Source organism: Escherichia sp. Lx600-2, assembly GCF_036662595.1.
In the GTDB taxonomy this organism is placed as follows: Bacteria; Pseudomonadota; Gammaproteobacteria; order Enterobacterales; family Enterobacteriaceae; genus Escherichia; species Escherichia coli.
Genome location: NZ_JAYQWM010000014.1, coordinates 1 through 57,309, shown reverse-complemented (window position 1 = coordinate 57,309; position 57,309 = coordinate 1). Strand labels below are relative to the sequence as shown.

Genomic DNA, 57,309 nt, shown 5'->3' with positions numbered 1-57,309 from the left:
GCCATCGCTGCTGAATAGGGTGATTGTTGGGCCATAATATGTCGCCATTGTTAGCGGGGGAAGCAAAATGCCTCCCCCGGTTGTACTCGCTAAAGAGTACGATAGCATATCATAAACGTGCGGATCAGTAACGACGTCCCCATTCCGTGGCGCTCATCAACGTCGGTTTATCCCCCATGAAATAACGGTAGTAAGCGTCATAAGCCAGCACGTTCTTCACATAACCGCGCGTCTCGGAGAACGGAATACTCTCGACAAATGCCACAGCGTCGATACGCCCGGCGCTGTTGCCAAGCCAGGTTCGCACCCGTCCAGGTCCGGCGTTATAAGCTGCTGAGGAGAAAATACGGTTATTGCCAAACTGCTGATAAACATATTGCAGGTAACTGGTGCCAATGTTGATATTCGTTTCCGGATCCAGCAATTGCCCAGGGCTGCTATAACCAGGAATAGAGAACATCTTCACCGTATGGGTCGCTGTACCAGGCATAATCTGCATCAGGCCGCTGGCCCCTACCGGTGATTTCACTTTCGGATTCCAGGCGCTCTCCTGACGGGCAATCGCCATCGCATAGCTTTGCGGGATCTCTTTCCCACTGGTGTAACGTTTGAAAAGATCGTTGTAAGCCAGCGGGAATCGCTCTTCCAGATGATCCCAAAGCTTCCCGGCGATCGTTGCCTGAACGCTAAGATCCCACCATTGGTTATTGAAAGCATACCGAGCCAGTTGAGCCTGCTCTGTTTTTGACTTGCTCTTCACCAGATTGGCCCACTCGCTACGCGCGGTGTTATCGAGATTCCAGTACATCAACTCGCGCACGCGCGCCATCTCCGGCCCCTGAGTCAGGGCGCTGTCAACATTCTGCGGCGCTTTATCAATCTTCAGCTCATACTCTTCTCCGATGCGTTGTGCTGCAACCATCGGGTAGAAACCACGCTGTTGCATGAGTTGATGCAAAATCTCTTTCGCTTCAGCTTCACGTCCGCGTTCCAGCAATAAATCCGCCTGCCAGTAACGCCATTCATCTTTCTCTTTTGCTTCCATCGGCAGACGCGCCAGCCAGGTATTCAGGCCGCGACGATCGCCGGTGCCAAGTGCCATTCGCACACGGCGTTCAATCAACGACGTGGATTGCGAGCGCATAATGGCGTCATCGCGCCATTTCGCCTGCTCGTCGGTGACATCGTTGCCCATCAAACGCCAGGCGACGATATCGCGCAGCTCCTGAATCTGATCTTCATTAAGCTGCTGCGCCTGGGCAAGCGACGGGATCATCAGCCGTGCATTTTCAGCATCCTGCCGCGCCACACTGGCAAACGCCACCGCTGCCATTTGACGGGTAAAATCGGTCGCTCCGGTTGTACGCGCGAAGGTCAGTACCGTATTAGGGTTATTCGCCAGTGAAATGATTGCCGAGGCGATAGTCTGGTAATCGGCAGGCATCTGCCCTGCCAGCACTGTTACCAGGCCAGTGTTACCCGCTTTCATCGCCAGACGGATACGCTCTAAATACGCCAGCGGATCTTGTTTACCTGACGCACGCCAGACGCTAAATAACTTGTCACAGGCATTAGGCTGGCTCTTGCCGGTTAGCCACAGCTCTTTCGCCCCTTGCCAGGCTTCTTCACTCTGCCCGGTGTTCCATTTCGCATAGTAGTAATTACATTGCGCTTCGGTAGTTCCGGGCTTTTCCGGGCTAAAGGCTAACAAGCCACGCCAGTCTTCACGCCGCGCCAGTTCATTGACGAAACGAGATTGCAGCGTGCGAGCGGGAGGAAGCGTGGGGTTAGCGCGAACAAAGTTAGTGACCGTCACCGCCGGTTGATTCATCAGATCATCGGTGATCTGGCGGTATTCCAGGTAGGGATAAAGCGGATAATCCTTCAGTCCAGGCATCATTTGTTCGACCACATCCATCTGTCGATTATCCCAGGCCTGCTTGATTTGCGCGTAACGGCTACGCTGCTCATCCAGTGAGTCGGCTCGCGCCACGCTGCTGACCGTCAGCAGACAGACACCGGCAGCCAACAGCCGCCAGGTAACTTGTTTGGCTTTTTCCACAAGCGCATCCTCTAAGTGTAAATACATCAATGCAGCGTCATGCCGCGTAATAGATTTATGCTAACCAGTCATTGCCGTTTACGCCACGTTACGGACACTTTTTTACTTTTACTGCGAAGGTGATCGACCAACTGGGATTAGGCGGGGAAAAAGGCTACACTTCGCCTTTGAAAACTCATCATCACGATAAACATAGAGGCGAAGTCCAACGTGGCTCAATTCGTTTATACCATGCATCGTGTCGGCAAAGTTGTTCCGCCGAAACGTCATATTTTGAAAAACATCTCTCTGAGTTTCTTCCCTGGGGCAAAAATTGGTGTCCTGGGTCTGAACGGCGCGGGTAAGTCTACCCTGCTGCGCATTATGGCGGGCATTGATAAAGACATCGAAGGTGAAGCACGTCCGCAGCCAGACATCAAGATTGGTTATCTGCCGCAGGAACCGCAGCTGAACCCGGAACACACCGTGCGTGAGTCCATTGAAGAAGCGGTTTCTGAAGTGGTTAACGCCCTGAAACGCCTGGATGAAGTGTATGCGCTGTACGCCGATCCGGATGCCGATTTTGACAAGCTGGCCGCTGAACAAGGCCGTCTGGAAGAGATCATTCAGGCTCACGACGGTCATAACCTGAACGTACAGCTGGAGCGTGCGGCGGATGCGCTGCGTCTGCCGGACTGGGACGCGAAAATCGCTAACCTCTCCGGTGGTGAGCGTCGTCGCGTGGCGTTGTGCCGCCTGCTTCTGGAAAAACCAGACATGCTGCTGCTCGACGAACCGACCAACCACCTGGATGCCGAATCCGTGGCCTGGCTGGAACGCTTCCTGCACGACTTCGAAGGCACCGTTGTGGCGATTACTCACGACCGTTACTTCCTCGATAACGTTGCAGGCTGGATCCTCGAACTTGACCGCGGTGAAGGTATTCCGTGGGAAGGCAACTACTCCTCCTGGCTGGAGCAGAAAGATCAGCGCCTGGCGCAGGAAGCTTCACAAGAAGCGGCGCGTCGTAAGTCGATCGAGAAAGAGCTGGAGTGGGTACGTCAGGGAACTAAAGGCCGCCAGTCGAAAGGTAAAGCACGTCTGGCACGCTTTGAAGAGCTGAACAGCACCGAATATCAGAAACGTAACGAAACCAACGAACTGTTTATTCCACCTGGACCGCGTCTGGGCGATAAAGTGCTGGAAGTCAGCAACCTGCGTAAATCCTACGGTGATCGCCTGCTGATTGATGACCTGAGCTTCTCGATCCCAAAAGGGGCAATCGTCGGGATCATCGGTCCGAACGGCGCGGGTAAATCGACCCTGTTCCGTATGATCTCTGGTCAGGAACAGCCGGACAGCGGCACCATCACTTTAGGTGAAACGGTGAAACTGGCATCGGTTGATCAGTTCCGTGACTCAATGGATAACAGCAAAACCGTTTGGGAAGAAGTTTCCGGCGGGCTGGATATTATGAAGATCGGCAACACCGAGATGCCAAGCCGCGCCTACGTTGGCCGCTTTAACTTTAAAGGGGTTGATCAGGGTAAACGCGTTGGTGAACTTTCCGGTGGTGAGCGCGGTCGTCTGCATCTGGCGAAGCTGCTGCAGGTTGGCGGCAACATGCTGCTGCTCGACGAACCAACCAACGACCTGGATATCGAAACCCTGCGCGCGCTGGAAAACGCCCTGCTGGAGTTCCCGGGCTGTGCGATGGTTATCTCGCACGACCGTTGGTTCCTCGACCGTATCGCCACGCACATCCTGGACTACCAGGATGAAGGTAAAGTTGAGTTCTTCGAAGGTAACTTTACTGAGTACGAAGAGTACAAGAAACGCACGCTGGGCGCAGACGCACTGGAGCCGAAGCGTATCAAGTACAAGCGTATTGCGAAGTAATGCGTAAAATGCCGGATGCGGCGTGAACGCCTTATCCGGCCTACAAACCAAGAAATTTCAATACGTTGTGAATCTCCAGGCCTGATAAGACGCGGTAAGCGTCGCATCAGGCATTGAGCACCGAATGCCGGATGCGGCGTGAACACCTTTTCCGGTCTACAACAGCCTTAGCATCCGCAATTTCGTAGCGGGTCATCCGTGCTGGTTCTTTCAAACCTTGTTTAATCTCGACAGCCTCTTCCAGAGAGGTTTTCAACTCATCAAAAAAACTCATTTTATACCTCGCCTTTGAGCCGTTTCATCGCGGTTATCCCTGCTCCCCCATCATCTCCCGCACCAGCTCCACGCAGCGAAGGAAACGGCTGTCATAATCGTCCTCTTCAACCCGCACGAATTCGATATTGTTCTCTTCCAGCATCTCCACCAGCAAGTTCTGGAACTCTTTGCGATCCACCGAACTGCCGAGGCTGCGTAAACCATCCGCCACCCACGGCGTGTTGTTCTCCAGCAGGATCACCAGATCGAAACGGTATTCATCAATCAACGCCTGTACGAACGGATGCTCACGCCCTTCGTACTTTTTGCAGAACGCCTGGGTAGTGACAAAATCAGTGTCAATAAACGCCACTTTATTGGCATATTTCACTGCAAAATCAATGTATTGTGCGTGGCCCAGCGCGATTTTATCGTAATCGGAATACTGCAATGCGATCTCATCACCGCCGAGGTGTGAAAAGACATAATCGCGACCATATTCCCACGCACTGGTGGTATTGAAGATATTGGCAAGTTTGTTTACCAGGGTGGATTTACCGCTCGACTCGCCACCAAGGATCGCCACGGTACGTACAAAGAACGGCTTCACTTCCGTAGGAATATATTCCCAGTAGCGGAACGGGTTTTCGCGGATCTGCGCACCGCTGATACTCATAAAGGTACGTTTCGGATCGACCAGCACCGTATCGATCCCCAGATGTTCCATATACTGTGGCGCATCGGCTTCTTCCGAGGTGTAGATCAGGTCCGGCTGAATCCCCTTTTCAGCCATAAACTTTTTGATGCCGTTGCTCCACACATCCCAGCCGTGCGGATACGGCTCCATGCCCTCTTCGTTGAAAGCATGAATGCGAATATTTTTCTGATATTTAAAAGTTTGTAATAACCAGCGCAGACGATCCGGCACCGTGGGCTGCTGCGACATGGCGCTGTCTTCAAACAACGCGCGGTCGCGGGTATCGTCAAAACCCATAATGATATGCAGCTCGTCAACCTGGCTACAGGCGCGCTGGATAAGGTAGATATGTCCGGTATGCAGCGGGTAGAACTTACCGAATACGACACCAATGGTTTTCTTCTGTCGGGGAAATTCAAGCCCCAAAAAACGGTGCAACGCCTCCAGCTTTTGCGCGCTGGGGCTTTTAATTTTGGCATTCAGTAACTGGCTTAAATACCCTTTGGTCATACCGCTGGCATCAGCTACCTGCTGTAGCGTGCAGCCCTGTTGCTTGATGGCAGTTTTCAGGTAATCAAATGACGACATATCTCCCTCCGTATCTCTCATTATAAGTCGTCGAACACGCTAAGCGCGTCGGAGAGTTTTTTAACGCCAAAAATCTGCATCCCTTCCGGCGCTTTTTTCGGTACGTTAGCCGCCGGAACAATCGCCCGGCGAAAACCGTGTTTCGCCGCTTCAGAGATTCGTTCCTGACCGCTGGGCACCGGGCGGATCTCCCCTGCCAGCCCGACTTCACCAAACACCACCAGATCCTGTGGCAGCGGTCTGTCACGCAGGCTGGAAACCATCGCCAGCAGTAACGCTAAGTCGGCGCTGGTTTCCGTTACCTTCACGCCGCCGACCACGTTCACAAACACATCCTGATCGGCCATTTGCAGACCACCGTGACGGTGCAAGACAGCCAGCAGGATCGCCAGACGGTTTTGCTCCAGACCTACCGCCACGCGGCGCGGATTCGCCATCATCGAGTGATCGACCAGCGCCTGGATCTCCACCAGCAACGGACGTGTTCCTTCCCATACCACCATCACTGAACTACCAGAGGTCACTTCATCGCCACGGCTTAAAAAGATGGCGGAAGGGTTGCTGACTTCACGCAGCCCCTGTTCGGTCATCGCGAAGACGCCCAGCTCATTCACCGCGCCGAAGCGGTTTTTATGGCTGCGTAAGGTGCGAAAACGGGAGTCGGCATCGCCATCCAGAAGCACCGAACAGTCGATACAGTGTTCCAGCACTTTCGGGCCAGCCAGCGAGCCATCTTTGGTTACGTGCCCCACCATGACAATCGCCACACCGCGCGTTTTGGCGAAGCGTGTCAAATAAGCCGCCGTTTCACGCACCTGCGCCACGCTACCAGGCGATGACTGTACATCCGCCATATGCATCACCTGGATGGAGTCAATTACCATCAGCTTCGGTTGCTCTTCTTCGGCAATCAGGCAGATCTGCTCGATGCTGGTTTCCGACAACATATTGAGATTGTCAGTCGGCAGGCCAAGGCGATGAGCGCGCATTGCCACCTGTTGCAGCGACTCTTCGCCGGTGACATACAGCGTTTTCATCTGCTGGGCCAGTTTGCACAGCGTTTGCAGCAACAGCGTGGATTTCCCCGCGCCTGGGTTACCGCCAATCAGAATGGCACTTCCCGGTACCACGCCGCCGCCTAATACGCGGTCGAACTCTTTAAATCCGGTGGAAAAACGCGGCAGCTCTTCAAGGCTGATGTCGGAGAGTTTCTGGACTTTTGCCACCCCGGCGCTACCGGCATAGCCACTGAGACGCTCGTTACGCGCCACCGTTGGCGACGCAGCAAGACGCACCTCGGTGATGGTGTTCCAGGCATGACAGGCACTGCACTGCCCCTGCCAGCGCGGATAATCGGCCCCGCATTCATTACAAACAAAGGCGCGTTTTGGAGCTTTTGCCACGGTGTACCTCGTTAATGCTGTGCCGCCCGCAGGATGACGGGCAGGCAATTACTTCTGATTCAGGCTGCCAGAGAGGATGCAGAATACCCCCATCAGGTCAGCGTGACGGATGGTGACTTCCGTCTTTTCATTCACTTTTGGCTTGGCATGGTAGGCAATCCCCAGCCCTGCCGCTTTGATCATCGGCAGGTCATTGGCTCCATCGCCAATCGCCACGGTCTGCGCCAGCGGGATTTCATACTCCTGCGCGAGGCGGGTCAGAGTTTTCGCTTTGTACTGCGCGTCAACGATGTCGCCGATCACATTGCCGGTAAATTTACCGTCCATGATCTCCAGTTCATTGGCTACCACGGCGGTCAGGCGCAGCTTGTCGCGCAGGTATTCAGCAAAGAAAGTAAAGCCGCCGGAGGCAATCGCCACTTTCCAGCCCAGCGTTTCCAGCTTGAGCACCAGCTGCGTTAAGCCTGGCATCAGCGGCAGATTTTCACGCACCTGTTGCAGAATATTGGCATCAGCGCCTTTCAGCGTCGCCACGCGGCTGCGCAGGCTGGCGGTAAAATCGAGTTCGCCGCGCATCGCCCGTTCGGTTACCTCCGCCACCATCTCGCCCGTTCCGGCCAGTTTGGCAATTTCATCAATACATTCAATCTGGATGGCGGTGGAATCCATGTCCATCACCAGCAAACCCGGCGTGCGCAGGTGCGGGATTTTCCCCAGCGGCGCGACATCCAGTTGCGCTTCATGGGCCAGGCGCGTAGCGCGCGCGGTGAGTGAACCTGCCAGACGAATCACCTGATAATCTTCCACGCACCAGGCGGCAACAATCACCATCGCCGCGCCCAGTTTGCTCTGGTATTGGGTCAGGCGTTGTTTATCCAGCCCACGACCATACAGCAGCCAGCCGCTACGACCTGCGTGGTAATCCAGTGGCATCACTTCATCACCACTTAATGAAAGAGGCAGACCCGGCCATAAAGAGACATCTTCAGGCAGGTCGCACCAGGTAATGTTAGGCATTAAGGCTCCTGTAAAATCGTTCGAAGCAGGGAAAATAACGCATGAGGCTACCTTGTATCCATTGCTTCTGGCAACATTAAGTCTCAAATTTTCAAAGGGTGGAAGATGGCTCGCACAAAACTGAAATTCCGGCTGCATCGGGCAGTGATTGTCCTGTTCTGTCTTGCCTTGTTAGTGGCGCTGATGCAGGGAGCGTCATGGTTTAGTCAAAACCACCAGCGACAACGTAATCCACAGCTGGAAGAACTGGCCCGCACCCTGGCGCGTCAGGTAACGCTGAACGTTGCACCGCTGATGCGTACCGACTCACCGGATGAAAAACGCATTCAGGCGATCCTTGATCAGTTAACGGATGAAAGCCGTATCCTCGACGCGGGCGTGTATGACGAACAAGGCGATCTTATCGCACGTTCTGGCGAAAGCGTCGAAGTGCGCGACCGGCTGGCGCTCGACGGTAAAAAAGCGGGCGGCTATTTTAACCAGCAGATTGTCGAACCAATTGCCGGGAAAAACGGACCGCTCGGCTATCTGCGCCTGACGCTCGACACCCATACGCTCGCCACCGAAGCCCAACAGGTGGATAACACCACTAACATTTTACGCCTGATGTTGCTGCTTTCACTGGCAATCGGCGTAGTGCTGACCCGCACGCTGCTACAGGGTAAACGTACCCGCTGGCAGCAATCGCCCTTCCTGTTAACCGCCAGCAAACCGGTGCCGGAAGAGGAAGAAAGCGAGAAAAAAGAGTGACCCATTACTACAAGAAAGGAAATCGTTATGTCCACATTACGCCTGCTCATCTCTGACTCTTACGACCCGTGGTTTAACCTGGCGGTGGAGGAGTGTATTTTTCGCCAGATGCCCGCCACGCAGCGCGTTCTGTTTCTCTGGCGCAATGCCGACACGGTAGTGATTGGTCGCGCGCAGAACCCGTGGAAAGAGTGTAATACCCGGCGGATGGAAGAAGATAACGTCCGCCTGGCACGGCGCAGTAGCGGTGGCGGCGCGGTGTTCCACGATCTCGGCAATACCTGCTTTACCTTTATGGCTGGCAAGCCGGAGTACGATAAAACCATCTCCACGTCGATTGTGCTCAATGCGCTGAACGCGCTTGGCGTCAGCGCCGAAGCGTCCGGGCGTAACGATCTGGTGGTGAAAACCGCCGAAGGCGACCGCAAAGTCTCAGGATCGGCCTATCGCGAAACCAAAGATCGTGGCTTCCACCACGGCACCTTGCTGCTCAATGCCGACCTTAGTCGCCTGGCAAACTATCTCAATCCGGATAAAAAGAAACTGGCGGCGAAAGGCATTACGTCGGTACGTTCCCGCGTGACCAACCTCACCGAGCTGTTGCCGGGGATCACCCATGAGCAGGTTTGCGAGGCCATAACCGAGGCCTTTTTCGCTCATTATGGCGAGCGTGTAGAAGCGGAAATCATCTCCCCGGACAAAACGCCAGACTTGCCGAACTTCGCCGAAACCTTTGCCCGCCAGAGTAGCTGGGAATGGAACTTCGGTCAGGCTCCGGCATTCTCGCATCTGCTGGATGAACGCTTTACCTGGGGCGGCGTGGAACTGCATTTCGACGTTGAAAAAGGCCATATCACCCGCGCCCAGGTGTTTACCGACAGCCTCAACCCCGCGCCGCTGGAAGCCCTCGCCGGGCGACTGCAAGGCTGCCTGTACCGCGCGGATATGCTGCAACAAGAGTGCGAAGCGCTGTTGGTTGACTTCCCGGACCAGGAAAAAGAGCTACGGGAGTTGTCGACGTGGATAGCGGGGGCGGTAAGGTAACTCGCTGATTAAAATACCAAAGGAAGGGAATATGATCGATCTGGAAAACCAGGAGCGGGAGATTATCAATTTAATGTTAAGCCAGCGTATTTCCTGGCTAGCCGCCGTGCGTATCAGGCATAAATTATCGCTTGCTGAAGTAAGTAAAATGTTAGGTATCTCGATTAATTCTCTAAAATAGATCGAAAAGACGGAACGGTTTAGCTCAAACATCAAAAGCAAAATGGCAGAAATTTATGGTTGTCCACCAGAGTTGCTGATATGCCCTTCCTGGATGACGGCTGAACATAAATGAATAGATTCGTGAATAGATACTTGAATAGATTTTATTTTCTATCCATATGAAAAATAATAGTAAATCTATAAATCAGTTGCTATTGATGAATAGATACTAAAAAGCCGGAGCAGTCTCCCACTCCGGCTTCACACGACAATCGCCTTTCAGCGAAACACAATTACTCTTTATCGCCCAGCAGAACGGATTCCAGTGCGATTTTGATCATGTCGTTGAAGGTGGTCTGACGCTCAGCGGCAGTGGTCTGCTCGTGAGTGCGGATGTGGTCAGACACGGTACAGATGGTCAGGGCTTTCGCGCCAAATTCTGCAGCGACGCCGTAGATACCAGCCGCTTCCATTTCCACGCCGAGGATGCCGTATTTTTCCATCACGTCGAACATTTCGCCGTCCGGAGAGTAGAACAGGTCAGCGGAGAACAGGTTACCAACGCGAGCATCAATGCCCAGTGCTTTAGCCGCGTCTACCGCGTTACGCACCATGTCAAAGTCAGCGATAGCGGCAAAGTCATGATCTTTAAAACGGATGCGGTTAACTTTGGAATCGGTGCAGGCACCCATACCGATAACGACGTCGCGCAGTTTTACGTGCGGCAGAACTGCGCCACAGGAACCCACGCGGATAATTTTCTTCACGCCGAAATCGGTGATCAGTTCTTTGGTGTAGATGGAGCAGGACGGGATACCCATACCGTGACCCATTACGGAAATTTTGCGGCCTTTGTAAGTACCGGTGAAGCCCAGCATACCGCGAACGTTGTTCACTTCACGGGCATCTTCAAGGAAAGTTTCAGCAATATACTTCGCACGCAGCGGGTCGCCTGGCATCAAAACTACGTCAGCGAAATCGCCCATTTCTGCATTAATGTGTGGGGTAGCCATTGTTTTATCCTTATCAACATGTTTTCACCCTCTCCCTGAGGGAGAGGGCCGGGGTGAGGGCATCAAGCCGCACCCATTATCAGAACATGGCTTTGCCATATTCCATATCAGAAGTACCAAAATATTTTGCCAGAGTCTGGCCGATATCCGCGAAGGTTTCACGATGACCCAGTGAGCCCGGTTTTACTTTCGGGCCGTATACCAGTACCGGAATGTGTTCACGCGTGTGGTCAGTACCGGTCCAGGTCGGATCGCAACCGTGGTCAGCGGTGAGGATCAGGATGTCGTCATCGCGCAGCAGAGACATCAGCTCCGGCAGACGGCGGTCGAACAGTTCCAGACCCGCGGCATAACCGGCGACGTCGCGACGGTGGCCCCAGGAAGAGTCGAAGTCAACGAAGTTGGTGAAGACGATGGTGTTATCACCCGCTTCTTTCATCTCTTTGATGGTGGCGTCAAACAGCGCGTCCAGGCCAGTCGCTTTCACTTTTTTGGTGATACCGCAGTTGGCGTAGATGTCTGCAATTTTACCGACAGAAACCACCTGGCCGTGTTTTTCATCAACCAGTTTCTGCAGCACGGTCGGTGCTGGCGGCTCAACAGCCAGGTCGTGACGGTTACCGGTACGCTGGAAGTTACCGGCTTTGTCACCGATAAACGGACGAGCGATAACACGTCCGATGTTGTAGCCGCCGTTGGTCAGCTCTTCACGGGCGATTTCGCACAGTTCGTAGAGTTTATCCAGGCCAAAGGTTTCTTCATGGCAGGCAATCTGGAACACGGAGTCAGCGGAGGTATAGAAAATCGGCTTGCCGGTTTTCATGTGCTCTTCGCCCAGTTGATCCAGAATGACCGTACCGGAAGAGTGGCAGTTACCGAGGTAACCCGGCAGATTAGCGCGTTCGACCAGTTTATCCAGCAGCTCTTGCGGGAAGCTGTTTTCGTGATCGGAGAAATATCCCCACTCAAACAGAACCGGGACACCGGCGATTTCCCAGTGACCAGACGGGGTATCTTTACCGGATGACATTTCGTGCGCCCATGCGTACGCGCCGATAACTTCAGCGTTGCCGTCCATTCCCGCCGGAATGAAACCGGTAGAACCTTCGTGTGCTTTCGCCAGCCCCAGACGGGTCAGATTTGGCAGATTGAGCGGGCCTTTACGACCGTTATCAGCTTCGCCTTTGGCACAAGCTTCTGCGATATGACCCAGGGTGTCAGCCCCGACGTCACCAAAGCGTTCTGCATCTTCTGTAGCGCCGATGCCGAATGAGTCCAGCACCATAATAAATGCACGTTTCATATGTTCTCCGTACTCAGTGCTTCAAATTTAAATGATCAGATCAGTATACCGTTATTCGCTGATACGGCGATAGACAGTTGGTGTGCTTTCCGGTGCTTTATCGGCAAGTTTAATTGCCGCTTTCACCGCTTTCGCCGCTTCCTGCCAGCTGTTTTCGTCTTTCGCGTGGATAACCGCCAGCGGACGCTGACCGTCTACCTGGTCGCCCAGACGTGCCATATCAGTAAAGCCGACGCTGTAATCGATGGTGTCAGATGCCTGACGGCGTCCGCCGCCCATTGCAACCACTGCCATCCCCAGCGCGCGGGTATCCATTTCACTGACAAAACCTTCGGTATCAGCATAGACTGCTTTCGTCAGCATCGCTGTCGGCAGATACTTCGCGTAGTTCTCAACGAAGTCGGTTGGGCCTTTTTGTGCCGCTACCATACGACCAAAGACTTCTGCCGCTTTACCGTTGTCCAGCACCGCCTGCAATTTCGCGCGCGCTTCGGCGTCATCTTTCGCCAGTTTGCCGGAGATCAGCATCTCCACGCACAGCGCCATCGTGACATCAAACAGACGCGGGTTACGATATTCACCCGTCAGGAACTGCACCGCTTCACGAACTTCAACCGCGTTACCTGCACTGGAGGCCAGTACCTGATTCATATCGGTGAGCAGCGCGGTGGTGCGCACGCCAGCGCCGTTAGCCACGCCAACAATCGCTTCGGCAAGGGCTTCAGAGAGTTCGTAGGTCGGCATAAACGCGCCGCTACCCACTTTCACGTCCATCACCAGCGCATCCAGACCTTCCGCCAGTTTCTTCGCCAGGATCGAGGCAGTGATCAGCGGGATGGAGTCCACGGTTGCGGTAATATCACGGGTCGCGTAGAAACGTTTATCCGCCGGAGCCAGTGAGCTGGTCTGGCCGATAATCGCTACGCCGACGTCTTTAATAATTTCGCGGAAACGGTTGTCATCCGGGAAAATGTCGAAGCCAGGGATGGATTCCAGTTTGTCGAGCGTACCGCCAGTATGACCGAGGCCGCGACCGGAGATCATCGGAATATAGCCGCCGCAGGCTGCGACCATCGGCCCCAACATCAGCGAAGTCACATCGCCGACGCCGCCGGTGGAGTGTTTATCAACAATCGGGCCATTCAGATGCAGGCTTTTCCAGTCGAGAACGGTTCCTGAATCTCGCATCGCCATGGTCAGCGAGACACGCTCAGGCATTGTCATATCGTGGAAGAAAATGGTCATCGCGAGGGCGGCAATCTGCCCTTCGGAGATAGTGTTGTCGCGAATACCGTTGATAAAGAAACGAATTTCTTCATCGCTCAGCGCATGACCATCACGTTTTTTACGAATAATTTCTTGTGCGAGAAACAAGGTAACCTCCCGAGGAAAAGAGTATGAGGCGGCTTTTGCCGGATGCGTCTACGCCTTATCCGGCCTACGGGTAGATACGTTTCGTAGGCCTGATAAGCGCAGCGCATCAGGCGTAAAGCATCTTACTTAGTAGCTGCTGGCGCTCTTACCGTCACCGTGGCCCAGCGCTTTCAACAGGCTTGCCAGCAGGCTGGAAGCACCAAAGCGGTAGTGACGCGCATCTGCCCAGTCAGCACCGAACAGTTCATCTGCGATGGCGAGATATTTCTGCGCATCTTCCGCAGTACGCACGCCGCCCGCTGGTTTGAAACCAACGGTTTTTTCTACGCCCATATCACGGATCACTTCCATCATGATGCGCGCGCTTTCCGGCGTCGCGTTCACAGCCACTTTACCGGTAGAGGTTTTGATGAAGTCCGCACCCGCTTTGATGGAGATTTCAGACGCTTTACGGATCAGCGCTTCGTCTTTCAGTTCGCCGGTTTCGATGATCACTTTCAGCAGTACATTCGCTGCCGCGCAAGCCTCTTTACAGGCTTTCACCAGGTCAAAACCAACCTGCTCGTTACCCGCCATCAGCGCGCGGTACGGGAACACAACGTCAACTTCATCAGCACCGTAGGCGATTGCCGCACGGGTTTCTGCCAGCGCGATTTCGATGTCATCGTTACCGTGTGGGAAGTTGGTTACCGTAGCGATTCGGATTTCCGGGGTGCCCTGCTCTTTCAGCGTTTTGCGAGCAATCGGGATAAAGCGAGGATAGATACAGATAGCGGCGGTATTGCCGACCGGAGTTTTGGCCTGATGACACAGAGCAATTACTTTCTCGTCGGTGTCGTCGTCATTCAGGGTGGTCAGGTCCATCAATTTCAGTGCACGCAGGCTGCTTGCTTTCAGATCAGTCATTTCATTCTCCTGGCTTGTTGCCAATAAAATTCACCTTGCGAGTTTGTTAGTATTCTAACATCTACTCCGCAACACACTTCGATATACATCACAATTAAGGAAATCTACTTACAAGTTTGCATCACTGTAATGCGATCTGGTTCAAATAATTCACTTTCAAATGAATGCGTCAGTGGTGGCAAACGCATCAGGATCAAAGTGAACATCACGAAACTTCTTACAATGGCGCATCACCTTCGGCATAAAAGGAAAAGAAGATGCCCACTTCTCATGAAAATGCACTGCAACAACGTTGCCAGCAAATTGTCACCAGCCCAGTGCTTAGCCCGGAGCAGAAGCGCCATTTTCTGGCTCTGGAAGCAGAAAACAATCTGCCTTATCCGCAGCTTCCTGCCGAAGCCCGCCGCGCGCTGGATGAGGGTGTAATCTGCGATATGTTTGAAGGTCATGCGCCGTACAAACCGCGCTATGTCTTACCCGATTACGCCCGTTTTCTGGCGAACGGTTCCGAATGGCTGGAGCTGGAAGGCGCGAAAGATCTTGATGACGCACTCTCTCTGCTGACCATTCTTTACCACCACGTACCGTCGGTCACATCGATGCCGGTCTACCTGGGGCAACTGGATGCGTTGTTGCAACCGTATGTTAGAATTCTAACACAAGACGAGATCGATGTTCGAATAAAACGTTTCTGGCGTTACCTCGACAGAACCCTGCCAGACGCCTTTATGCACGCCAATATCGGCCCGTCTGATTCGCCCATTACCCGCGCGATCTTACGTGCAGACGCAGAGTTGAAGCAGGTTTCACCGAACCTGACCTTTATCTACGATCCTGAAATCACCCCTGATGACCTGCTGCTGGAAGTGGCGAAGAACATCTGTGAATGTAGCAAACCGCACATCGCCAACGGTCCGGTGCATGATAAAATTTTCACAAAAGGGGGCTACGGGATTGTGAGCTGTTACAACTCACTGCCGCTGGCGGGTGGTGGCAGCACGCTGGTACGCCTTAACCTGAAAGCCATTGCCGAGCGCAGCGAATCGCTGGATGACTTCTTTACGCGCACTCTACCGCACTATTGCCAGCAGCAGATCGCCATCATCGATGCGCGGTGTGAATTCCTCTATCAACAATCACACTTCTTTGAGAATAGCTTCCTGGTGAAAGAAGGGCTGATTAACCCTGAACGTTTTGTGCCAATGTTTGGCATGTATGGGCTGGCGGAAGCGGTTAACTTGCTGTGTGAGAAAGAAGGGATTGCCGCACGTTACGGTAAAGAAGCCGCCGCAAATGAAGTGGGTTATCGCATCAGCGCGCAACTGGCGGAGTTTGTCGCCAATACCCCCGTGAAATATGGATGGCAAAAACGCGCCATGTTACACGCACAGTCGGGGATCAGTTCCGATATCGGCACCACGCCGGGCGCGCGTTTACCCTATGGCGATGAGCCAGATCCGATCACCCATCTGCAAACTGTCGCCCCGCATCATGCTTATTATTATTCCGGCATCAGCGACATTCTGACGCTCGACGAAACCATCAAACGTAATCCGCAGGCGCTGGTACAGCTTTGCCTCGGTGCCTTTAAAGCCGGAATGCGTGAATTTACCGCCAATGTCAGCGGTAACGATCTGGTTCGCGTTACCGGTTATATGGTGCGTTTGTCGGATTTAGAAAAATATCGCGCCGAAGGTTCACGCACCAACACCACCTGGCTGGGCGAAGAAGCCGCACGCAACACTCGTATTCTGGAACGCCAGCCGCGCGTGATAAGCCATGAACAGCAGATGCGCTTTAGTCAGTAAGATTATCCCCTTCTCCTGCGTTGACGGGCCAGGCAGTCGTCTGGCTCTGTTTTTGCAGGGCTGCAATCTGCGCTGCAAAAACTGTCACAATCCGTGGACGATGGGGCGCTGTAATCATTGCGGAGAGTGCGTGCCACAGTGTCCGCATCAGGCGTTGCAGATTGTTGACGGCAAAGTGGTGTGGAACGCTGCGGTCTGCGAGCAGTGTGATACCTGCCTGAAGAGGTGTCCGCAACATGCCACGCCGATGGCGCAATCCATGAGCGTGGACGAAGTGCTTAGCCATGTCCGCAAAGCGGTGCTGTTTATTGAAGGGATAACGGTAAGCGGCGGCGAAGCCACGACCCAACTGCCGTTTGTAGTGGCGCTGTTTACTGCTATCAAAAACGATCCGCAACTGCGCCATCTCACCTGTCTGGTGGACAGTAACGGCATGTTGAGCGAAACCGGCTGGGAAAAATTACTCCCGGTGTGTGACGGCGCAATGCTCGATCTCAAAGCATGGGGTAGCGAATGTCATCAACAATTAACCGGACGCGATAATCAGCAGATTAAGCGCAGCATCTGTTTGCTGGCAGAGCGCGGCAAGCTGGCGGAACTGCGTTTGCTGGTAATCCCTGGCCAGGTGGATTATTTGCAACACATCGAAGAACTGGCGGCGTTTATCAAGGGACTTGGCGATGTTCCGGTACGCCTGAACGCGTTTCATGCCCACGGCGTGTATGGCGAGGCGCAAAGCTGGGCGAGCGCCACGCCGGAAGACGTTGAGCCGTTGGCTGATGCATTAAAGGTGCGCGGGGTGGGCCGGTTGATATTTCCGGCGCTGTATTTGTGACATGCCGGATGCGGCCTACGGTTCGGCACAGACTTGTAGGCATGATAAGACGCGTCCAGCGTCGCATCAGGCATTGTGCGCCAACTGCCGGATGCGGCGTGAACGCCTTATCCGGCCTACGGTTCGGCACAGACTTGTAGGCATGATAAGACGCGACAAGCGTCGCATCAGGCATTGTGCGCCAACTGCCGGATGCGGCGTAAACGCCTTATCCGGCCTACGGTTCGGCACAGATTTGTAGGCATGATAAGACGCGTCAAGCGTCGCATCAGGCATTGTGTGCCGACTGCCGGATGCGGCGTGAACGCCTTATCCGGCCTACGGTTCGGCACAAACCTGTAGGCATGATAAGACGCGACAAGCGTCGCATCAGGCATTATGCGCCGACTGCCGGATGCTGCCTACGAAGGGTAAACTACCCACTAACGCTAAACAACGCATACGTATTATTAAGCAACACTTCGGCAATCTCATCTTCTGGTTCCGGGCGCAACTCGCAAAGCACATCAAACACCCGCACAGCCTGTTCCGGTCGGTTAGGCTGCCCCTGAAAGCCGTTGAGCGGCATATCCGGCGCGTCGGTTTCCAGCAACAACGATGCCAGCGGTAATTTTGCGATGACATCGCGGGTTTTACTGGCGCGTGGATAGGTGATAGTACCGCCTACGCCGATTTTGTAGCCCAGCTGTACAAACCGTTCAGCCTGTTGCTGGCTGCCAGAAAATCCGTGGACAACACCAGCACGCGGCAAATCGTGGCGTTTAAGATGCATCGCCAGTTTGTCGTGTGTGCGCCGTGAATGCAGGATCACCGGCAGATCGTAGCGTTTCGCCAGTTTCAGTTGTTCGTCGAGTAACCACTGCTGCCTCTCAAATTGCGGATCGTCGCCGAAGAGATCCAGACCGATCTCCCCCACCGCCACCACCTTCGCCGGACGCCTTTCCAGCGCCTGCTGTAGCTGATCAAGAGACACATCGCTATGTTTTTCCAACATCCCCGGATGCAACCCCAATGCGGCATACAGCGGTTGATATTTTTCCGCTAACGCCTGCACGCGGGCAAAATTTTCCGCCTCTGTCGCCGGAACAATGATCTTGCCTACGCCCGCTTGTGCCGCGCGTTGCAGGCTGGCCTCTTCATCGCCACTAAACGGCGGGAAATCAAAATGGCAGTGGGTATCGATAAAACGGCAAATCAAGCCAGATCCTCATTGTTAAATGTCGGGTCGTTCGCCTGCGGAGCATCGCTCACTTCGGCAACCAGCGTATCGTTGGCGACTGGCGCAGGCGGAATAACGATCGATTCCGGCGTCACCACTGGCACCAGATGGCGGGTAAGCGGCGCTTTTTCAGTTAATAGCTTGCCAACCGTGGCGAGGAAATAACGACCGCATAAACGCCCAAGTTTATAGTCTTCACGCAGCGCCGGAACCCGACTGCCAAGCGCGATACTATGTAATGGCTTCGGCGGATAAATTTCGAATATCCGCAGCTTGCCCGGTGGTTTCTCAATAAATTGCTGAATGTCACGATAGCTGGTTTCATGATGCTGCACCAGATTGACCAGCGGCTGCAGGCTACTGTCACCCAGCCAGCGTTCCATGCGTTTGAACCACTGCGGCGTGTAGTACATTTGTGACGGCACAGTGCGGATGACGACCAACGTTTTAGCGCCCTGCCTTGCCGCCTCTTTAACCGGAATCGCATCACTGATCCCGCCATCCAGGTAGTTAATGCCTTCCAGCGACACTCCGCTACGATAAAAGCCAGGTATCGCACTGGAGGCGCGAATCACATCCAGCCAGTTTTGTTTGGTTGGTAAAAAGTAATTCGGCGCGTAGTCATCCTGACGACAGGCGCACATATAAAACGATTTGCCGCTGTCAAACAACCGCGCGGCGGTATCCATTTGCAACGGCATCTGGCTTGCGGTGGCCTCCACCAGCCAGTCGAGATCGATAAGATTTCCTCCACGGACAAAGCGCAATGGATCGAAAAATTCGCGTTTTGTGGTATAGCGCATGATGACTTTGCGCGCGTAACCGGGCTGATTGCAGATAAACGCCGAGAGGTTCTGCGCCCCGGCAGATGTGCCGAGATAAAGATCGAAAGGATTAAACTGCGCGCGCATAAACTCATCCAGCACGCCAGCCGTGAAAATTCCACGCTGTCCGCCGCCTTCGCACACCAGAGCTATTCGTCCAGGCTGGAACGGCCTTAGCGACAACGGCGCAATATTACCAAGCGTTACAGGTATTCGCTGCCCCACCTCTGCCTTCCTGTTTTTGTTGTGAAAGAATGACAAAGTAACGCAATTTATTATTCGCTAAAACCGCAAAAGCCAGTCCGCTGGACTGGCTTTGGATAAAATTTTCTTAATGGTCTGAAATCTAGGGTCGTTTTCGGCCCATGAACAAACTCACCAGGAACAGAATAATCCCGACGACAAAGACAATTTTAGCTGCGCCTGCAGCGGTACCGGCCAGACCACCAAACCCAAGTGCGGCGGCGATTAACGCGATAACCAGAAATATGATGCCCCAACGAAACATAAGCGTCTCCTTTACCATAGTTAATGTCACCGCTTGATATGAGCGTGAAAATCACTCAATGCGATATTTTTAGTGTGGTGCACATCGCGCCTCCCGACAAAGTTCGGGAGGACGAATTACGACGAATTACTTAGTTTTCAGATCATTTTTAACGCTTTTCACACCATCTACCGCTTTGGCGATACTTTCAGCACGGTCACTTTGTGCCTGAGAATCTACGGTACCGGAGAGCTGAACCACGCCATCGGTGGTTTCAACTTTCACATGACGGGAAGGGACGATATCGTCCGCCAGCAGTTTGGCTTTGATTTCACTGGTGGTGGCGGTGTCACCCGCGTAGCCCTTCACCGAGCCTTCTTTAGCGTCGCGAACGTGCAGTTTGTCGCTGACAGAGGTCACCCCTTCAACGCCTTTCGCCACTTTCACTGCCTCTTCGGCCTGAGCCTGGCTTTCAACGAAACCGCTCAGGGTCACGACTTTTTGATCGGTTTTTACAGAGATATCGGTGCTCTTGATGTTGTCATGATCCACCAGGGCCGCCTTCACTTTCGCGGTGATGGCGCTGTCATCCATGAAATTACCGACTTTATTCATAGAGCTATCGACTTTTTGCCCTGCGCTTTCATTGGTAGTCTGTGCGTTGTTTTCCGCGTAGGCAGAGCCGGTCGCGACGGCAGAGGTCAACATTACAGCCAGCAGAGTTTTCGAAATCTTCAGTCTTGTCATAGTCATCGATTTATTCCTGTATGTTTGCTCGTAATTTGAGCCTGGCAACACGAGGTTGCATTGCTGAATAGGGAGAGACTTCACCCTCTACAGAAGTCAATGGTCGCCATCACAAAAGCGATGGGTGATGAATAACGACCATTACAGCCTCTGAATCAGTTATTAATATCGGTAGAATGACAATCGACGGCTTTAGATACTGATATCTACGCATTGAACGGTATTTAACGCCGTCAGAAATGTCATTACTTTGTTAAATATAGATCACAATTTTGAAACCGCTCGGGATATCAGCGAAAACATAAGCAAAAGTGAATGTTTTAAGAACATTCCGTAAGCGGCTAATAAGGAAGGGAAATTGACAGGGCGCAGCGGCTACCGCGCCCTGGAGGCAAGAATTAATGCTCGCGGGTCTGGTGGAACTGAACGTCGGGATAACGTTCCTGCGCCAGGCGCAGGTTGACCATGCTGGTAGCGATGTAAGCGAGGTTATCGCCGCCATCAAGCGCCAGTTGGCTTTCGTTCTTACGCTTGAACTCTTCGAATTTCTTCGCGTCCGCACATTCTACCCAGCGGGCAGTGGCAACGTTGACTGATTCATATACTGCTTCAACGTTGTATTCGCTCTTCAGGCGCGATACCACCACATCAAACTGCAGCACACCAACAGCACCAACGATCAAATCGTTGTTGGAGATCGGACGGAACACCTGCACCGCGCCCTCTTCGGAAAGCTGTACCAGCCCTTTGAGCAGCTGTTTTTGCTTCAGCGGATCTTTCAGGCGGATACGACGGAACAGTTCTGGTGCGAAGTTCGGAATACCGGTGAACTTCATCATCTCACCCTGGGTAAAGGTGTCGCCGATCTGAATAGTGCCGTGGTTGTGCAGGCCGAGGATATCGCCCGGATACGCTTCTTCAACGTGCGAACGGTCGCCCGCCATAAAGGTCAGCGCGTCGGAGATAACCACATCTTTCGCAGTACGCACCTGGCGCAGCTTCATGCCTTTTTCATATTTACCGGATACTACGCGCATAAACGCCACGCGGTCGCGGTGTTTCGGGTCCATGTTGGCCTGAATTTTAAATACGAAGCCGGTAAATTTGTCTTCGCTCGCCTCTACGGTACGGGTATCAGTCTGACGCGGCATCGGCGCAGGGGCCCACTCCACCAGGCCATCCAGCATATGATCAACGCCGAAGTTACCCAGCGCAGTACCGAAGAATACCGGAGTGATTTCGCCCGCAAGGAACAATTCTTTGTCGAACTCGTTAGACGCGCCTTTCACCAGTTCCAGTTCGTCACGTAGCTGCTGTGCCAGATCTTCACCAACCGCAGCGTCGAGATCCGGGTTATTCAGCCCTTTAACAATACGGACTTCCTGAATCGTGTGGCCTTTACCGCTCTGATAGAGATAGGTTTCGTCTTTATAAAGGTGGTAAACGCCTTTAAACAGCTTGCCGCAGCCAATCGGCCAGGTGATCGGTGCGCAGCCGATTTTCAGCTCGTTCTCAACTTCATCGAGCAGTTCCATCGGGTCGCGGATATCACGGTCAAGTTTGTTCATAAAGGTGAGGATCGGCGTGTCGCGCAGACGGGTAACTTCCATCAGCTTACGGGTACGATCTTCAACACCTTTTGCGGCGTCGATAACCATCAGGCAGCAGTCCACCGCCGTCAGGGTACGATAGGTATCTTCCGAGAAGTCTTCGTGCCCCGGGGTGTCGAGCAGGTTAACCAGGCAATCGTGATACGGAAACTGCATCACAGACGTAGTAATGGAGATCCCACGCTGCTTTTCCATCTCCATCCAGTCCGACTTAGCGTGCTGGTTGGAACCACGGCCTTTTACTGTACCGGCGGTCTGAATGGCCTGTCCGAACAGCAGCACCTTCTCGGTGATGGTAGTCTTACCGGCGTCCGGGTGAGAAATAATGGCAAAAGTGCGGCGCTTCGCCACCTCTTGCAAATAAGGAGACAACGTCATAATTCTTTCTTCTTGAGTAAGCGGCATCGCGCCGCGCTTGTTGAAAACGAAAAATTGCGGCTATTTTACCCATCAACGGGGGGGAGGCAATCAGTGTTTACACAGGAGCTGCTCCAGTTCGTGCAACGATGAAACGGTCCAGGTGGGCGCGATGCCTTCTGGTTGCTCGCGATGGTGCGCATTCAGCCAGCAGGTCGCAAGCCCGGCGTTGATGCCACCGAGAATATCGGACTCAGCAGTGTCGCCAACCATCAGCACGCGTGAACGGTCAGGATTGCCCGCCTGTTCCAGCGCATAATCGAAAATTTTCTTATTCGGTTTAGCAACGCCAACTTCTTCGGAAATCACCAGCAAATCGAAGTAATCACGCAGGCCCGTACGTTCCAGACGCACTTGCTGCAAGGCGCTAAAGCCGTTGGTGATGATGCCGATTTTGGCGTTGCCACGAATGGCGTTAAGCAGAGAAACCGCGCCCGGCAGCGGCGTACAGATTTCCGCCATCGCATTAATAAAGGCTTCGTTGAGTTTACCCGGCTCGACGTTCAGCCGTTCGGCCCAGCTCTCAAACCGCCCGTGCTGAAGCTGTAATGAAGTGATCGCGCCGTTTTGATAATCCACCCACAGTGGCTTGTTAACGGCCTGATAGTCCTGAAAATCTTCAGCGGTAAAGGTGACGCTGTAATCAAGAAACATCCGCTGCAGGCCGGTGAATGAGTCAAAGGTAAACAGCGTTTCATCGGCATCAAAGAAAATCCAGTCCCACTTCATTATTCCACCTTGTATTACATACTGATTGGCAACGCCATGATGATGGCGTCTTCGCGACCGTCCGTGGTGGGGTAGTAATTGCGGCGAATCGTCGCCTCGTTAAAGCCTAAACTTTCGTACAGGGCAATGGCGGCAGCGTTTGAGGCACGGACTTCCAGCCATAGCGTCGCCACACCGCGTTTTTCCAGTTCGTCGATCAGATGTTCCAGCAGCGCCCTTCCCAATCCCTGACGCTGATAGTCGGGATCGACCGCAATATTGAACAATGTAGCTTCATCCAGCACCACTTGCGTAATCGCAAACGCCGCCATTTTGCCGTTTTGCGTTAACTGAAAGTTGAGATAACGCTCGCCCTGGTTGCTGGCAAAGGTTTTTTCACTCCACGGAAAGGCGTGGGCGCGTTGTTCAATGTGGTAAGCCGCCGGTAAATCAGTCGTTTCGAGGGAAGAAATCGTGTTCATATGTGCAAATCTGTTGCCATAACGCGGCGCGTGCCGTTGGGTTTGCCCGTAATTCGGTGAGCGCCGGTGATGCCACCTGAGCGCCTTCCAGTGATAGCGGTTCGTCAGTACCCAACCGCCAGCTGTTGCAGCGACTGCCTTGCGGCAGCATCGCGATTTTTTCTGGCGTCAGTTGCAGCACCTGGTCGGGGCTGACGGTTAATGCGCGCAGAACATCGCTCACTAAAGGATCAGTCAGGGCGGGAAGATCGTTTGCCACCATCACCAGACGGACGTGTGCCGGGATCGCAATGGCAATCTCCCCCTGCAACGCGCCAGGGCGACGCAGCGACCACTGGGTAATGCCCAGTTGCTGTAACTGCCAGTCTCGTCGGGATGTCATAGCGAATCGCTCCTGTTGTCAGGGGCGCAAATATAGCAAATTCGTCGATACCGCGCCAACATATGGCTATAATCGCCGCCAGTATCAATTGAGGAGCATTCCATGTCTGCATTTACCCCGGCAAGTGAAGTCTTGCTGCGTCACAGTGATGATTTCGAACAAAGCCGTATTCTGTTTGCCGGAGACTTACAGGATGACCTGCCCGCGCGTTTAGATACCGCGGCCAGCCGTGCTCATACCCAGCAATTCCACCACTGGCAGGTGTTAAGCCGCCAGATGGGGGATAACGCCCGTTTTAGTCTGGTCGCCACGGCGGATGACGTCGCAGATTGCGATACGCTGATTTACTACTGGCCGAAGAACAAACCGGAAGCCCAGTTCCAGTTGATGAATTTACTTTCTCTGCTGCCAGTGGGGACAGATATTTTTGTCGTTGGCGAGAACCGCAGCGGCGTGCGCAGCGCCGAGCAGATGCTGGCAGATTATGCGCCGTTGAATAAAGTCGACAGCGCTCGTCGCTGTGGCCTCTATTTTGGTCGTCTGGAAAAACAGCCGGTATTTGATGCCGATAAATTCTGGGGCGAATACAGCGTCGATGGCCTGACGGTCAAAACGCTGCCTGGCGTGTTTAGCCGCGACGGTCTGGATGTCGGTAGCCAGTTGCTGCTCTCGACGTTAACTCCGCACACGAAAGGTAAAGTGCTGGATGTCGGCTGTGGCGCGGGTGTGCTTTCAGTTGCCTTTGCGCGCCATTCGCCGAAAATCCGTCTCACCTTGTGCGATGTCTCTGCCCCGGCGGTAGAAGCCAGCCGCGCGACGCTTGCAGCCAACGGTGTTGAAGGTGAAGTCTTTGCCAGCAACGTCTTTTCCGAGGTGAAAGGTCGTTTTGATATGATCATCTCCAACCCGCCGTTCCACGATGGGATGCAAACCAGCCTGGATGCGGCGCAAACGCTGATTCGCGGTGCTGTGCGTCATCTTAATAGCGGCGGCGAGCTGCGAATTGTAGCGAACGCCTTCCTGCCTTATCCGGACGTGCTGGATGAGACATTTGGCTTCCATGAAGTTATCGCGCAAACCGGGCGCTTCAAGGTGTATCGCGCCATTATGACCCGCCAGGCGAAGAAAGGTTAAGTATCCCGCCGCAAGCCTTGCCGGATGCGGCGTAAACGCCTTATCCGACATACCAAACCTGCACGTTAGCCCTTGTAGGCCAGATAAGACGCGCCAGCGTCGCATCTGGCATCTGCCCCCGAATGCCGTGTCGGATGCGGCGTGAACGCCTTATCCGACCTACAAACGAATTATCCACAATCCGCTGATGGCCATTTTTCCAGCAATTACACCTCCGGCGATAATTAACTATTGACGAAAAGCTGAAAACCACTAGAATGCGCCTCCGTGGTAGCAATTCTTTTTAAGAATTGATGGTATGCGAAGGTGGCGGAATTGGTAGACGCGCTAGCTTCAGGTGTTAGTGTCCTTACGGACGTGGGGGTTCAAGTCCCCCCCCTCGCACCAAAAACCACGTTGATATTGCTCGCACTGGGCGAAGGTGGCGGAATTGGTAGACGCGCTAGCTTCAGGTGTTAGTGTTCTTACGGACGTGGGGGTTCAAGTCCCCCCCCTCGCACCAAACGAGGCGATATCAAAAAAGTAAGATGACTGTGCGAAGGTGGCGGAATTGGTAGACGCGCTAGCTTCAGGTGTTAGTGTCCTTACGGACGTGGGGGTTCAAGTCCCCCCCCTCGCACCAATTATCTTTACTTCCTTTCTTGTTTCTTCCTTGATTTTTCATCCCTGATTCAAATTCATTAGCATCAGCATGATGCCAGCACTAAGCGCCAGGCACGATGGTAGCAAAATGTAATGCCGTAACTGTTTGTGATACAGCATCACCGGCGTCAATATCAATCCCATCAGAATGACAATCCGCCACTGATCCGGCGATAAATCCGCATACATCAGCCCTGCAATCAGCAATCCCGGCAGCAACACTCCCCAGCCACTGCCCAGCGTACGTTGCAACATGGTTTCATCTCTTTCATTGATAATGATAACCGATATCATATGATAATTTTTATCATTTGCAAGCCAGAGAAATCCCTTGCTATCGGGTAAACCTATCGCTAGGATTAGCAATCATTATCATTTAGATTACTATCACGATTATGGCCTATCGTTCCGCACCGCTCTATGAAGATATCATCTGGCGAACGCATCTCCAGCCACAGGATGCTGGGCTTGCACAAGCCGTACGTGCGACGATCGCCGAACATCGTGAACATTTGCTGGAGTTTATCCGCCTGGATGAACCCGCTCCGCTTAACGCCATGACGCTGGCGCAATGGTCATCACCGAATGCGCTAAGTTCTCTACTCGCGGTCTATTCCGATCATATCTATCGCAACCAACCAACGATGATCCGCGAGAACAAACCGCTGATCTCACTATGGGCACAATGGTATATCGGCCTGATGGTGCCACCATTAATGCTGGCGCTACTGACGCAGGAAAAAGCATTAGATGTGTCGCCGGAACATTTCCATGCTGAGTTTCACGAAACCGGCCGTGCCGCCTGTTTCTGGGTCGATGTGTGTGAAGATAAAAACGCAACACCACATTCGCCGCAGCAGCGAATGGAAACGTTAATCAGCCAGGCGCTGGTTCCGGTTGTGCAGGCACTAGAAGCGACCGGAGAGATCAACGGCAAACTTATCTGGAGTAATACCGGTTATTTGATCAACTGGTATCTCACTGAGATGAAGCAACTGCTCGGCGAGGCGACGGTTGAATCGCTGCGCCATGCCATCTTTTTTGAGAAAACGCTCACGAACGGTGAAGATAATCCACTCTGGCGTACCGTGGTACTGCGCGACGGCCTGCTGGTGCGCCGCACTTGCTGCCAGCGTTATCGCTTACCGGATGTGCAGCAATGTGGCGATTGTACGCTGAAATGAAAGCACTGCCGGGGAAGTAAACCCGGCATCATGCGGATTAATAGGGATGCAACACATTACTTGCTTCGCAATGCCGCATACATAACAGAATATCTGCGGCCTCCAACAATCCTGCATCAGAACTGACGCCCAGTTTCGACATCACATTAAATTTATGCGCGCGGATCGTTTTGATATTGCGTTTAAGCTGCTCGGCAATTTGTGTCATTGAGTAGCCACGCGACATAAAGCGCAATATTTCTCTCTCCGTCGGGCTTAGCGTCCGGCTTTGGTTAATGTACCACTGATTGTTCAGTCGGTCGGTCGCCTGACGTACACCATTTAATGACAAAAAGAGTTCCTGATGAAAAATCTCCAGCGTTGACGCTTTACTTAATACACCGTCCAGCGGTGATGGCGACAATGAACCAATCAGCCGAGCTTCAATATCATCATCCGCAATAACTAAACGCCGGGTACGCGGAAACTTAATCGCCAGTTCAGTCAGGCAAGATAATCCCTCTCTGCGCTCACTTCTCATGGCAGAAAAAGAAAAAATGACCGCCGCAAACGAGATCCGCGACATGGCATCCTGAAATGACTCCTGACTGGTATAGGTATGGAGCTTATAAGGGGTGCCCGCAAACTTTCTGAATAAACTCTCAATACCGATACTACTCATGACGCATTTTTCTATGAGTGCGACATTTCTCTTCTTAATTCGGCTGTGTTCCATTCTGCGGCATCTCCATAAACAGAAGGCAAGTTAAGTTCTCTTGCACCCTGCGCGCTATTTATCCATGCATACATTTCAGCGTTGCTGTGAATTGCCAGTCGACGCATCGCACTGTTTTTTTGGGCGCTGATAGTTTTATTACTTTTCTTAAGCAATGAAGCTATCTGGTTGATGCCCCATCCTTTACCTAATAGCCGCAGTACCTTGCGCTCTGAAAGAGTGAGAATGACGGAGCGATAGCTAAAATCATGAGTTTCAGTCATTGCCGGGGAGGTCAGCATGGCGCTGATACGCTCTGCGTGCGTATTGCCGGAACGTACGGTCTTGACCAGATTCTCAATGGGTTCAACATCAGACAATAACGTCGCCGTAGGGCACATGAGCAGTTCTACTGCCTGGGAATACCAGGAGCGTGACACCATGAAAACCCAGTGAATTTCCCGATATTGTGAGATTAAAGAATAATAATGTTCACAAACAGAACGTGGATCTTCACTTTCACCGGCTAAATCAGCAATGACTAATCCGGAACGACGTAATTGTAATAAGGTAAGGTCCTCCGCAGAGGCGCTGGATATTATTTCATATTCAGGGAAGTGAGTCCTCATGGCCTCTTTTAACCCTGCTTGCATAACAGGTATTTTACTGATAACAATTCCATTTTTGCAGCATCCTGGCAACATATTTCCTCCACATCCACTGCCTAAAAATTATGATGGTTTATTCAGGATATTCATTCCTTAAATGTTTCCAGCAAATTAATAGATTAAGCGAATAAATTATCCTTAGCATTCACTTTCATATCAGCATACTCCTGCTGCACAACAACTCCACTGCATGTGTCAGAAGGTTAGCATCAAATGATAACCTGGTGAAATAGCCTGGAGACATTTAAAATATCTACATTAAGTTGTTAGGAATACTTAATGAAAAACAGAAATCACATTCATTTAATTTATAATTAAATGATATCCCTTCCCGCAGAATGAAAAATCACACAACCAATATTTATTCAATGAAATCTGATGATTTTAACTTGTTAACATTAAAAAACGTGCCCGGTTATCTATTATTCTGGTTCGTAAAGGACAAACAATAAATTCATTATGGTGATAATATTCATGTGATAGTTTGTTTGCGACGAGAGATAATTCGCTTTTTATCACCGAGCTTGTCCCGATAACCAGGATTAATCAGCGCAATTTTGATCTTAACCTACCGCAAAACAACCGTGCTTCATGATACAAATGGATTCTCATTATCTGAACAATACGCAGCACGTCTATGACAAAGGGCGAGTTATGCAAACTGAGCAACAGCGAGCCGTAACACGGCTTTGTATCCAGTGTGGATTATTTCTTTTGCAACATGGTGCGGAAAGCGCGTTGGTTGATGAGCTTTCCTCACGACTGGGTCGGGCGTTGGGGATGGACAGCGTCGAAAGTTCTATCTCTTCGAACGCCATAGTGCTGACAACCATTAAAGATGGGCAATGCCTGACATCGACACGTAAAAATCACGATCGCGGCATTAATATGCATGTGGTGACTGAAGTCCAGCACATTGTGATTCTGGCGGAGCACCATCTGCTGGATTACAAAGGCGTAGAGAAACGATTTAGCCAAATTCAGCCATTACGTTACCCAAGATGGCTGGTAGCCTTAATGGTTGGCCTTTCTTGCGCCTGTTTCTGCAAACTCAATAAAGGTGGCTGGGATGGTGCCGTCATCACCTTCTTTGCCAGTACGGCCGCGATGTATATCCGCCAGCTGCTGGCACAACGTCATCTTCATCCGCAGATCAACTTTTGCCTCACCGCTTTCGCCGCCACCACCATTTCCGGATTGCTTTTGCAACTTCCCACTTTCAGCAATACACCCACTATCGCGATGGCCGCCAGCGTTCTGCTGCTGGTGCCGGGATTTCCGTTGATTAATGCCGTCGCCGATATGTTTAAAGGCCACATCAATACCGGACTGGCACGCTGGGCGATCGCCAGTCTGCTGACACTGGCTACCTGCGTCGGCGTAGTGATGGCACTGACGATTTGGGGGCTACGCGGATGGGTGTGATCGAATTTCTGTTAGCGTTGGCGCAGGATATGATCCTCGCCGCCATTCCTGCGGTCGGCTTTGCGATGGTGTTCAACGTTCCCGTTCGGGCGTTACGCTGGTGTGCGCTGCTTGGCGCGATTGGTCATGGTTCACGAATGATCTTAATGACCAGCGGGCTGAATATTGAGTGGTCAACTTTTATGGCTTCTATGCTGGTCGGCACCATTGGTATTCAATGGTCGCGCTGGTATCTGGCGCATCCGAAAGTGTTTACCGTGGCGGCCGTTATCCCTATGTTCCCGGGCATATCGGCTTATACCGCAATGATTTCGGCGGTAAAAATCAGCCAGTTAGGTTACAGCGAACCGTTGATGATTACCCTGTTAACCAACTTTCTTACAGCTTCATCGATTGTTGGTGCGTTATCCATCGGTCTTTCCATTCCTGGATTATGGTTGTACCGCAAGCGCCCTCGCGTATAAAATTGCCTCGCTTAAGCACACGGATGAGAGACAGCCTCCTCTCCTCCGTGTGTTACTATAAAAGTTATCTCCCTTCTCGTTCATCGTTCCATATTTGAGAAACAGTATGTCTTCCAGAGTTTTGACCCCGGACGTCGTTGGTATTGACGCCCTGGTACACGATCACCAAACCGTTCTGGCAAAAGCTGAAGGCGGTGTGGTTGCCGTATTTGCTAACAATGCCCCGGCGTTTTATGCCGTCACGCCTGCACGCCTGGCTGAACTGCTGGCGCTGGAAGAAAAGCTGGCGCGTCCGGGAAGCGATGTCGCTCTGGACGATCAACTCTATCAGGAACCGCAAGCCGCTCCCGTTGCTGTCCCCATGGGGAAATTCGCCATGTATCCGGACTGGCAACCCGATGCCGACTTTATCCGCCTGGCGGCGCTATGGGGCGTGGCGCTAAGAGAGCCGGTGACCACCGAAGAACTGGCCTCATTCATTGCCTACTGGCAGGCGGAAGGTAAAGTCTTTCACCATGTGCAGTGGCAACAAAAACTGGCGCGCAGCCTGCAAATCGGTCGTGCCAGCAACGGCGGACTGCCGAAACGAGATGTGAATACGGTCAGCGAACCTGACAGCCAAATTCCACCAGGATTCAGAGGGTAACGATGAAAAACGTTGGCGACCTGATGCAACGCCTGCAAAAAATGATGCCTGCCCATATCAAACCTGCATTCAAAACGGGTGAAGAGTTACTGGCCTGGCAGAAAGAACAAGGGGCGATCCGCTCCGCCGCTCTCGAACGTGAAAATCGGGCGATGAAAATGCAGCGCACCTTTAACCGCTCCGGTATTCGTCCACTGCATCAGAACTGCTCCTTTGAGAACTATCGCGTTGAGTGTGAAGGGCAGATGAATGCGTTAAGCAAAGCGCGCCAGTATGTCGAAGAGTTTGACGGCAACATCGCCAGCTTCATCTTTTCTGGTAAGCCAGGAACCGGCAAAAACCATCTGGCGGCGGCAATCTGCAACGAGCTGCTGCTACGCGGTAAATCCGTATTGATCATCACCGTGGCCGATATTATGTCGGCGATGAAAGATACCTTCAGGAATAGCGGTACCAGTGAAGAACAACTGCTTAACGATCTGAGCAACGTTGATCTGCTGGTGATCGATGAGATCGGCGTGCAGACCGAATCGAAATACGAAAAAGTGATCATCAACCAGATCGTCGATCGCCGCTCTTCTTCCAAACGCCCAACCGGGATGCTGACCAACAGTAATATGGAAGAGATGACCAAGTTGCTGGGCGAACGCGTGATGGACCGTATGCGCCTGGGTAACAGTTTGTGGGTGATCTTCAACTGGGATAGCTACCGTAGCCGGGTAACAGGTAAAGAGTATTAATCCCCGTTTCTGGCGGTATACTGCGACACAATTCCACCTTGAGTAATGATGATGAAAACTGTTAAACATCTTCTGTGCTGTGCCATTGCCGCCAGCGCATTAATTTCCACCGGGGTGCATGCTGCGTCCTGGAAAGATGCGCTCTCCAGCGCCGCCAGCGAACTTGGCAACCAAAACAGCACGACACAGGAAGGCGGTTGGTCGCTCGCGTCATTAACTAACTTGCTTAGCAGCGGAAACCAGGCCTTAAGCGCAGATAACATGAACAATGCCGCAGGCATTCTGCAATACTGCGCGAAGCAAAAGCTGGCGTCGGTAACCGATGCCGAAAACATCAAGAATCAGGTACTGGAAAAACTGGGCCTGAACAGTGAAGAGCAAAAAGAAGACACCAACTATCTGGATGGCATTCAGGGTTTGCTGAAAACTAAAGATGGTCAGCAACTCAATCTGGATAATATCGGAACGACTCCGCTGGCAGAAAAGGTGAAAACCAAAGCCTGCGATCTGGTGTTAAAGCAGGGGCTGAACTTCATTTCCTGAACCGCGAAACGCCGCGTTTTAGCTGTTACCCGGCTGACGCGGCTCTCTCCTGCCCTTTTCCCTGCTCCTGGACGGTTTTCCCCCTGTTACACGGGAAGCGACCGTAATCAAAAAAGTCTGTTTATAAACTAATTCCTAACAACATCGCATTTTTTTGACACTAGAATTGCAGCAATATGGCGACGCCATTACATTGTGCTTCTCAAAAAGCTTAAACGTTGGCTAAACGGCCCGGTTTAGTGAGGATCGCCCGTTGTCAGAACTACTCTCTTTCGCCCTTTTTCTCGCCTCTGTGCTGATTTACGCATGGAAAGCGGGACGTAACACCTGGTGGTTTGCAGCCACGTTAACGGTGCTGGGGCTATTTGTCGTTTTAAATATCACCCTGTTTGCCAGCGACTATTTTACTGGCGATGGTATTAACGACGCGGTTCTCTATACCTTAACCAACAGCCTGACCGGTGCTGGTGTCAGCAAATACATTCTTCCGGGTATCGGCATTGTGCTGGGGCTGACGGCGGTGTTCGGTGCGCTGGGCTGGATCCTGCGCCGTCGTCGCCATCATCCGCACCATTTTGGTTACAGCCTGCTGGCACTCTTACTGGCGCTGGGTTCAGTGGATGCCAGCCCGGCATTTCGTCAGATAACGGAACTGGTGAAATCCCAGTCACGCGATGGCGACCCGGACTTTGCGGCTTATTATAAAGAGCCGTCGAAAACTATCCCTGACCCGAAACTCAACCTGGTTTATATCTACGGCGAAAGTCTCGAGCGGACCTATTTTGATAACGAAGCTTTCCCGGATCTCACGCCTGAACTGGGCGCGTTGAAAAATGAAGGCCTGGATTTCAGCCACACGCAGCAGCTGCCAGGAACGGATTACACGATTGCGGGCATGGTGGCTTCTCAGTGCGGCATACCGCTGTTTGCCCCCTTTGAAGGCAACGCCTCCGCCTCTGTCTCCAGCTTCTTCCCGCAGAACATCTGTCTGGGCGATATCCTGAAAAACTCGGGTTATCAGAACTATTTCGTGCAGGGCGCGAATCTGCGTTTTGCCGGTAAAGATGTGTTCCTGAAGTCGCATGGCTTCGACCACTTATACGGCTCAGAAGAGCTGAAAAGCGTGGTGGCCGACCCGCACTATCGCAACGACTGGGGATTCTACGACGATACCGTTCTCGATGAAGCGTGGAAAAAGTTTGAAGAGCTTTCCCGCTCAGGTCAGCGATTCTCACTGTTTACCCTGACAGTCGATACCCATCACCCGGATGGTTTTATCTCGCGTACCTGTAACCGCAAAAAATATGATTTTGACGGTAAGCCGAACCAGTCATTCAGCGCGGTAAGTTGCAGCCAGGAGAATATCGCGGCGTTTATCAACAAAATCAAAGCGTCACCGTGGTTTAAAGATACCGTCATCGTCGTCTCTTCTGACCATTTAGCGATGAACAACACGGCGTGGAAATACCTTAATAAGCAGGATCGCAATAACCTGTTTTTTGTCATTCGTGGCGACAAGCCGCAGCAAGAGACGCTGGCAGTGAAGCGTAACACGATGGATAACGGCGCGACGGTGCTGGACATTCTCGGTGGCGATAACTATCTCGGACTTGGTCGTAGCAGTTTATCCGGGCAGTCAATGTCGGAAATCTTCCTCAATATCAAAGAGAAAACATTGGCGTGGAAGCCGGATATCATCCGCCTGTGGAAATTCCCTAAAGAGATGAAAGAGTTCACCATCGACCAGCAGAAAAACATGATTGCCTTCTCGGGTAGCCATTTCCGTTTGCCACTGCTGTTGCGGGTTTCAGACAAACGCGTGGAACCGCTGCCGGAAAGCGAATACTCAGCACCGCTGCGTTTCCAGCTGGCCGATTTCGCTCCACGCGACAATTTCGTCTGGGTTGACCGTTGCTATAAGATGGCACAACTCTGGGCTCCGGAACTGGCACTCTCCACCGACTGGTGTGTCTCGCAAGGGCAGCTTGGCGGTCAGCAAATTGTTCAGCATGTTGACAAAACAACATGGCAGGGCAAAACGGCATTTAAAGATACGGTCATCGACATGGCGCGTTATAAAGGCAATGTCGATACGCTGAAAATTGTTGATAACGATATTCGCTACAAAGCCGACAGTTTCATCTTCAACGTCGCCGGTGCGCCAGAAGAGGTGAAACAGTTTAGTGGGATTTCCCGTCCAGAGTCGTGGGGCCGCTGGTCCAACGCGCAGCTGGGCGATGAAGTAAAAATCGAGTACAAGCATCCGCTGCCGAAGAAATTTGACCTGGTGATTACCGCCAAAGCATACGGCAATAACGCCAGCCGTCCTATTCCGGTACGCGTAGGCAATGAAGAACAAACTCTTGTGCTGGGCAATGAAGTGACCACCACCACACTGCATTTCGATAACCCAACCGATGCCGACACACTGGTAATTGTGCCGCCGGAACCTGTCTCAACCAACGAAGGGAATATCCTCGGACACTCTCCGCGTAAGCTCGGGATCGGCATGGTGGAAATTAAAGTTGTGGAACGTGAAGGGTAATTTCTGACTGATGTGTAGGTCGCATAAGGTGCGACCTACACATCTTCTCCGGCCTACAAAACATCATTGAGAAACAGAAAAAAAACAGCGCCCAACACTTCCCCGGACGCTGCATGGCAACTTTAATAATCTCGCCTTATCAGAAAGTAATTACACCCTTAATCAACTCACGATTGTTAATCACATCGCGCTCGTAGGTTTCTGCCAGCGTGGCGAACGGATAGCGATGGGTTAACATCATGTCGGCAGTGATTTTTCCTTCCGCCATCAGTCGACCGACTTTAGCAAAATCTTCCGGCGTGGCGTTGCGGCTGCCCATCATCGTCGTTTCTTTTTTATGGAATTCCGGATCGGAGAACTGCAACTCACCTTTAAACAGGCCGACAAATACCACCGTGCCGCCGTGACGAATCAAATTCACGGTGTTATTCATCGCATGTTGATTACCTGTCGCGTCGATCACTTTCTGCGCCAGCGAACCACCAAACTGCGCCCGTAGCTGCGCGTCAAAATCTTCGGCTGACGGGTCCAGTAAAGGTAATTCCAGACGCGTTGCCACATGTTCACGGCGCGCCGGACTGGTATCCGCCACCACCACCTGTGCGCCATCGGCTTTAGCGATTGCCGCCGCGCCCAGACCGATTGGCCCCGCCCCGACCACCAGCACCTGCTCGCCGGGAGCAATGGCTGCGCGACGCACCGCATGAGCGCTAATAGCGAAAGGTTCAATCAATGCTGCCGCCTGCGGGTCAATACCGTCTGCGGGCAAAATGTTCGCCACCGGCACGCTCAAATACTCACTAAAACCGCCATCCTGATGCACGCCAATGACTGAAATTTTTTCACAGCAATTGGTACGCCCGCTTTTACACGCCGGGCATTGCTGACAGGCAACATAAGGGATCACAGCAACTTGCTGACCATTTTTAAGATCAGCAATATTTTTACCCAGCCCAACAATCTCCCCACATATTTCATGGCCTAAAACACGTGGATAACTAAAAAATGGTTGATTTCCACCCCAGGCATGAATATCGGTACCACAAATCCCGACAGACTTAATTTTTATTAATGCTTCATTGTCACCCGGAATAGGTATCTCGCGTTGTTTCCAGACTAATTCTTTCGGCTGCTGGCAAATTAAAACATTCATCGTAGACATGATTCGGCTCTCCATTTTTTGTTGCCTTAGATATCAATAAAAATGAAAAATGGCAGCGGAACGGAAAATCTGTTTTGTGAAAACACACGCATAAAAATGTTTTAAATCGGGTTTTAATGGACTCACAAGGAGGAAAATATGAGTCGTTCACAAAATTTACGCCACAATGTGATTAACCAGGTCATTGATGATATGGTGCGGGGTCATATCCCTTCCCCACTTCCATCGCAAAGTGCGCTGGCGGAAATGTACAACATCAGCCGCACTACAGTGCGTCATATTCTCAGCCACTTACGCGAATGCGGCGTCTTAACGCAGGTTGGAAACGACTATGTGATTGCGCGTAAACCTGACCATGATGACGGTTTCGCCTGTACTACCGCTTCAATGAGTGAACAAAACAAAGTGTTTGAGCAGGCTTTTTTCACGATGATAAACCAGCGCCAGTTACGCCCTGGGGAAACTTTTTCTGAACTGCAACTGGCTCGGGCCGCGGGTGTCAGCCCGGTTGTAGTAAGAGAATATCTTTTAAAATTCGGCCGTTATAATCTTATTCAAAGCGAAAAGCGCGGCCAGTGGAGCATGAAGCAATTCGATCAATCCTACGCCGAGCAGCTGTTTGAACTACGCGAAATGCTCGAAACACATTCACTTCAGCACTTTCTCAACCTGCCTGATCATGATCCCCGCTGGCTGCAGGCGAAAACCATGCTCGAACGTCATCGGCTACTGCGTGACAACATCGGCAATAGCTTTCGCATGTTCTCGCAACTTGACAGAGATTTTCACTCCTTACTGCTTTCAGCTGCCGACAATATCTTTTTTGATCAATCTCTTGAGATCATCTCAGTCATCTTTCATTTTCACTATCAATGGGACGAAAGCGATCTTAAACAGCGCAATATCATTGCCGTCGATGAGCATATGACCATTCTCAGCGCTCTGATTTGCCGCAGTGACCTTGATGCCACCCTTGCGCTCCGTAACCATTTGAATTCAGCTAAACAATCAATGATTCGATCCATTAATGAGAACACGCGTTATGCTCATTAAGTACGGATTAAAAACAGCAAACTATTAGCGGTGCACGGTTTTATCAAAAGATAAATACCGGGAAATTCCCGCTTACCTATGCTCACAATCAGTCGACTAAAAATGTTTTTGTGAGCGGTAGTAAAGTCCTAAAACTTTAACCTGCCGTTAATGTCAACCTTGCGTAATGCACAATTACGTAAACAATTAAAATTATAAATACAGGAGTCCGGCGTGGAAAAAGAAAATATCACCCTCGATCCGCGTTCTTCATTTACTCCATCTTCGTCGGCAGATATTCCCGTGCCACCAGATGGATTAGTTCAACGCAGTACCCGAATTAAACGCATTCAAACCACCGCCATGTTGTTATTATTTTTTGCGGCGGTAATCAATTATCTCGACCGCAGTTCGCTGTCGGTAGCAAATTTAACGATTCGTGAAGAATTGGGATTAAGTGCCACCGAAATCGGCGCTTTGCTCTCCGTGTTTTCACTCGCTTACGGGATTGCGCAACTTCCTTGCGGCCCACTATTGGATCGTAAAGGCCCACGCCTGATGCTGGGACTGGGGATGTTCTTCTGGTCACTGTTCCAGGCCATGTCTGGCATGGTGCACAGCTTTACGCAGTTCGTGTTGGTGCGTATCGGTATGGGGATTGGTGAAGCGCCGATGAACCCATGTGGCGTAAAAGTCATTAACGACTGGTTCAACATCAAAGAGCGCGGACGCCCGATGGGCTTCTTCAACGCAGCTTCTACCATTGGCGTTGCCGTAAGCCCACCGATTCTGGCGGCGATGATGCTGGTGATGGGCTGGCGTGGGATGTTTATTACCATTGGTGTGCTGGGGATTTTTCTCGCCATTGGCTGGTATATGCTCTATCGCAACCGCGAGCACGTAGAACTGACTGCCGTTGAACAAGCTTATCTCAATGCAGGTAGCGTCAATGCCCGCCGAGATCCGCTCAGTTTTGCCGAATGGCGCAGCCTGTTCCGTAACCGCACAATGTGGGGAATGATGCTCGGATTCAGTGGCATCAACTACACTGCGTGGCTGTATCTGGCCTGGCTTCCTGGTTACCTGCAAACAGCCTATAACCTGGATTTAAAAAGCACAGGGTTGATGGCGGCTATCCCTTTCCTGTTTGGGGCTGCCGGGATGCTGGTCAACGGTTACGTTACTGACTGGCTGGTCAAAGGGGGAATGGCTCCGATTAAAAGCCGTAAGATCTGCATTATTGCCGGGATGTTCTGTTCTGCCGCCTTTACGCTGGTCGTACCGCAAGCGACAACATCCATGACGGCGGTTCTGCTGATTGGCATGGCACTGTTCTGTATTCACTTTGCCGGAACATCCTGCTGGGGCTTGATCCACGTCGCAGTTGCTTCTCGCATGACGGCGTCGGTGGGCAGTATCCAGAACTTTGCCAGCTTCATCTGCGCCTCTTTTGCGCCGATCATTACTGGTTTTATTGTTGATACCACCCACTCATTCCGTCTGGCACTAATCATCTGCGGTTGCGTCACCGCAGCGGGAGCACTGGCGTACATCTTCCTGGTTCGTCAGCCGATCAACGACCCGCGTAAAGATTAAACTCCCTATGCCCGATAACATTTTGCTTATCGGGCATTTTTATGGCGATTAAAACGTTTCCCAGTTCTCCCCGCTATCTGCCACTGCCATTTTACGCGGCGTAGCTGGCGTCACGTTTTTTACCACAGCCGATGTTTCACGCTGCTGTTGCTGCTGTTGCTGAATCCGGAACACTGCCACAGCTTCGGTCAGGCGACTGGCCTGCTCTTCCAGCGCGGCGGCGGCAGCGGCAGATTCTTCCACCAGCGCAGCGTTCTGTTGAGTTACCCGGTCCATCTCAGCAACCGCTAAGCCAACCTGATCGATACCACGGCTCTGCTCATCAGAAGCAGAAGCAATTTCGCCCATAATGTCCGTCACGCGGGTCACGGCACTGACAATCTCCGCCATTGTTTCCCCTGCGCTTTCGACCAGCGTAGAGCCAACATCTACTTTCCCCACCGAGTCTTCAATCAGGCTTTTAATTTCACGAGCCGCCTGAGCGCTGCGCTGGGCCAGATTACGCACTTCACCCGCGACCACCGCAAAACCGCGCCCTTGCTCACCCGCGCGCGCTGCTTCAACCGCCGCGTTCAAAGCCAGAATATTGGTCTGGAAGGCAATGCCGTCAATTACGCTGATAATATCGGCGATTTTCTGCGAACTGGTGGAGATATCGCGCATAGTCTGCACCACGTTATCTACCACTTTGCCGCCGCGTTGCGCCGTTTCAGAAGCACTTAACGCCAGGTGGCTGGCCTGGCGCGCATTTTCGGCGTTCTGTTTCACCGTTGCGGTCAGTTGCTCCATGCTGGCTGCCGTCTCTTCCAGCGAAGCGGCCTGTTGCTCGGTGCGCGAAGAGAGATCGTTATTGCCGGTAGCGATTTCGCTGGCACCGCTATAGATGGCATTGGCCCCGTTGCGCACATCACCGACGGTACGCATCAGCTCTCCCTGCATATGGCGCAAACTCTCTGCCAGTTGCCCCATCTCATTAGAGCCATCCACCTCAATCGGTTTCACCAGATCGCCGCCTGCAATATGACGAATGCTGTCAATCAGGCGATTCATTGGCGCTACCAACGAGGCTTTAATACCGAACCAGACGGCGAAGATGACTGCCAGTACGACGATCATCACGCCCACCAGAATCCACATCGCCTGGCTGTAGGAGGCATTATTATCGCTGACGGCGATATCATAGAGCCGATCGTTTTGCTCCATGTAAGCCACATACTGCTTCTCGAAACCGTCCTGATATCCCTGGGTCGGCTGATCAAAGAACTCGTTGATTTTGCCTGCACCTAACAGTTGGATCAGCTCCGCCAGCGCATTGTGATAAATATCGTAATTACGTTTGATCTCTGCCGCTGCGGCGGTGCTCTGACGCGGGTCACGCGGCAACGCTTCGTAATCCGCCCAGTTTTTTTCCGCCTGTTTCAGCGAAATACTGGCACTCTCCATCAGCTCAGCAACGGTTGAACCGCTACCAATATTATTCTGATCCATCATGTAGCGGATACCCGCGCGGTTGAGGGTGTTACGCGTCTGCAACAACGCGACCCAGCTGCCATTCAGCGTGGATTGCTGCTGGCGAATGGTTTGTAAAACAGTGAAATTTTCTTTGTCATTCTTTAAGGCATTAAAGAACAGACCGCCTGATGTCAGTTGTAAAAGGCCAAAAACGGCCAAAACCAGCAGTAAGCTGGTCACAATTTTGATACGTTTTAACATGGTTTCTCTTTCCTGTGGACCGATGCAAGATTTTCGGCCAGGAAAGGAAAAACTTTATGAATATCCCGCGGAGATTACGCCGAGTAATTTTATTCACACTCTGAATTTAAAAAGCCATTATTTACATAAATTACTCACAATATAAATATGTGATATGAATCACATATTTATCGTCACTTAAACGACGCCTTTGCCGCTCAACCGCAAAACTGACCGCTTACATCCCTAAAATAACCACTCAGTTATTTACCTTACTTTACGCGCGCGTAACTCTGGCAACATCACTACAGGATAGCGGTCAATTTACCTCCTCAAACGCAACGCAAACCTAGAACGGCTTCGGCCAACTATTAATCAATACATGCCAGGTTTTACTATGGATACTAAAAAGATATTCAAGCACATACCCTGGGTGATTCTCGGAATCATCGGTGCATTCTGCCTCGCGGTAGTTGCATTACGTCGGGGGGAGCACGTCAGCGCCCTGTGGATCGTGGTCGCCTCTGTGTCGGTGTATCTGGTGGCGTATCGCTACTACAGTCTGTACATCGCCCAGAAGGTGATGAAACTCGACCCCACGCGCGCGACGCCTGCGGTTATTAACAACGACGGTCTGAACTACGTTCCGACCAACCGTTACGTGTTGTTTGGTCACCACTTCGCCGCTATCGCCGGTGCTGGTCCGCTGGTGGGTCCGGTTCTCGCCGCGCAGATGGGCTACCTGCCTGGCACGCTGTGGCTGCTGGCGGGGGTCGTGCTGGCCGGTGCGGTTCAGGACTTTATGGTGCTGTTTATCTCCTCTCGCCGTAATGGCGCATCTCTTGGTGAGATGATCAAAGAAGAGATGGGACCAGTACCGGGGACTATCGCGCTGTTTGGCTGTTTCTTAATCATGATCATCATCCTCGCCGTCCTGGCGCTGATTGTGGTTAAAGCCCTGGCCGAAAGTCCGTGGGGTGTCTTCACCGTTTGCTCAACCGTACCGATTGCGCTGTTTATGGGTATCTACATGCGCTTTATCCGTCCGGGGCGTGTGGGTGAAGTCTCTGTCATTGGTATCGTGCTGCTGGTTGCCTCTATCTACTTCGGTGGCGTGATTGCTCACGATCCGTACTGGGGTCCGGCACTGACCTTTAAAGACACCACCATTACCTTCGCGCTGATTGGCTATGCGTTTGTTTCCGCACTGCTGCCGGTGTGGCTGATCCTCGCACCGCGCGACTATCTGGCAACCTTCCTGAAAATCGGCGTTATCGTCGGCCTGGCGCTGGGTATCGTGGTGCTGAACCCGGAACTGAAAATGCCTGCGATGACCCAGTACATTGACGGTACTGGCCCGCTGTGGAAAGGCGCTCTGTTCCCGTTCCTGTTCATCACCATCGCCTGTGGTGCGGTATCTGGCTTCCACGCGCTGATCTCTTCCGGTACGACGCCGAAACTGCTGGCTAACGAAACCGACGCGCGTTTCATTGGCTACGGCGCAATGCTGATGGAGTCCTTCGTGGCGATTATGGCGCTGGTTGCTGCGTCCATCATCGAACCGGGTCTTTACTTCGCGATGAATACCCCGCCTGCGGGCCTTGGCATCACCATGCCTAACCTGCATGAAATGGGTGGCGAGAACGCGCCGATCATCATGGCGCAGCTGAAAGACGTTACCGCACACGCGGCGGCGACCGTCAGCTCCTGGGGCTTCGTGATTTCGCCAGAGCAGATCCTGCAAACCGCGAAAGACATTGGTGAGCCTTCTGTCCTGAACCGTGCAGGTGGTGCGCCGACGCTGGCGGTAGGTATCGCTCATGTGTTCCACAAAGTGCTGCCGATGGCTGACATGGGCTTCTGGTATCACTTCGGTATTCTGTTCGAAGCCCTGTTCATCCTGACCGCGCTGGATGCGGGTACCCGTTCTGGCCGCTTTATGCTGCAAGACCTGCTGGGTAACTTCATCCCATTCCTGAAAAAAACCGACTCTCTGGTTGCCGGTATCATCGGTACTGCGGGCTGTGTGGGTCTGTGGGGCTACCTGCTGTATCAGGGCGTGGTCGATCCGCTGGGCGGCGTTAAGAGCCTGTGGCCGCTGTTCGGTATCTCCAACCAGATGCTGGCAGCCGTAGCGCTGGTACTGGGCACCGTTGTGCTGATTAAGATGAAGCGCACCCAATACATCTGGGTAACTGTTGTTCCGGCTGTATGGCTGCTTATCTGCACCACCTGGGCGCTGGGTCTGAAACTGTTCAGCACCAACCCGCAGATGGAAGGCTTCTTCTACATGGCAAGCCAGTACAAAGAGAAGATTGCTAACGGTACTGACCTGACGGCGCAGCAGATTGCCAACATGAACCACATCGTTGTGAACAACTACACCAACGCGGGCCTGAGTATTCTGTTCCTGATTGTGGTGTACAGCATCATCTTCTACGGTTTCAAAACCTGGCTTGCGGTGCGTAACAGCGACAAACGTACTGACAAAGAAACACCGTACGTTCCAATCCCGGAAGGCGGCGTGAAGATCTCTTCGCACCACTAACCGTGTTTAGCCCCGCTTCGGCGGGGCTTTGTTCTTATCAGAGTGAACTATGTTTGGTAACTTAGGACAGGCAAAAAAATATCTCGGCCAGGCGGCAAAGATGTTGATTGGCATTCCAGACTACGACAACTACGTCGAGCATATGAAGACCAACCATCCCGACAAGCCGTACATGAGCTATGAAGAATTCTTCCGCGAACGCCAGAACGCGCGCTACGGCGGCGATGGTAAAGGCGGTATGCGCTGTTGTTAATGGAGAGAGCATGAACCCGATTGCAGTTACCCTACTCACCGGTTTTTTAGGCGCGGGAAAAACCACCCTGCTGCGCCATATTCTTAACGAACAACACGGCTACAAGATTGCCGTGATTGAAAACGAATTCGGCGAAGTCTCCGTTGATGATCAACTAATTGGCGACCGCGCCACGCAGATCAAAACGCTGACCAACGGCTGCATCTGCTGTTCGCGCTCCAACGAGCTGGAAGACGCACTACTCGACCTGCTGGATAATCTCGACAAGGGCAATATTCAGTTTGACCGTCTGGTCATTGAATGCACCGGCATGGCCGATCCCGGCCCGATTATTCAGACCTTTTTCTCCCATGAGATTTTATGCCAGCGTTACCTGCTGGACGGTGTGATTGCGCTGGTGGATGCGGTACATGCCGACGAGCAGATGAACCAGTTCACCATCGCCCAGTCCCAGGTTGGCTACGCCGACCGTATTCTGCTGACCAAAACCGACGTCGCAGGCGAAGCAGAAAAACTGCGTGAACGCCTGGCGCGCATCAACGCCCGTGCACCGGTCTACACCGTCACCCACGGCGACATCGACCTGGGCCTGCTGTTCAACACCAACGGTTTTATGCTGGAAGAGAACGTCGTCAGCACCAAACCGCGTTTCCACTTTATCGCGGATAAACAAAACGATATTTCGTCGATTGTGGTGGAACTGGATTACCCGGTAGATATCAGCGAAGTTTCCCGGGTGATGGAAAACCTGCTTCTGGAATCGGCAGATAAACTGCTGCGTTACAAAGGGATGCTGTGGATTGACGGCGAACCTAACCGCCTGCTGTTCCAGGGCGTCCAGCGCCTCTACAGCGCCGACTGGGACCGCCCGTGGGGCGATGAAAAACCGCATAGCACAATGGTGTTTATCGGGATTCAGTTGCCGGAGGAAGAGATTCGGGCAGCGTTTGCGGGGTTGAGGAAGTAATTTTGGATGATGGCCGCCATGTGGCGGCCTGAATTATTTTTTGTTCTGATCGCGCAGCATCGCTTCACGTAAAATTGCGTTCAGGCGAGTTTGATAGCCTTTACCTGGTCGCTTCAACCATTCCATCACATCAGCATCAATACGCACCGAAGCCTGAGTTTTCAATGGCCGATAAAACTTACCGCGTTCGGCGTTAGACCATTGCTCATCGCTGGAAGGTGGGATATCACTGTAATCAATATCTTCGTCGGATTTATTCGTCAGCGCCTTCAGTTCGGCCTCATGCTGCACATCGAGTGTAGAGGAGGTCCCTCGTTTATGTTTAACCATGCTCATAGCGATTCCTCTCTTTACGATCTGCTTTTCGTGCACTGATGATTCGAATAATTTCATTTCCGCTTTCGAAACGGATGGTATGCGCAACCAGAATAACCACGATGCCGTAAACCAGGCCGATTGTCTGCCAGCGATACTCACCGTTTTCTATGCGTTCTTGCTGTGACAAATGTTGTGGATCATCAAACAATAACACCGCATCTTCAAAGCGGATGCCATGTTTCACCCGATTACTTTTGGCCTTGTTTTCATCCCATTCAAACTCCATTGGCATAATTGCCATCCCTAATTGTATATACAAAAATGTATCTACAATTATTCTGCAATTATAGCGTTGATGTTGGAAATAGCATCACGTTTCGAATAATCAACCATGAAATTGACAATGAGTAAGTTGGACTTGATTCATCCAATAGAATTTCTCGCCTGACATGGCACACTAAACACCTCGCTGTCGGGTAATGACTCCAACTTACTGATAGTGTTTTATGTTCAGATAATGCCCGATGACCTTGTCATGCAGCTCCACCGATTTTGAGAACGACAGTGACTTCCGTCCCAGCCTTGCCAGATGTTGTCTCAGATTCAGATTATGTCGCTCAATGCGCTGAGTGTAACGCTTGCTGATAACGTGCAGCTTTCCCTTCAGGCGTGATTCATACAGCGGCCAGCCATCCGTCATCTATACTACGACCTCAAAGGCCGACAGCAGGCTCAGAAGACGCTCCAGTGTGGCCAGAGTGCGTTCACCGAAGACGTGGCCACAACCGTCCTCCGTATCCTGTCATACGCGTAAAACAGCCAGCGCTGACGTGATTTAGCACCGACGTAGCCCCAATGTTCGTCCATTTCAGCGCAGACAATCACATCACTGCCCGGTTGTATGCGCGAGGTTACCGACTGCGGCCTGAGTTTTTTAAGTGACGTAAAACCGTGTTGAGGCCAACGCCCATAATGCGTGCACTGGCGCGACATCCGACGCCATTCATGGCCATATCAATGATTTTCTGGTGCGTACCGGGCTGAGAGGCGGTGTAAGTGAACTGCAGTTGCCATGTTTTACGGCAATGAGAGCAGAGATAGCGCTGATGTCCGGCAGTGCTTTTGCCGTTACGCACCACGCCTTCAGTAGCGGAGCAGGAAGGACATCTGATGGAAATGGAAGCCACGCAAGCACCTTAAAATCACCATCATACACTAAATCAGTAAGTTGGCAGCATTACCAAATTTTAATTACACTTAAGGTGTATATTTTCTATGCAAGCCATCAATTAAAGAGGTGTAATGTGCTGATGACTATTTGTAATCGTTATACATTCTGACCTGGAGTCAGAAGGTATTTCTCTGTCTGTGTATTCGCAGGCAGTGTGGTTGATTACATGAAATTCAGTACATTTGTCCTTCTCGCCTGCCTTTCGTCATTACCGACGGTATTGAATTTCGTTTTCCCCATTGGGGTTCTCCGGACAAGGAGTTGTTTGTTATGCCACGTTTTTTTGCCCGCCATGCCGCCACGCTGTTTTTCCCGATGGCGTTGATTTTGTATGACTTTGCTGCGTATCTGTCGACGGACCTGATCCAGCCAGGGATCATTAATGTGGTCCGTGATTTTAATGCCGATGTCAGTCTGGCCCCGGCTGCCGTCAGTCTCTATCTCGCTGGAGGCATGGCATTGCAGTGGCTGCTGGGGCCGCTTTCCGACAGGGTTGGCCGCAGGCCGGTGCTGATTACCGGGGCGCTAATATTTACCCTTGCCTGCGCTGCGACAATGTTCACAACGTCTATGACACAGTTTCTTATCGCGCGTGCAATTCAGGGCACCAGTATCTGTTTTATTGCCACCGTTGGTTATGTCACGGTGCAGGAGGCGTTCGGACAGACAAAAGGGATCAAGTTGATGGCGATTATCACCTCCATCGTACTGATTGCGCCGATTATTGGCCCGCTTTCCGGCGCAGCTCTGATGCACTTTGTGCACTGGAAAGTCCTTTTTGCCATCATTGCGGTTATGGGTTTTATCTCATTTGTTGGCTTACTGCTGGCGATGCCAGAGACGGTGAAGCGCGGCGCGGTTCCATTTAGCGCCAAAAGCGTCTTGCGCGATTTTCGTAATGTCTTTTGCAATCGGCTGTTCCTCTTTGGCGCAGCAACCATCTCTTTAAGCTATATCCCCATGATGAGTTGGGTGGCTGTCTCGCCGGTGATCCTGATCGACGCGGGCGGCTTAACAACTTCGCAGTTCGCCTGGACACAGGTTCCGGTGTTCGGCGCGGTGATTGTCGCGAATGCCATCGTGGCGCGTTTCGTTAAAGATCCGACCGAACCGCGCTTTATCTGGCGTGCCGTACCCCTTCAACTGGTTGGCCTCGCGCTGTTGATTATCGGCAATCTGCTGTCACCGCACGTCTGGCTGTGGTCGGTGCTGGGCACCAGTCTGTATGCTTTCGGGATTGGTTTGATTTTCCCGACCTTATTCCGCTTTACGCTGTTTTCCAATAACTTACCGAAAGGGACCGTCTCCGCATCGCTGAATATGGTGATCCTGATGGTGATGTCTGTCTCGGTCGAAATCGGCCGCTGGCTGTGGTTTAACAGCGGTCGCTTGCCGTTTCATCTGTTAGCCGTTGTGGCAGGCGTTATCGTCGTTTTCACCCTGGCCGGATTGCTTAATCGCGTGCGCCAACATCAGGCTGCCGAGCTGGCGGAGGAGCGGTGATTTTTGCGCGATCCTGCCGTCAGGCTCTATTCTTAACATTATGAATAAACTCATTGAACTCAGACGCGCCAAAATGTTGGCGCTCTCTTTACTGCTTATCGCCGCTGCTACCTTTGTCGTTACGCTGTTTTTGCCGCCCAATTTTTGGGTGAGCGGCGTGAAGGCGATTGCTGAAGCGGCGATGGTCGGCGCGCTGGCGGACTGGTTTGCGGTGGTGGCGCTGTTTCGCCGCGTGCCGATTCCGATCATTTCTCGTCATACGGCGATTATTCCGCGTAATAAAGACCGGATTGGCGAAAATCTCGGCCAGTTCGTGCAGGAAAAATTTCTCGATACCCAATCGCTGGTGGCATTGATTCGACGTCACGAACCGGCGTTGTTGATTGGCAACTGGTTTAGTCAGCCAGAAAACGCCCGCCGCGTTGGTCAGCATCTGTTGCAGATCATGAGCGGTTTTCTTGAACTAACCGATGATGCGCGTATTCAGCGCCTGCTTAAGCGCGCGGTCCACCGGGCGATTGATAAAGTCGATCTTTCTGGCACCAGTGCGTTGATGCTGGAGAGTATGACTAAAAACGATCGTCATCAGGTGCTGCTGGATACGCTGATCGCACAGTTGATCGCCCTTCTCCAGCGCGATAAATCGCGCAAGTTTATTGCCCAGCAAATTGTTCGCTGGCTGGAGAGCGAGCATCCACTGAAAGCCAAAATTTTGCCCACTGAATGGCTGGGCGAACATAGCGCGGAGTTGGTTTCTGACGCGGTGAATTCTTTGCTTGATGATATCAGCCGCGATCGTGCGCATCAGATCCGCCATGCGTTTGATCGCGCTACCTTCGCCCTGATCGAGAAACTGAAAAACGATCCGGAAATGGCGGCGCGAGCCGATGCCGTAAAAAGCTATCTGAAAGAAGATGAAGCTTTTAACCGCTATCTCAGTGAATTGTGGGGGGATTTACGGGAATGGCTGAAAGCGGATATCAACAGTGAAGATTCTCGTGTGAAAGAACGTATCGCGCGGGCTGGTCAATGGTTTGGCGAAACGTTAATTGCCGATGATGCCTTGCGGGCGTCGTTAAATGGTCATCTGGAACAAGCCGCACACCGCATTGCGCCTGAGTTTTCCGCATTCCTGACTCGCCATATCAGCGACACGGTAAAAAGCTGGGACGCACGGGACATGTCGCGGCAAATCGAGTTAAATATCGGCAAAGATCTCCAGTTTATCCGTGTCAACGGTACGCTGGTTGGCGGTTGTATTGGACTTATTTTGTATTTGCTGTCGCAGCTCCCGGCCTTGTTCCCCCTCGGCAATTTATAGAAATCCATGAAAAACTAAGTGGCTAACCGCGAGAGAGATCAAATAAACCACACTAAAAGAATGGTAATAATGTGGCCTCTTTTCATTATCTCCCGTGGTACGGGGAAGGAAAATCATGTCACTTGTCACCGATCTACCCGCCATTTTCGATCAGTTCTCTGAAGCTCGCCAGAAAGGCTTTCTCACCGTCATGGATCTCAAGGAGCGCGGCATTCCGCTGGTTGGCACCTACTGCACCTTTATGCCGCAAGAGCTCCCGATGGCAGCCGGTGCGGTTGTGGTTTCGCTATGTTCCACCTCTGATGAAACCATTGAAGAAGCCGAGAAAGATCTGCCGCGCAACCTCTGCCCGCTGATTAAAAGCAGCTACGGCTTCGGCAAAACCGATAAATGCCCCTACTTCTACTTTTCTGATCTGGTGGTCGGTGAAACCACCTGCGACGGCAAAAAGAAAATGTATGAATACATGGCGGAGTTTAAGCCCGTTCATGTGATGCAACTGCCAAACAGCGTTAAGGACGATGCCTCGCGTGCATTATGGAAAGCCGAGATACTGCGCTTGCAAAAAACGGTAGAAGAACGTTTTGGGCACGAGATTAGCGAAGATGCTCTGCGCGATGCCATTGCGCTGAAAAACCGCGAACGTCGCGCACTGGCAAACTTTTATCATTTGGGGCAGTTAAATCCTCCAGCGCTTAGCGGCAGCGACATTCTGAAAGTAGTCTACGGCGCAACCTTCCGGTTCGATAAAGAGGCGTTGATCAATGAACTGGATGCAATGACCGCCCGCGTTCGTCAGCAGTGGGAAGAAGGCCAGCGACTGGACCCGCACCCACGTATTTTAATCACCGGCTGCCCAATTGGCGGCGCAGCAGAGAAAGTGGTGCGCGCGATTGAAGAGAATGGCGGCTGGGTTGTCGGTTATGAAAACTGCACCGGGGCGAAAGCCACCGAGCAATGCGTGGCGGAAACGGGTGATGTGTACGACGCGCTGGCGGATAAATATCTGGCGATTGGCTGCTCCTGTGTTTCGCCGAACGATCAGCGCCTGCAAATGCTCAGCCAGATGGTTGAAGAATATCAGGTCGATGGCGTAGTTGATGTGATTTTGCAGGCGTGCCATACCTACGCGGTGGAATCGCTGGCGATTAAACGTCATGTGCGCCAGCAGCACAACATTCCTTATATCGCTATTGAAACAGACTACTCCACCTCGGATGTCGGGCAGCTCAGCACCCGTGTCGCGGCCTTTATTGAGATGCTGTAAGGAGTGGCAGTGACATATTCGATTGGCATTGATTCCGGCTCAACCGCCACCAAAGGGATCTTACTGGCTGACGGCGTGATTACGCGCCGTTTCCTCGTTCCAACACCCTTTCGCCCGGCAACAGCAATTACTGAAGCCTGGGAAACTCTGCGCGAAGGGTTAGAGACAACGCCGTTTCTGACGCTCACCGGCTACGGACGGCAACTGGTGGATTTTGCCGATAAACAAGTGACGGAAATCTCCTGTCACGGGCTGGGCGCACGGTTTCTTGAGCCAGCAACGCGCGCGGTAATCGACATCGGTGGTCAGGACAGCAAAGTGATTCAGCTTGATGATGACGGTAACCTGTGCGATTTCCTGATGAATGACAAATGCGCGGCAGGCACCGGGCGTTTCCTGGAGGTGATCTCGCGCACGCTTGGCACCAGCGTCGAGCAACTCGACAGCATTACCGAAAATGTCATACCGCACGCCATCACGAGTATGTGCACAGTGTTTGCTGAATCAGAAGTGATCAGCCTGCGCTCTGCGGGCGTAGCGCCAGAAGCGATTCTCGCCGGAGTGATTAACGCGATGGCGCGGCGGAGCGCCAATTTCATTGCTCGTCTCTCCTGTGAAGCGCCGATTCTGTTTACTGGTGGCGTTAGCCACTGTCAAAGGTTTACCCACATGCTGGAAAGCCATCTGGGAATGCCGGTACAAACTCACCCTGATGCGCAATTCGCTGGTGCAATTGGCGCGGCGGTGATCGGTCAGCGGCAGAGAAAACGCGCATGAAAGAGTATCTGTTTTTATTTCACTCCACGGTCGGCGTCATACAAACCCGCAAGGCGTTGCAGGCAGCGGGCATGACTTTTCGCGTCAGCGATATTCCCCGTGATTTACGCGGCGGCTGCGGGTTATGCATTTGGCTGACCTGTCCGCCTGGCGAGGAAATTCAATGGGTGATCCCTGGGCATACGGAATCAGTTTATTGTCAGCAGGATGGTGGCTGGCGCTGCATTGCACATTACGGGATTTCTCCGCGTTAAGGATTCATTAAGATCGCTACGTATACTTCTCGATATCTTATTGATTTGCCTTAAAGGGATTACCGTGACAAAAAGTATTTCGTTAAGTAAACGCATCTTCGTTATTGTGATTCTTTTTGTCATTGTGGCAGTGTGTACTTTCTTCGTGCAATCTTGCGCCCGTAAAAGCAATCATGCAGCATCATTTCAGAATTACCACGCCACCATTGACGGCAAAGAAATTGCAGGCATAACGAATAATATCTCTTCGCTGACCTGGTCGGCACAAAGCAATACTCTTTTTAGCACTATCAACAAACCTGCCGCCATTGTTGAAATGACCACCAATGGCGATTTGATCCGCACAATTCCTCTGGATTTTGTTAAGGATCTCGAGACGATCGAATACATTGGCGATAATCAGTTTGTCATTAGCGATGAGCGCGATTATGCCATTTATGTGATTTCACTGACCCCAAACTCGGAAGTAAAAATCCTCAAAAAAATAAAAATCCCGCTGCAGGAATCCCCAACCAATTGCGGTTTTGAAGGATTGGCCTATTCTCGCCAGGATCACACTTTCTGGTTTTTTAAAGAGAAAAACCCGATTGAGGTCTACAAAGTTAACGGGCTGTTAAGTAGCAATGAATTGCACATCAGCAAAGACAAGGCACTACAACGGCAATTTACTTTAGATGATGTGTCCGGCGCAGAATTTAACCAACAAAAAAATACGCTTCTGGTGCTGTCTCATGAATCTCGCGCACTCCAGGAAGTAACGCTGGCTGGCGAGGTTATAGGTGAAATGTCACTAACCAAAGGCAGTCGAGGTTTGTCGCATAACATCAAACAGGCCGAAGGGGTTGCGATGGATGCCTCAGGTAATATTTATATCGTTAGCGAACCAAATCGTTTTTATCGCTTTACCCCTCAATCATCGCATTAACAGGCTGGCATGTTTCACCTTTTTGTTATTAACTTGTTAACAACAAAAATGACAAACAAGGTTAAACATGCCTTCGCCCTCGCATCCCGTAGAACGCTTTTCTTTCAGCACCGCGCTTTTCGGGATGCTGGTTCTGACCTTAGGTATGGGTTTAGGCCGCTTCCTTTATACGCCTATGTTGCCCGTCATGATGGCGGAAGGATCGTTTTCATTTAGCCAGCTCTCGTGGATTGCCAGCGGCAACTATGCGGGGTATCTGGCTGGCAGTCTGCTATTTTCGTTTGGCGCATTTCACCAGCCATCGCGCCTGCGCCCATTTCTGTTGGCTTCTGCCCTGGCGAGCGGGTTGTTGATCCTCGCAATGGCATGGTTGCTGCCATTTATTCTGGTGTTATTGATTCGCGTCCTGGCAGGTGTCGCCAGCGCCGGTATGCTGATTTTTGGTTCGACGCTGATTATGCAGCACACGCGCCATCCTTTTGTGCTGGCAGCTTTGTTTTCTGGCGTTGGCATTGGCATCGCACTGGGCAATGAATATGTTCTGGCAGGCCTGCATTTTGACCTCTCCTCGCAAACGTTATGGCAAGGCGCCGGGGCGCTTTCTGGCATGATGCTGATTGCACTTACGCTTTTAATGCCCTCGAAAAAACACGCCATCACACCAATGCCATTGGCAAAAACGGAGCAACAGATAATGAGCTGGTGGTTACTGGCTATTCTGTACGGCCTGGCGGGATTTGGTTATATCATCGTCGCGACTTACCTGCCGCTCATGGCGAAAGATGCAGGCTCACCATTGTTAACCGCCCATCTCTGGACGTTAGTCGGCTTATCAATTGTGCCTGGTTGCTTTGGCTGGCTATGGGCAGCAAAACGTTGGTGGGCTTTGCCCTGCCTGACGGCGAATTTGCTGGTGCAGGCTATCTGTGTGCTGCTTACTCTCGCCAGCGACTCGCCTCTCTTGCTTATCATCAGCAGTCTTGGTTTTGGCGGTACCTTTATGGGCACGACATCTCTGGTGATGACTATCGCCCGCCAACTGAGCGTACCGGGAAATCTCAATCTTTTAGGCTTTGTGACGCTCATTTACGGCATTGGACAAATCCTCGGCCCGGCGCTGACCAGTATGCTCGGCAATGGAACATCGGCGCTTGCCGGCGCCACTCTCTGCGGCGCGGCGGCGTTGTTTATTGCTGCGCTTATCAGCACAGTACAATTATTTAAGCTGCAAGTGGTCACTTCATGAGGAGTGTTTCCCTTACCACTCAAGAAATTCGACCGCAACCGTTGATGTCAGCCAGACCCCGTTTTCCGCTTGCCAGAAAGGGAGGCCTCGTTTCGCCATTTCCTGTGCTTTGACGGTTAAAATAACCGGCGATCCGTGTCTTGCTCCCACTTTGCGTGCCGTTGCTTCATCAGCAGAGAGATGTACGTAGTGACGCTCACCTGCAATCAGCCCCTGTTTTTTTATCTCGTCAAGGAAACGGCTTGCCGTACCGTGGTAGAGAAACTGTGGCGGTGTTTTTTCGGCAAAGGAAATAGCGACCTGCGAAGTCGAATGCCCCTGAACCGCGCGGATGCACCTACCATCACTGGAATAACTAAAACGCTTTTTATCGCTGGTGGCAACCACGGTATCCAGCAATGCACGGGTTAACCGCTTGCCCGCTTTTTGGGCACAAAGTATGAGCTTATCGATATCCGCCCATCCTTCACGGTCCAGTACGATACCAATCGCCTCCGGTTTGTGTCGGAGGACAAAACTTAAAAACTTGCTCGTATCCGCCAGCTCTTTTTCGTTGTACTTTGCCATCGCGTTTTCGTCCCTGGATTATCTGTTTTTTATTTACTATGTCATTGTCACTGGGTTTATGAATTTTCTGCAACTCAATCCTGCGTAGAACCTTTTCCACACAGCGTAATTTTACCGCTATGCAAAAAACGCATAGTCAGAAACATACTTGCATTTTCCCCATACCCACATGGCTGATAAGGTTTTTCAGCTCCAGGAATTTTCCTGGCTCAAGCAACACACAAACACAAAAAACAATGGGGATTGTTATGACACAACAAGGGGATGCTGTAGCCGGGGAGCTGGCGACAGAAAAAGTGGGCATTAAAGGGTATCTGGCTTTTTTTCTCACCATAATCTTTTTTTCCGGTGTTTTTTCCGGGACAGACAGTTGGTGGCGCGTTTTTGATTTTTCCGTTCTGAACGGATCGTTTGGGCAACTGCCTGGTGCGAACGGAGCCACCACCTCGTTTCGCGGCGCGGGTGGCGCGGGGGCTAAAGATGGCTTTCTCTTTGCGCTGGAGCTGGCACCGTCAGTCATTCTCTCTCTGGGGATTATTTCAATTACCGATGGTCTTGGCGGATTACGCGCCGCGCAGCAGTTAATGACGCCAGTGCTAAAACCGTTGTTGGGCATTCCAGGGATCTGCTCGCTGGCGCTGATCGCTAACCTGCAAAACACCGATGCCGCCGCAGGTATGACCAAAGAGCTGGCGCAGGAAGGTGAAATTACCGAACGCGATAAAGTGATTTTCGCCGCATATCAAACCAGCGGTAGCGCCATTATCACCAACTACTTCTCTTCCGGCGTCGCGGTGTTTGCCTTTCTGGGCACGTCCGTAATCGTACCTTTAGCAGTCATCCTGGTGTTTAAATTTGTCGGAGCCAACATTTTGCGCGTCTGGCTTAACTTCGAAGAACGTCGCAACCCAACGCAAGGAGCGCAAGCATGACAACTCAGGTCCGCAAAAACATCATGGATATGTTTATCGATGGTGCGCGCCGTGGCTTTACTATCGCCACGACCAACCTGCTGCCAAACGTGGTGATGGCGTTTGTCATCATTCAGGCGCTGAAAATTACCGGCCTGCTCGACTGGGTGGGGCATATCTGTGAACCCGTAATGGCGCTGTGGGGATTACCCGGTGAAGCGGCAACCGTCCTTTTAGCCGCGTTAATGAGTATGGGTGGCGCAGTCGGTGTTGCCGCCAGTCTGGCAACCGCTGGCGCATTAACCGGTCACGATGTCACCGTTTTACTGCCCGCGATGTATTTAATGGGCAACCCGGTGCAAAATGTCGGTCGCTGCCTGGGGACAGCCGAAGTGAATGCCAAATATTACCCGCATATCATTACGGTCTGCGTGATTAACGCATTGCTGTCGATCTGGGTTATGCAGCTTATTGTTTAACAAGGAGTTACCATGATTGATTATACCGCAGCCGGTTTTACCCTGCTGCAGGGAGCGCATTTGTATGCGCCGGAAGATCGGGGAATTTGCGATGTCCTCGTCGCTAACGGCAAAATTATCGCCGTTGCCAGTAATATCCCTTCTGACATTGTACCGGACTGCACGGTTGTCGATCTCAGCGGGCAGATCCTCTGCCCAGGTTTTATTGATCAACACGTCCATTTGATTGGCGGTGGCGGCGAAGCAGGTCCCACGACGCGCACGCCGGAAGTGGCGTTAAGTCGTCTGACGGAAGCAGGCGTCACGTCAGTGGTTGGTCTGCTGGGCACCGACTCTATCTCTCGCCACCCGGAATCCCTGCTCGCCAAGACCCGTGCGCTCAATGAAGAAGGCATCAGCGCCTGGATGCTGACCGGCGCTTATCATGTCCCTTCCCGCACTATTACGGGTTCCGTGGAAAAAGACGTGGCGATTATCGATCGCGTGATTGGCGTGAAATGCGCCATCTCTGATCACCGTTCTGCCGCACCGGACGTTTATCACCTGGCTAATATGGCGGCGGAATCCCGCGTTGGCGGTTTGCTCGGCGGTAAACCTGGCGTCACCGTGTTCCACATGGGCGACAGCAAAAAGGCGTTACAGCCTGTCTATGACCTGCTGGAAAACTGCGATGTGCCGATTAGCAAGTTGCTGCCGACCCACGTTAACCGCAACGTTCCGTTGTTTGAGCAGGCGCTGGAGTTCGCGCGCAAAGGCGGCACCATCGATATCACCAGCAGCATTGACGAACCAGTCGCCCCTGCCGAAGGTATTGCCCGCGCCGTTCAGGCGGGTATTCCGCTGGCACGCGTCACCCTCAGCTCCGACGGCAACGGTAGCCAGCCGTTCTTCGATGACGAAGGGAATTTAACCCATATCGGTGTTGCCGGTTTTGAAACGTTGCTGGAAACCGTGCAGGTGCTGGTCAAAGATTATGATTTCAGTATCAGCGATGCCCTGCGCCCGCTCACCAGTAGCGTAGCCGGTTTCCTTAACCTGAGCGGGAAAGGCGAAATTCTGCCAGGCAATGACGCAGACTTACTGGTCATGACGCCAGAATTACGCATTGAGCAGGTATACGCTCGCGGCAAGCTGATGGTCAAAGACGGCAAAGCCTGCGTGAAAGGAACGTTTGAAACGGCATAAACGGTTGTCAGCCGCCCGAATGGACGTAGAATGCCCGCAAGGGCGGCTGACAGAGTAAAACGTAATGGATGACTGTGGTGCGGTTTTGCATAATATTGAAACTAAATGGCTTTATGATTTTCTGACCCTGGAAAAATGCCGCAATTTTTCCCAGGCAGCAGTCAGTCGCAACGTCTCGCAACCGGCATTCAGCCGCCGCATCCGTGCGCTGGAACAGGCGATTGGCGTTGAATTGTTTAACCGCCAGGTGACGCCGCTGCAACTCTCGGAACAAGGTAAAATATTCCATTCGCAGATCCGCCATCTGTTGCAACAGTTAGAGAGCAACCTTGCAGAACTCCGTGGTGGCAGCGATTACGCGCAACGCAAAATTAAAATAGCCGCTGCACACTCTCTTTCCCTCGGGCTGTTACCGTCCATTATCAGCCAGATGCCGCCGCTCTTTACCTGGGCAATTGAAGCTATTGATGTCGATGAAGCGGTCGATAAACTGCGTGAAGGGCAAAGTGACTGTATTTTTTCCTTTCACGACGAAGATTTGCTGGAAGCGCCGTTTGACCACATTCGCTTATTTGAATCTCAATTGTTCCCCGTTTGCGCCAGTGACGAACACGGAGAAGCACTTTTTAACCTCGCGCAGCCACACTTTCCGTTACTGAATTACAGCCGCAACTCCTACATGGGGCGATTGATTAATCGCACCCTGACGCGCCACAGTGAGTTAAGTTTCAGCACCTTTTTTGTCTCTTCGATGAGCGAGCTTTTAAAGCAGGTTGCCCTCGACGGCTGTGGGATTGCCTGGCTACCGGAATACGCCATCCAACAAGAAATTCGCAGCGGGCAGCTCGTTGTACTGAATCGGGACGAACTGGTGATCCCGATTCAGGCCTATGCATACCGGATGAATACCCGCATGAATCCAGTTGCCGAACGCTTCTGGCGTGAACTGCGCGAGCTGGAGATTGTGCTTAGCTGACATTCTCCAGCGTCGCACTGCGCCAACCGCCATTATCCCAGACCAGATCAAACGTTAGCGATTCATCGTCGTGATACAGCATTATCTCAAGGCTGATCGCCAGAGTGTGGCAGTACGCTTCTTTCAAATTAACCTGCAACGCCGCAATCCGTGGCTCATGAAATAACAGTGCAGAACGCAGCTGACGGCAATACCAGCTCTGGAGATGTTTGTCGCTCGGGTTATGCACTTGCCACTCGGGCATGCCTGAAACAAGTAATGACGGTAATGCCGAATGAGGAGAATTAAAAAGAGTGAGGAGATCGCTGCATACTGATTTACGCAGCGGTGACGTTTTATTGCCTGAAATTTCAGGTAAAACAGCCTGGGTAATGACTCCAACTTATTGATAGTGTTTTATGTTCAGATAATGCCCGATGACTTTGTCATGCAGCTCCACCGAT

General features: G+C 52.1%; 57 protein-coding genes, 3 tRNA genes and 2 pseudogenes (1 of these 62 only partly in view). 33 read left to right on the top strand and 29 right to left on the bottom strand.

Annotated features, from left to right (window positions below):
- Both trpR and sltY read right to left on the bottom strand, forming a co-directional pair.
- Positions 1-35 carry the 5' end (the start) of a trp operon repressor gene (gene trpR / locus OQV04_RS07705; protein WP_000068679.1) on the bottom strand. Its footprint begins 292 nt before the window's first position, so only the first 35 of its 327 coding nucleotides appear in the window; its start codon is at positions 33-35; its stop codon lies off the left edge, out of view.
- An 89-nt stretch (positions 36-124) separates the two neighbouring features.
- Positions 125-2,062 carry a murein transglycosylase gene (gene sltY, locus OQV04_RS07700; protein ID WP_000409451.1) on the bottom strand — a complete coding sequence of 646 codons (1,938 nt, stop codon included), beginning with the start codon at positions 2,060-2,062 and terminating at the stop codon, positions 125-127.
- Positions 2,063-2,272: 210 nt separating this feature from the next.
- Between sltY and ettA the strand changes: the two genes are divergently transcribed.
- The gene (gene ettA / locus OQV04_RS07695; RefSeq protein ID WP_000046749.1) at positions 2,273-3,940 is read left to right on the top strand and encodes an energy-dependent translational throttle protein EttA; all 1,668 of its coding nucleotides are present in this window, start codon (positions 2,273-2,275) and stop codon (positions 3,938-3,940) included.
- A gap of 106 nt (positions 3,941-4,046) precedes the next feature.
- Here ettA and nadS read toward each other — a convergent pair whose 3' ends face one another.
- Genes nadS through serB form a run of 4 tightly spaced genes read right to left on the bottom strand, consistent with a single transcriptional unit; the run spans position 4,047 to position 7,900 of the window.
- The gene (gene nadS / locus OQV04_RS07690; RefSeq protein ID WP_000007433.1) at positions 4,047-4,214 is read right to left on the bottom strand and encodes a NadS family protein; all 168 of its coding nucleotides are present in this window, start codon (positions 4,212-4,214) and stop codon (positions 4,047-4,049) included.
- A 33-nt stretch (positions 4,215-4,247) separates the two neighbouring features.
- Entirely contained in the window at positions 4,248-5,480 is a 1,233-nt protein-coding gene (nadR, locus tag OQV04_RS07685) for a multifunctional transcriptional regulator/nicotinamide-nucleotide adenylyltransferase/ribosylnicotinamide kinase NadR (protein WP_000093809.1), read from the bottom strand.
- Between the two features lie 20 nt (positions 5,481-5,500).
- Positions 5,501-6,883, bottom strand: coding sequence for a DNA repair protein RadA (gene radA, locus OQV04_RS07680; RefSeq protein ID WP_001029698.1), 1,383 nt, complete (start codon positions 6,881-6,883; stop codon positions 5,501-5,503).
- 48 nt (positions 6,884-6,931) lie between these two features.
- Positions 6,932-7,900, bottom strand: a complete 969-nt coding sequence (serB, locus tag OQV04_RS07675; protein WP_001132956.1) for a phosphoserine phosphatase — start codon at positions 7,898-7,900, stop codon at positions 6,932-6,934.
- A 105-nt stretch (positions 7,901-8,005) separates the two neighbouring features.
- On the opposite strand from serB, the gene OQV04_RS07670 reads away from it, so the two are divergent.
- From OQV04_RS07670 to OQV04_RS07660, 3 genes and pseudogenes are all read left to right on the top strand, one after another.
- Positions 8,006-8,650: a YtjB family periplasmic protein gene (locus OQV04_RS07670; RefSeq protein WP_000124615.1), complete on the top strand. Its 645-nt coding sequence runs from the start codon at positions 8,006-8,008 to the stop codon at positions 8,648-8,650.
- A 27-nt stretch (positions 8,651-8,677) separates the two neighbouring features.
- A complete protein-coding gene (lplA, locus tag OQV04_RS07665) occupies positions 8,678-9,694 on the top strand; it encodes a lipoate--protein ligase LplA (protein WP_000105848.1) in 1,017 nt (338 codons plus the stop codon).
- Between the two features lie 31 nt (positions 9,695-9,725).
- Positions 9,726-9,989 (top strand): annotated as a pseudogene (locus tag OQV04_RS07660) (helix-turn-helix domain-containing protein).
- Between the two features lie 160 nt (positions 9,990-10,149).
- Here OQV04_RS07660 and deoD read toward each other — a convergent pair.
- The 4 genes from deoD to deoC form a co-directional block, all read right to left on the bottom strand.
- A complete protein-coding gene (deoD, locus tag OQV04_RS07655; RefSeq protein ID WP_000224877.1) occupies positions 10,150-10,869 on the bottom strand; it encodes a purine-nucleoside phosphorylase in 720 nt (239 codons plus the stop codon).
- Positions 10,870-10,948: 79 nt separating this feature from the next.
- Positions 10,949-12,172 carry a phosphopentomutase gene (gene deoB, locus OQV04_RS07650; RefSeq protein ID WP_000816471.1) on the bottom strand — a complete coding sequence of 408 codons (1,224 nt, stop codon included), beginning with the start codon at positions 12,170-12,172 and terminating at the stop codon, positions 10,949-10,951.
- A gap of 51 nt (positions 12,173-12,223) precedes the next feature.
- Positions 12,224-13,546: a thymidine phosphorylase gene (gene deoA, locus OQV04_RS07645; protein ID WP_000477811.1), complete on the bottom strand. Its 1,323-nt coding sequence runs from the start codon at positions 13,544-13,546 to the stop codon at positions 12,224-12,226.
- 126 nt (positions 13,547-13,672) lie between these two features.
- Positions 13,673-14,452: a deoxyribose-phosphate aldolase gene (gene deoC / locus OQV04_RS07640; protein WP_001295412.1), complete on the bottom strand. Its 780-nt coding sequence runs from the start codon at positions 14,450-14,452 to the stop codon at positions 13,673-13,675.
- 257 nt (positions 14,453-14,709) lie between these two features.
- Here deoC and OQV04_RS07635 point away from each other — a divergent pair, with 257 nt between their 5' ends.
- Both OQV04_RS07635 and OQV04_RS07630 read left to right on the top strand, forming a co-directional pair.
- Entirely contained in the window at positions 14,710-16,260 is a 1,551-nt protein-coding gene (locus OQV04_RS07635; RefSeq protein WP_001143253.1) for a YjjI family glycine radical enzyme, read from the top strand.
- A complete protein-coding gene (locus tag OQV04_RS07630; protein WP_001088439.1) occupies positions 16,232-17,095 on the top strand; it encodes a YjjW family glycine radical enzyme activase in 864 nt (287 codons plus the stop codon). The genes OQV04_RS07635 and OQV04_RS07630 overlap by 29 nt, the downstream gene beginning before the upstream one ends.
- Positions 17,096-17,510: 415 nt before the next feature.
- Here the strand turns inward: OQV04_RS07630 and OQV04_RS07625 are convergent, their stop codons facing one another.
- From OQV04_RS07625 to holD, 8 genes are all read right to left on the bottom strand, one after another.
- Positions 17,511-18,293: a metal-dependent hydrolase gene (locus OQV04_RS07625; protein ID WP_000563060.1), complete on the bottom strand. Its 783-nt coding sequence runs from the start codon at positions 18,291-18,293 to the stop codon at positions 17,511-17,513.
- Positions 18,290-19,363, bottom strand: coding sequence for a patatin-like phospholipase family protein (locus tag OQV04_RS07620; protein WP_001543400.1), 1,074 nt, complete (start codon positions 19,361-19,363; stop codon positions 18,290-18,292). Before OQV04_RS07620 ends, OQV04_RS07625 begins: the two co-directional genes overlap by 4 nt.
- 121 nt (positions 19,364-19,484) lie before the next feature.
- Positions 19,485-19,646 (bottom strand): DUF1328 domain-containing protein, encoded by a 162-nt coding sequence (locus tag OQV04_RS07615; RefSeq protein ID WP_000490275.1) that lies wholly within the window; start codon positions 19,644-19,646, stop codon positions 19,485-19,487.
- 126 nt (positions 19,647-19,772) lie between these two features.
- A complete protein-coding gene (gene osmY / locus OQV04_RS07610; protein ID WP_001295748.1) occupies positions 19,773-20,378 on the bottom strand; it encodes a molecular chaperone OsmY in 606 nt (201 codons plus the stop codon).
- 392 nt (positions 20,379-20,770) lie between these two features.
- Complete coding sequence (gene prfC / locus OQV04_RS07605) at positions 20,771-22,360, bottom strand: peptide chain release factor 3 (RefSeq protein WP_000175943.1); 1,590 nt, start codon at positions 22,358-22,360, stop codon at positions 20,771-20,773.
- Positions 22,361-22,450: 90 nt separating this feature from the next.
- Positions 22,451-23,128 (bottom strand): pyrimidine 5'-nucleotidase, encoded by a 678-nt coding sequence (gene yjjG, locus OQV04_RS07600; protein WP_000870710.1) that lies wholly within the window; start codon positions 23,126-23,128, stop codon positions 22,451-22,453.
- Between the two features lie 14 nt (positions 23,129-23,142).
- Positions 23,143-23,589, bottom strand: a complete 447-nt coding sequence (gene rimI / locus OQV04_RS07595; protein WP_001092461.1) for a ribosomal protein S18-alanine N-acetyltransferase — start codon at positions 23,587-23,589, stop codon at positions 23,143-23,145.
- On the bottom strand, positions 23,558-23,971 hold the full coding sequence (holD, locus tag OQV04_RS07590) for a DNA polymerase III subunit psi (protein ID WP_000204018.1): 414 nt from the start codon (positions 23,969-23,971) through the stop codon (positions 23,558-23,560). The genes rimI and holD overlap by 32 nt, the downstream gene beginning before the upstream one ends.
- A 102-nt stretch (positions 23,972-24,073) precedes the next feature.
- Here holD and rsmC point away from each other — a divergent pair, with 102 nt between their 5' ends.
- The 4 genes from rsmC to OQV04_RS07570 all read left to right on the top strand — a co-directional run bounded on the left by rsmC (position 24,074) and on the right by OQV04_RS07570 (position 25,727).
- Positions 24,074-25,105 (top strand): 16S rRNA (guanine(1207)-N(2))-methyltransferase RsmC, encoded by a 1,032-nt coding sequence (gene rsmC, locus OQV04_RS07585; protein WP_001272323.1) that lies wholly within the window; start codon positions 24,074-24,076, stop codon positions 25,103-25,105.
- 300 nt (positions 25,106-25,405) lie between these two features.
- Positions 25,406-25,492 (top strand) — tRNA-Leu (locus tag OQV04_RS07580).
- Positions 25,493-25,520: 28 nt separating this feature from the next.
- Positions 25,521-25,607, top strand: a tRNA-Leu gene (locus OQV04_RS07575).
- Between the two features lie 33 nt (positions 25,608-25,640).
- Positions 25,641-25,727 (top strand) — tRNA-Leu (locus OQV04_RS07570).
- Between the two features lie 38 nt (positions 25,728-25,765).
- Here OQV04_RS07570 and OQV04_RS07565 read toward each other — a convergent pair.
- Positions 25,766-26,002, bottom strand: coding sequence for a DUF1435 domain-containing protein (locus tag OQV04_RS07565; RefSeq protein WP_001360092.1), 237 nt, complete (start codon positions 26,000-26,002; stop codon positions 25,766-25,768).
- A gap of 140 nt (positions 26,003-26,142) precedes the next feature.
- On the opposite strand from OQV04_RS07565, the gene fhuF reads away from it, so the two are divergent.
- Positions 26,143-26,931, top strand: a complete 789-nt coding sequence (fhuF, locus tag OQV04_RS07560; RefSeq protein WP_000331550.1) for a siderophore-iron reductase FhuF — start codon at positions 26,143-26,145, stop codon at positions 26,929-26,931.
- A 37-nt stretch (positions 26,932-26,968) separates the two neighbouring features.
- On the opposite strand, the gene bglJ is transcribed toward fhuF, so the two are convergent.
- Positions 26,969-27,646 carry a DNA-binding transcriptional activator BglJ gene (gene bglJ, locus OQV04_RS07555; RefSeq protein WP_004020501.1) on the bottom strand — a complete coding sequence of 226 codons (678 nt, stop codon included), beginning with the start codon at positions 27,644-27,646 and terminating at the stop codon, positions 26,969-26,971.
- Complete coding sequence (locus tag OQV04_RS07550) at positions 27,604-28,329, bottom strand: helix-turn-helix domain-containing protein (protein ID WP_032282076.1); 726 nt, start codon at positions 28,327-28,329, stop codon at positions 27,604-27,606. The genes bglJ and OQV04_RS07550 overlap by 43 nt, the downstream gene beginning before the upstream one ends.
- 618 nt (positions 28,330-28,947) lie before the next feature.
- On the opposite strand from OQV04_RS07550, the gene OQV04_RS07545 reads away from it, so the two are divergent.
- The 6 genes from OQV04_RS07545 to opgB all read left to right on the top strand — a co-directional run bounded on the left by OQV04_RS07545 (position 28,948) and on the right by opgB (position 34,656).
- Complete coding sequence (locus OQV04_RS07545) at positions 28,948-29,718, top strand: threonine/serine ThrE exporter family protein (protein WP_001340933.1); 771 nt, start codon at positions 28,948-28,950, stop codon at positions 29,716-29,718.
- Positions 29,709-30,182: a threonine/serine exporter gene (locus tag OQV04_RS07540; RefSeq protein WP_000538188.1), complete on the top strand. Its 474-nt coding sequence runs from the start codon at positions 29,709-29,711 to the stop codon at positions 30,180-30,182. Before OQV04_RS07545 ends, OQV04_RS07540 begins: the two co-directional genes overlap by 10 nt.
- 106 nt (positions 30,183-30,288) lie before the next feature.
- Positions 30,289-30,828, top strand: coding sequence for a primosomal protein DnaT (gene dnaT / locus OQV04_RS07535; RefSeq protein WP_000098818.1), 540 nt, complete (start codon positions 30,289-30,291; stop codon positions 30,826-30,828).
- A 2-nt stretch (positions 30,829-30,830) separates the two neighbouring features.
- Complete coding sequence (gene dnaC / locus OQV04_RS07530; RefSeq protein WP_000799911.1) at positions 30,831-31,568, top strand: DNA replication protein DnaC; 738 nt, start codon at positions 30,831-30,833, stop codon at positions 31,566-31,568.
- Positions 31,569-31,616: 48 nt separating this feature from the next.
- Positions 31,617-32,111, top strand: a complete 495-nt coding sequence (gene yjjA, locus OQV04_RS07525; RefSeq protein ID WP_001308243.1) for a DUF2501 domain-containing protein YjjA — start codon at positions 31,617-31,619, stop codon at positions 32,109-32,111.
- Positions 32,112-32,364: 253 nt separating this feature from the next.
- Positions 32,365-34,656 (top strand): phosphatidylglycerol--membrane-oligosaccharide glycerophosphotransferase, encoded by a 2,292-nt coding sequence (opgB, locus tag OQV04_RS07520; RefSeq protein ID WP_001292661.1) that lies wholly within the window; start codon positions 32,365-32,367, stop codon positions 34,654-34,656.
- Between the two features lie 139 nt (positions 34,657-34,795).
- Here the strand turns inward: opgB and lgoD are convergent, their stop codons facing one another.
- Positions 34,796-35,818 carry an L-galactonate oxidoreductase gene (gene lgoD, locus OQV04_RS07515; protein WP_000106030.1) on the bottom strand — a complete coding sequence of 341 codons (1,023 nt, stop codon included), beginning with the start codon at positions 35,816-35,818 and terminating at the stop codon, positions 34,796-34,798.
- Positions 35,819-35,956: 138 nt separating this feature from the next.
- On the opposite strand from lgoD, the gene OQV04_RS07510 reads away from it, so the two are divergent.
- Together OQV04_RS07510 and OQV04_RS07505 are read left to right on the top strand one after the other, a co-directional pair.
- Positions 35,957-36,871 (top strand): GntR family transcriptional regulator, encoded by a 915-nt coding sequence (locus OQV04_RS07510; protein WP_000091587.1) that lies wholly within the window; start codon positions 35,957-35,959, stop codon positions 36,869-36,871.
- A gap of 213 nt (positions 36,872-37,084) precedes the next feature.
- Positions 37,085-38,446, top strand: coding sequence for an MFS transporter (locus OQV04_RS07505; RefSeq protein ID WP_000410144.1), 1,362 nt, complete (start codon positions 37,085-37,087; stop codon positions 38,444-38,446).
- A 48-nt stretch (positions 38,447-38,494) separates the two neighbouring features.
- Here OQV04_RS07505 and tsr read toward each other — a convergent pair whose 3' ends face one another.
- Entirely contained in the window at positions 38,495-40,159 is a 1,665-nt protein-coding gene (gene tsr / locus OQV04_RS07500; RefSeq protein WP_000919537.1) for a methyl-accepting chemotaxis protein, read from the bottom strand.
- A 376-nt stretch (positions 40,160-40,535) separates the two neighbouring features.
- Between tsr and btsT the strand changes: the two genes are divergently transcribed.
- The 3 genes from btsT to yjiA are packed head-to-tail and all read left to right on the top strand — an operon-like array spanning position 40,536 to position 43,906.
- Positions 40,536-42,686: a pyruvate/proton symporter BtsT gene (gene btsT, locus OQV04_RS07495; protein ID WP_001295524.1), complete on the top strand. Its 2,151-nt coding sequence runs from the start codon at positions 40,536-40,538 to the stop codon at positions 42,684-42,686.
- A 49-nt stretch (positions 42,687-42,735) separates the two neighbouring features.
- Positions 42,736-42,939, top strand: coding sequence for a YbdD/YjiX family protein (locus OQV04_RS07490; protein WP_000467859.1), 204 nt, complete (start codon positions 42,736-42,738; stop codon positions 42,937-42,939).
- A 10-nt stretch (positions 42,940-42,949) separates the two neighbouring features.
- The gene (gene yjiA / locus OQV04_RS07485) at positions 42,950-43,906 is read left to right on the top strand and encodes a GTPase (RefSeq protein WP_001297640.1); all 957 of its coding nucleotides are present in this window, start codon (positions 42,950-42,952) and stop codon (positions 43,904-43,906) included.
- A 33-nt stretch (positions 43,907-43,939) separates the two neighbouring features.
- Here yjiA and OQV04_RS07480 read toward each other — a convergent pair whose 3' ends face one another.
- The 3 genes and pseudogenes from OQV04_RS07480 to OQV04_RS07470 all read right to left on the bottom strand — a co-directional run bounded on the left by OQV04_RS07480 (position 43,940) and on the right by OQV04_RS07470 (position 45,411).
- Complete coding sequence (locus tag OQV04_RS07480; RefSeq protein WP_000063160.1) at positions 43,940-44,242, bottom strand: BrnA antitoxin family protein; 303 nt, start codon at positions 44,240-44,242, stop codon at positions 43,940-43,942.
- Positions 44,229-44,516, bottom strand: a complete 288-nt coding sequence (locus tag OQV04_RS07475) for a BrnT family toxin (protein ID WP_001297643.1) — start codon at positions 44,514-44,516, stop codon at positions 44,229-44,231. Before OQV04_RS07475 ends, OQV04_RS07480 begins: the two co-directional genes overlap by 14 nt.
- A gap of 198 nt (positions 44,517-44,714) precedes the next feature.
- A pseudogene (locus OQV04_RS07470) lies at positions 44,715-45,411 on the bottom strand (IS1 family transposase).
- A 314-nt stretch (positions 45,412-45,725) separates the two neighbouring features.
- Between OQV04_RS07470 and mdtM the strand changes: the two are divergent.
- The 7 genes from mdtM (at position 45,726) to OQV04_RS07435 (ending at position 52,748) form a co-directional block, all read left to right on the top strand.
- Positions 45,726-46,958 (top strand): multidrug efflux MFS transporter MdtM, encoded by a 1,233-nt coding sequence (gene mdtM / locus OQV04_RS07465; RefSeq protein ID WP_001137031.1) that lies wholly within the window; start codon positions 45,726-45,728, stop codon positions 46,956-46,958.
- A 40-nt stretch (positions 46,959-46,998) separates the two neighbouring features.
- Complete coding sequence (locus OQV04_RS07460) at positions 46,999-48,279, top strand: DUF445 domain-containing protein (protein WP_001037390.1); 1,281 nt, start codon at positions 46,999-47,001, stop codon at positions 48,277-48,279.
- Positions 48,280-48,394: 115 nt separating this feature from the next.
- Complete coding sequence (locus tag OQV04_RS07455) at positions 48,395-49,546, top strand: double-cubane-cluster-containing anaerobic reductase (RefSeq protein ID WP_001324743.1); 1,152 nt, start codon at positions 48,395-48,397, stop codon at positions 49,544-49,546.
- Between the two features lie 9 nt (positions 49,547-49,555).
- On the top strand, positions 49,556-50,323 hold the full coding sequence (gene yjiL / locus OQV04_RS07450; RefSeq protein ID WP_001297641.1) for a putative 2-hydroxyacyl-CoA dehydratase activator YjiL: 768 nt from the start codon (positions 49,556-49,558) through the stop codon (positions 50,321-50,323).
- Complete coding sequence (locus OQV04_RS07445) at positions 50,320-50,577, top strand: DUF3343 domain-containing protein (protein WP_000666413.1); 258 nt, start codon at positions 50,320-50,322, stop codon at positions 50,575-50,577. Before yjiL ends, OQV04_RS07445 begins: the two co-directional genes overlap by 4 nt.
- Positions 50,578-50,641: 64 nt before the next feature.
- On the top strand, positions 50,642-51,502 hold the full coding sequence (locus tag OQV04_RS07440; protein ID WP_001317601.1) for an SdiA-regulated domain-containing protein: 861 nt from the start codon (positions 50,642-50,644) through the stop codon (positions 51,500-51,502).
- A 67-nt stretch (positions 51,503-51,569) separates the two neighbouring features.
- Positions 51,570-52,748 carry an MFS transporter gene (locus OQV04_RS07435; RefSeq protein ID WP_001139966.1) on the top strand — a complete coding sequence of 393 codons (1,179 nt, stop codon included), beginning with the start codon at positions 51,570-51,572 and terminating at the stop codon, positions 52,746-52,748.
- A 12-nt stretch (positions 52,749-52,760) separates the two neighbouring features.
- Here OQV04_RS07435 and kptA read toward each other — a convergent pair whose 3' ends face one another.
- Positions 52,761-53,315, bottom strand: a complete 555-nt coding sequence (kptA, locus tag OQV04_RS07430) for an RNA 2'-phosphotransferase (protein ID WP_001151855.1) — start codon at positions 53,313-53,315, stop codon at positions 52,761-52,763.
- 248 nt (positions 53,316-53,563) lie between these two features.
- On the opposite strand from kptA, the gene OQV04_RS07425 reads away from it, so the two are divergent.
- The 4 genes from OQV04_RS07425 (at position 53,564) to hypT (ending at position 56,866) form a co-directional block, all read left to right on the top strand.
- A complete protein-coding gene (locus OQV04_RS07425; RefSeq protein WP_001295597.1) occupies positions 53,564-54,247 on the top strand; it encodes a nucleoside recognition domain-containing protein in 684 nt (227 codons plus the stop codon).
- Positions 54,244-54,705: a YjiG family protein gene (locus tag OQV04_RS07420; RefSeq protein WP_000211957.1), complete on the top strand. Its 462-nt coding sequence runs from the start codon at positions 54,244-54,246 to the stop codon at positions 54,703-54,705. Before OQV04_RS07425 ends, OQV04_RS07420 begins: the two co-directional genes overlap by 4 nt.
- 12 nt (positions 54,706-54,717) lie before the next feature.
- Complete coding sequence (gene iadA, locus OQV04_RS07415) at positions 54,718-55,890, top strand: beta-aspartyl-peptidase (protein ID WP_000568416.1); 1,173 nt, start codon at positions 54,718-54,720, stop codon at positions 55,888-55,890.
- A 64-nt stretch (positions 55,891-55,954) separates the two neighbouring features.
- Complete coding sequence (gene hypT / locus OQV04_RS07410; protein WP_000340758.1) at positions 55,955-56,866, top strand: hypochlorite stress DNA-binding transcriptional regulator HypT; 912 nt, start codon at positions 55,955-55,957, stop codon at positions 56,864-56,866.
- Here the strand turns inward: hypT and iraD are convergent.
- Positions 56,859-57,239 carry an anti-adapter protein IraD gene (gene iraD, locus OQV04_RS07405; RefSeq protein WP_274446649.1) on the bottom strand — a complete coding sequence of 127 codons (381 nt, stop codon included), beginning with the start codon at positions 57,237-57,239 and terminating at the stop codon, positions 56,859-56,861. The genes hypT and iraD overlap by 8 nt on opposite strands.
- A gap of 9 nt (positions 57,240-57,248) precedes the next feature.
- Positions 57,249-57,309, bottom strand: a 61-nt coding sequence (locus OQV04_RS25020; RefSeq protein WP_071528444.1) for an IS1 family transposase, incomplete at its 5' end; no start/stop codon positions are given.

Coding starts and splice junctions, on each gene's coding strand:
- nadS (WP_000007433.1), bottom strand. CDS start 4,214: ATGAGTTTTTTTGATGAGTTGAAAACCTCTCTGGAAGAGGCTGTCGAG.
- nadR (WP_000093809.1), bottom strand. CDS start 5,480: ATGTCGTCATTTGATTACCTGAAAACTGCCATCAAGCAACAGGGCTGC.
- serB (WP_001132956.1), bottom strand. CDS start 7,900: ATGCCTAACATTACCTGGTGCGACCTGCCTGAAGATGTCTCTTTATGG.
- OQV04_RS07670 (WP_000124615.1), top strand. CDS start 8,006: ATGGCTCGCACAAAACTGAAATTCCGGCTGCATCGGGCAGTGATTGTC.
- lplA (WP_000105848.1), top strand. CDS start 8,678: ATGTCCACATTACGCCTGCTCATCTCTGACTCTTACGACCCGTGGTTT.
- deoD (WP_000224877.1), bottom strand. CDS start 10,869: ATGGCTACCCCACACATTAATGCAGAAATGGGCGATTTCGCTGACGTA.
- deoB (WP_000816471.1), bottom strand. CDS start 12,172: ATGAAACGTGCATTTATTATGGTGCTGGACTCATTCGGCATCGGCGCT.
- deoC (WP_001295412.1), bottom strand. CDS start 14,452: ATGACTGATCTGAAAGCAAGCAGCCTGCGTGCACTGAAATTGATGGAC.
- OQV04_RS07635 (WP_001143253.1), top strand. CDS start 14,710: ATGCCCACTTCTCATGAAAATGCACTGCAACAACGTTGCCAGCAAATT.
- OQV04_RS07630 (WP_001088439.1), top strand. CDS start 16,232: ATGAACAGCAGATGCGCTTTAGTCAGTAAGATTATCCCCTTCTCCTGC.
- OQV04_RS07615 (WP_000490275.1), bottom strand. CDS start 19,646: ATGTTTCGTTGGGGCATCATATTTCTGGTTATCGCGTTAATCGCCGCC.
- osmY (WP_001295748.1), bottom strand. CDS start 20,378: ATGACTATGACAAGACTGAAGATTTCGAAAACTCTGCTGGCTGTAATG.
- prfC (WP_000175943.1), bottom strand. CDS start 22,360: ATGACGTTGTCTCCTTATTTGCAAGAGGTGGCGAAGCGCCGCACTTTT.
- yjjG (WP_000870710.1), bottom strand. CDS start 23,128: ATGAAGTGGGACTGGATTTTCTTTGATGCCGATGAAACGCTGTTTACC.
- rimI (WP_001092461.1), bottom strand. CDS start 23,589: ATGAACACGATTTCTTCCCTCGAAACGACTGATTTACCGGCGGCTTAC.
- holD (WP_000204018.1), bottom strand. CDS start 23,971: ATGACATCCCGACGAGACTGGCAGTTACAGCAACTGGGCATTACCCAG.
- rsmC (WP_001272323.1), top strand. CDS start 24,074: ATGTCTGCATTTACCCCGGCAAGTGAAGTCTTGCTGCGTCACAGTGAT.
- OQV04_RS07565 (WP_001360092.1), bottom strand. CDS start 26,002: ATGTTGCAACGTACGCTGGGCAGTGGCTGGGGAGTGTTGCTGCCGGGA.
- fhuF (WP_000331550.1), top strand. CDS start 26,143: ATGGCCTATCGTTCCGCACCGCTCTATGAAGATATCATCTGGCGAACG.
- bglJ (WP_004020501.1), bottom strand. CDS start 27,646: ATGGAACACAGCCGAATTAAGAAGAGAAATGTCGCACTCATAGAAAAA.
- OQV04_RS07550 (WP_032282076.1), bottom strand. CDS start 28,329: ATGTTGCCAGGATGCTGCAAAAATGGAATTGTTATCAGTAAAATACCT.
- OQV04_RS07545 (WP_001340933.1), top strand. CDS start 28,948: ATGCAAACTGAGCAACAGCGAGCCGTAACACGGCTTTGTATCCAGTGT.
- OQV04_RS07540 (WP_000538188.1), top strand. CDS start 29,709: ATGGGTGTGATCGAATTTCTGTTAGCGTTGGCGCAGGATATGATCCTC.
- dnaT (WP_000098818.1), top strand. CDS start 30,289: ATGTCTTCCAGAGTTTTGACCCCGGACGTCGTTGGTATTGACGCCCTG.
- dnaC (WP_000799911.1), top strand. CDS start 30,831: ATGAAAAACGTTGGCGACCTGATGCAACGCCTGCAAAAAATGATGCCT.
- yjjA (WP_001308243.1), top strand. CDS start 31,617: ATGATGAAAACTGTTAAACATCTTCTGTGCTGTGCCATTGCCGCCAGC.
- lgoD (WP_000106030.1), bottom strand. CDS start 35,818: ATGTCTACGATGAATGTTTTAATTTGCCAGCAGCCGAAAGAATTAGTC.
- OQV04_RS07510 (WP_000091587.1), top strand. CDS start 35,957: ATGAGTCGTTCACAAAATTTACGCCACAATGTGATTAACCAGGTCATT.
- tsr (WP_000919537.1), bottom strand. CDS start 40,159: ATGTTAAAACGTATCAAAATTGTGACCAGCTTACTGCTGGTTTTGGCC.
- btsT (WP_001295524.1), top strand. CDS start 40,536: ATGGATACTAAAAAGATATTCAAGCACATACCCTGGGTGATTCTCGGA.
- OQV04_RS07490 (WP_000467859.1), top strand. CDS start 42,736: ATGTTTGGTAACTTAGGACAGGCAAAAAAATATCTCGGCCAGGCGGCA.
- yjiA (WP_001297640.1), top strand. CDS start 42,950: ATGAACCCGATTGCAGTTACCCTACTCACCGGTTTTTTAGGCGCGGGA.
- OQV04_RS07480 (WP_000063160.1), bottom strand. CDS start 44,242: ATGAGCATGGTTAAACATAAACGAGGGACCTCCTCTACACTCGATGTG.
- OQV04_RS07475 (WP_001297643.1), bottom strand. CDS start 44,516: ATGCCAATGGAGTTTGAATGGGATGAAAACAAGGCCAAAAGTAATCGG.
- mdtM (WP_001137031.1), top strand. CDS start 45,726: ATGCCACGTTTTTTTGCCCGCCATGCCGCCACGCTGTTTTTCCCGATG.
- OQV04_RS07460 (WP_001037390.1), top strand. CDS start 46,999: ATGAATAAACTCATTGAACTCAGACGCGCCAAAATGTTGGCGCTCTCT.
- OQV04_RS07455 (WP_001324743.1), top strand. CDS start 48,395: ATGTCACTTGTCACCGATCTACCCGCCATTTTCGATCAGTTCTCTGAA.
- OQV04_RS07445 (WP_000666413.1), top strand. CDS start 50,320: ATGAAAGAGTATCTGTTTTTATTTCACTCCACGGTCGGCGTCATACAA.
- OQV04_RS07435 (WP_001139966.1), top strand. CDS start 51,570: ATGCCTTCGCCCTCGCATCCCGTAGAACGCTTTTCTTTCAGCACCGCG.
- kptA (WP_001151855.1), bottom strand. CDS start 53,315: ATGGCAAAGTACAACGAAAAAGAGCTGGCGGATACGAGCAAGTTTTTA.
- OQV04_RS07425 (WP_001295597.1), top strand. CDS start 53,564: ATGACACAACAAGGGGATGCTGTAGCCGGGGAGCTGGCGACAGAAAAA.
- OQV04_RS07420 (WP_000211957.1), top strand. CDS start 54,244: ATGACAACTCAGGTCCGCAAAAACATCATGGATATGTTTATCGATGGT.
- iadA (WP_000568416.1), top strand. CDS start 54,718: ATGATTGATTATACCGCAGCCGGTTTTACCCTGCTGCAGGGAGCGCAT.
- hypT (WP_000340758.1), top strand. CDS start 55,955: ATGGATGACTGTGGTGCGGTTTTGCATAATATTGAAACTAAATGGCTT.